Annotated in this window: 54 protein-coding genes, 3 tRNA genes and 1 riboswitch (2 of these 58 only partly in view); of the genes, 41 read left to right on the forward strand and 16 right to left on the reverse strand. The window is 71.9% G+C overall.

Annotation, left to right across the window (positions count from 1 at the left end):
* Positions 1-429: the final stretch of a PLP-dependent cysteine synthase family protein gene (locus ACZ6Y1_RS24170; protein WP_469633390.1), read on the forward strand. It extends 522 nt beyond the left edge of the window; 429 of the gene's 951 nt are visible here — the last part of the coding sequence; its start codon lies off the left edge, out of view; it ends in the stop codon at positions 427-429.
* Positions 430-968: 539 nt separating this feature from the next.
* On the opposite strand, the gene ACZ6Y1_RS24175 is transcribed toward ACZ6Y1_RS24170, so the two are convergent.
* Together ACZ6Y1_RS24175 and ACZ6Y1_RS24180 are read right to left on the reverse strand one after the other, a co-directional pair.
* Entirely contained in the window at positions 969-1,313 is a 345-nt protein-coding gene (locus tag ACZ6Y1_RS24175) for a DUF488 domain-containing protein (RefSeq protein ID WP_469633576.1), read from the reverse strand.
* A gap of 5 nt (positions 1,314-1,318) precedes the next feature.
* On the reverse strand, positions 1,319-1,741 hold the full coding sequence (locus ACZ6Y1_RS24180) for a hypothetical protein (protein ID WP_469633393.1): 423 nt from the start codon (positions 1,739-1,741) through the stop codon (positions 1,319-1,321).
* A 195-nt stretch (positions 1,742-1,936) separates the two neighbouring features.
* On the opposite strand from ACZ6Y1_RS24180, the gene ACZ6Y1_RS24185 reads away from it, so the two are divergent.
* Positions 1,937-2,689, forward strand: coding sequence for an MBL fold metallo-hydrolase (locus ACZ6Y1_RS24185; RefSeq protein ID WP_469633396.1), 753 nt, complete (start codon positions 1,937-1,939; stop codon positions 2,687-2,689).
* A gap of 93 nt (positions 2,690-2,782) precedes the next feature.
* Here the strand turns inward: ACZ6Y1_RS24185 and ACZ6Y1_RS24190 are convergent, their stop codons facing one another.
* Complete coding sequence (locus ACZ6Y1_RS24190) at positions 2,783-4,051, reverse strand: PTS transporter subunit EIIC (protein ID WP_469633399.1); 1,269 nt, start codon at positions 4,049-4,051, stop codon at positions 2,783-2,785.
* 314 nt (positions 4,052-4,365) lie between these two features.
* A complete protein-coding gene (locus ACZ6Y1_RS24195) occupies positions 4,366-5,679 on the reverse strand; it encodes a PTS transporter subunit EIIC (protein WP_469633402.1) in 1,314 nt (437 codons plus the stop codon).
* Between the two features lie 213 nt (positions 5,680-5,892).
* Here ACZ6Y1_RS24195 and ACZ6Y1_RS24200 point away from each other — a divergent pair, with 213 nt between their 5' ends.
* The 4 genes from ACZ6Y1_RS24200 (at position 5,893) to rdgB (ending at position 8,153) form a co-directional block, all read left to right on the forward strand.
* Positions 5,893-6,126 (forward strand): PTS sugar transporter subunit IIB, encoded by a 234-nt coding sequence (locus tag ACZ6Y1_RS24200; protein WP_030009027.1) that lies wholly within the window; start codon positions 5,893-5,895, stop codon positions 6,124-6,126.
* 122 nt (positions 6,127-6,248) lie between these two features.
* Positions 6,249-6,980 (forward strand): ribonuclease PH, encoded by a 732-nt coding sequence (gene rph / locus ACZ6Y1_RS24205; RefSeq protein WP_469633406.1) that lies wholly within the window; start codon positions 6,249-6,251, stop codon positions 6,978-6,980.
* A gap of 161 nt (positions 6,981-7,141) precedes the next feature.
* On the forward strand, positions 7,142-7,531 hold the full coding sequence (locus ACZ6Y1_RS24210) for a hypothetical protein (RefSeq protein ID WP_469633409.1): 390 nt from the start codon (positions 7,142-7,144) through the stop codon (positions 7,529-7,531).
* A gap of 7 nt (positions 7,532-7,538) precedes the next feature.
* Positions 7,539-8,153 (forward strand): RdgB/HAM1 family non-canonical purine NTP pyrophosphatase, encoded by a 615-nt coding sequence (gene rdgB, locus ACZ6Y1_RS24215; protein ID WP_469633412.1) that lies wholly within the window; start codon positions 7,539-7,541, stop codon positions 8,151-8,153.
* 51 nt (positions 8,154-8,204) lie between these two features.
* Here the strand turns inward: rdgB and ACZ6Y1_RS24220 are convergent.
* The 4 genes from ACZ6Y1_RS24220 to bcp all read right to left on the reverse strand — a co-directional run bounded on the left by ACZ6Y1_RS24220 (position 8,205) and on the right by bcp (position 10,389).
* Positions 8,205-8,279, reverse strand: a tRNA-Leu gene (locus ACZ6Y1_RS24220).
* An 11-nt stretch (positions 8,280-8,290) separates the two neighbouring features.
* A complete protein-coding gene (locus ACZ6Y1_RS24225) occupies positions 8,291-9,160 on the reverse strand; it encodes an HNH endonuclease signature motif containing protein (protein WP_469633415.1) in 870 nt (289 codons plus the stop codon).
* On the reverse strand, positions 9,157-9,780 hold the full coding sequence (locus tag ACZ6Y1_RS24230; protein ID WP_469633418.1) for an HNH endonuclease signature motif containing protein: 624 nt from the start codon (positions 9,778-9,780) through the stop codon (positions 9,157-9,159). Before ACZ6Y1_RS24230 ends, ACZ6Y1_RS24225 begins: the two co-directional genes overlap by 4 nt.
* 141 nt (positions 9,781-9,921) lie before the next feature.
* The gene (gene bcp, locus ACZ6Y1_RS24235; RefSeq protein ID WP_469633421.1) at positions 9,922-10,389 is read right to left on the reverse strand and encodes a thioredoxin-dependent thiol peroxidase; all 468 of its coding nucleotides are present in this window, start codon (positions 10,387-10,389) and stop codon (positions 9,922-9,924) included.
* 123 nt (positions 10,390-10,512) lie between these two features.
* Between bcp and ACZ6Y1_RS24240 the strand changes: the two genes are divergently transcribed.
* The 3 genes from ACZ6Y1_RS24240 (at position 10,513) to ACZ6Y1_RS24250 (ending at position 11,702) form a co-directional block, all read left to right on the forward strand.
* Positions 10,513-10,833, forward strand: coding sequence for a DUF3618 domain-containing protein (locus ACZ6Y1_RS24240; protein ID WP_469633423.1), 321 nt, complete (start codon positions 10,513-10,515; stop codon positions 10,831-10,833).
* 43 nt (positions 10,834-10,876) lie between these two features.
* Positions 10,877-11,218 carry a GroES family chaperonin gene (locus tag ACZ6Y1_RS24245; protein ID WP_376655616.1) on the forward strand — a complete coding sequence of 114 codons (342 nt, stop codon included), beginning with the start codon at positions 10,877-10,879 and terminating at the stop codon, positions 11,216-11,218.
* 55 nt (positions 11,219-11,273) lie between these two features.
* Positions 11,274-11,341, forward strand: a riboswitch (guanidine-III (ykkC-III) riboswitch).
* 40 nt (positions 11,342-11,381) lie between these two features.
* Positions 11,382-11,702: a DMT family transporter gene (locus ACZ6Y1_RS24250; protein ID WP_249766201.1), complete on the forward strand. Its 321-nt coding sequence runs from the start codon at positions 11,382-11,384 to the stop codon at positions 11,700-11,702.
* A gap of 15 nt (positions 11,703-11,717) precedes the next feature.
* Here ACZ6Y1_RS24250 and ACZ6Y1_RS24255 read toward each other — a convergent pair whose 3' ends face one another.
* The gene (locus tag ACZ6Y1_RS24255; protein WP_469633579.1) at positions 11,718-14,153 is read right to left on the reverse strand and encodes a transglycosylase domain-containing protein; all 2,436 of its coding nucleotides are present in this window, start codon (positions 14,151-14,153) and stop codon (positions 11,718-11,720) included.
* Between the two features lie 175 nt (positions 14,154-14,328).
* On the opposite strand from ACZ6Y1_RS24255, the gene ACZ6Y1_RS24260 reads away from it, so the two are divergent.
* The 5 genes from ACZ6Y1_RS24260 to ACZ6Y1_RS24280 all read left to right on the forward strand — a co-directional run bounded on the left by ACZ6Y1_RS24260 (position 14,329) and on the right by ACZ6Y1_RS24280 (position 20,385).
* Positions 14,329-15,144, forward strand: coding sequence for an ABC transporter permease (locus tag ACZ6Y1_RS24260; protein WP_469633427.1), 816 nt, complete (start codon positions 14,329-14,331; stop codon positions 15,142-15,144).
* Between the two features lie 169 nt (positions 15,145-15,313).
* The gene (locus ACZ6Y1_RS24265) at positions 15,314-16,084 is read left to right on the forward strand and encodes an ABC transporter permease (RefSeq protein WP_469633583.1); all 771 of its coding nucleotides are present in this window, start codon (positions 15,314-15,316) and stop codon (positions 16,082-16,084) included.
* Positions 16,085-16,086: 2 nt separating this feature from the next.
* Complete coding sequence (locus ACZ6Y1_RS24270) at positions 16,087-17,064, forward strand: ABC transporter ATP-binding protein (RefSeq protein WP_469633430.1); 978 nt, start codon at positions 16,087-16,089, stop codon at positions 17,062-17,064.
* 105 nt (positions 17,065-17,169) lie between these two features.
* Positions 17,170-17,877 (forward strand): DUF1707 SHOCT-like domain-containing protein, encoded by a 708-nt coding sequence (locus ACZ6Y1_RS24275; protein ID WP_469633434.1) that lies wholly within the window; start codon positions 17,170-17,172, stop codon positions 17,875-17,877.
* Positions 17,878-18,786: 909 nt separating this feature from the next.
* Positions 18,787-20,385, forward strand: a complete 1,599-nt coding sequence (locus ACZ6Y1_RS24280) for a DUF445 domain-containing protein (RefSeq protein ID WP_469633437.1) — start codon at positions 18,787-18,789, stop codon at positions 20,383-20,385.
* Here ACZ6Y1_RS24280 and ACZ6Y1_RS24285 read toward each other — a convergent pair.
* Complete coding sequence (locus ACZ6Y1_RS24285; RefSeq protein ID WP_469633440.1) at positions 20,355-21,365, reverse strand: type IV toxin-antitoxin system AbiEi family antitoxin; 1,011 nt, start codon at positions 21,363-21,365, stop codon at positions 20,355-20,357. The genes ACZ6Y1_RS24280 and ACZ6Y1_RS24285 overlap by 31 nt on opposite strands.
* 34 nt (positions 21,366-21,399) lie before the next feature.
* A complete protein-coding gene (locus ACZ6Y1_RS24290; RefSeq protein WP_469633443.1) occupies positions 21,400-21,936 on the reverse strand; it encodes a GNAT family N-acetyltransferase in 537 nt (178 codons plus the stop codon).
* Between the two features lie 228 nt (positions 21,937-22,164).
* Between ACZ6Y1_RS24290 and ACZ6Y1_RS24295 the strand changes: the two genes are divergently transcribed.
* Both ACZ6Y1_RS24295 and ACZ6Y1_RS24300 read left to right on the forward strand, forming a co-directional pair.
* Complete coding sequence (locus ACZ6Y1_RS24295; RefSeq protein WP_469633446.1) at positions 22,165-22,353, forward strand: hypothetical protein; 189 nt, start codon at positions 22,165-22,167, stop codon at positions 22,351-22,353.
* A gap of 44 nt (positions 22,354-22,397) precedes the next feature.
* Positions 22,398-22,694: a hypothetical protein gene (locus tag ACZ6Y1_RS24300; protein ID WP_469633449.1), complete on the forward strand. Its 297-nt coding sequence runs from the start codon at positions 22,398-22,400 to the stop codon at positions 22,692-22,694.
* Positions 22,695-22,722: 28 nt separating this feature from the next.
* Here the strand turns inward: ACZ6Y1_RS24300 and ACZ6Y1_RS24305 are convergent, their stop codons facing one another.
* Complete coding sequence (locus tag ACZ6Y1_RS24305) at positions 22,723-25,863, reverse strand: DEAD/DEAH box helicase (protein ID WP_469633452.1); 3,141 nt, start codon at positions 25,861-25,863, stop codon at positions 22,723-22,725.
* Positions 25,864-26,032: 169 nt separating this feature from the next.
* Between ACZ6Y1_RS24305 and ACZ6Y1_RS24310 the strand changes: the two genes are divergently transcribed.
* Positions 26,033-27,124 carry an MrcB family domain-containing protein gene (locus ACZ6Y1_RS24310; RefSeq protein ID WP_469633585.1) on the forward strand — a complete coding sequence of 364 codons (1,092 nt, stop codon included), beginning with the start codon at positions 26,033-26,035 and terminating at the stop codon, positions 27,122-27,124.
* Positions 27,125-27,176: 52 nt separating this feature from the next.
* Here ACZ6Y1_RS24310 and ACZ6Y1_RS24315 read toward each other — a convergent pair whose 3' ends face one another.
* Positions 27,177-28,181: a tetratricopeptide repeat protein gene (locus ACZ6Y1_RS24315; protein ID WP_469633455.1), complete on the reverse strand. Its 1,005-nt coding sequence runs from the start codon at positions 28,179-28,181 to the stop codon at positions 27,177-27,179.
* A 194-nt stretch (positions 28,182-28,375) separates the two neighbouring features.
* On the opposite strand from ACZ6Y1_RS24315, the gene ACZ6Y1_RS24320 reads away from it, so the two are divergent.
* From ACZ6Y1_RS24320 to ACZ6Y1_RS24335, 4 genes are all read left to right on the forward strand, one after another.
* Positions 28,376-29,080 carry a class E sortase gene (locus ACZ6Y1_RS24320; protein WP_469633588.1) on the forward strand — a complete coding sequence of 235 codons (705 nt, stop codon included), beginning with the start codon at positions 28,376-28,378 and terminating at the stop codon, positions 29,078-29,080.
* A 56-nt stretch (positions 29,081-29,136) separates the two neighbouring features.
* Positions 29,137-29,490 carry a DUF6412 domain-containing protein gene (locus ACZ6Y1_RS24325; protein ID WP_469633459.1) on the forward strand — a complete coding sequence of 118 codons (354 nt, stop codon included), beginning with the start codon at positions 29,137-29,139 and terminating at the stop codon, positions 29,488-29,490.
* 106 nt (positions 29,491-29,596) lie between these two features.
* Positions 29,597-30,325, forward strand: a complete 729-nt coding sequence (locus tag ACZ6Y1_RS24330; protein ID WP_469633462.1) for a YidC/Oxa1 family membrane protein insertase — start codon at positions 29,597-29,599, stop codon at positions 30,323-30,325.
* Positions 30,326-30,447: 122 nt separating this feature from the next.
* Positions 30,448-31,305, forward strand: a complete 858-nt coding sequence (locus ACZ6Y1_RS24335) for a fumarylacetoacetate hydrolase family protein (RefSeq protein WP_469633465.1) — start codon at positions 30,448-30,450, stop codon at positions 31,303-31,305.
* A 67-nt stretch (positions 31,306-31,372) separates the two neighbouring features.
* Here the strand turns inward: ACZ6Y1_RS24335 and ACZ6Y1_RS24340 are convergent, their stop codons facing one another.
* On the reverse strand, positions 31,373-32,446 hold the full coding sequence (locus tag ACZ6Y1_RS24340; RefSeq protein ID WP_469633468.1) for a Gfo/Idh/MocA family oxidoreductase: 1,074 nt from the start codon (positions 32,444-32,446) through the stop codon (positions 31,373-31,375).
* Between the two features lie 55 nt (positions 32,447-32,501).
* Between ACZ6Y1_RS24340 and ACZ6Y1_RS24345 the strand changes: the two genes are divergently transcribed.
* The 13 genes from ACZ6Y1_RS24345 (at position 32,502) to ACZ6Y1_RS24405 (ending at position 46,318) form a co-directional block, all read left to right on the forward strand.
* Positions 32,502-33,644 (forward strand): ROK family transcriptional regulator, encoded by a 1,143-nt coding sequence (locus ACZ6Y1_RS24345; protein ID WP_469633470.1) that lies wholly within the window; start codon positions 32,502-32,504, stop codon positions 33,642-33,644.
* A gap of 671 nt (positions 33,645-34,315) precedes the next feature.
* Positions 34,316-35,152, forward strand: a complete 837-nt coding sequence (locus ACZ6Y1_RS24350) for a hypothetical protein (protein WP_469633474.1) — start codon at positions 34,316-34,318, stop codon at positions 35,150-35,152.
* 63 nt (positions 35,153-35,215) lie between these two features.
* The gene (locus tag ACZ6Y1_RS24355) at positions 35,216-35,980 is read left to right on the forward strand and encodes a GntR family transcriptional regulator (protein ID WP_469633477.1); all 765 of its coding nucleotides are present in this window, start codon (positions 35,216-35,218) and stop codon (positions 35,978-35,980) included.
* Positions 35,981-36,139: 159 nt separating this feature from the next.
* Positions 36,140-37,261 (forward strand): TIGR03364 family FAD-dependent oxidoreductase, encoded by a 1,122-nt coding sequence (locus ACZ6Y1_RS24360; protein ID WP_469633480.1) that lies wholly within the window; start codon positions 36,140-36,142, stop codon positions 37,259-37,261.
* 5 nt (positions 37,262-37,266) lie between these two features.
* Positions 37,267-37,974, forward strand: coding sequence for a phosphonatase-like hydrolase (locus tag ACZ6Y1_RS24365; protein WP_469633484.1), 708 nt, complete (start codon positions 37,267-37,269; stop codon positions 37,972-37,974).
* Positions 37,971-39,029, forward strand: a complete 1,059-nt coding sequence (locus ACZ6Y1_RS24370; protein WP_469633487.1) for an ABC transporter ATP-binding protein — start codon at positions 37,971-37,973, stop codon at positions 39,027-39,029. Before ACZ6Y1_RS24365 ends, ACZ6Y1_RS24370 begins: the two co-directional genes overlap by 4 nt.
* Positions 39,030-39,447: 418 nt before the next feature.
* The gene (locus ACZ6Y1_RS24375; protein WP_469633489.1) at positions 39,448-40,272 is read left to right on the forward strand and encodes a 2-aminoethylphosphonate ABC transporter permease subunit; all 825 of its coding nucleotides are present in this window, start codon (positions 39,448-39,450) and stop codon (positions 40,270-40,272) included.
* Complete coding sequence (locus ACZ6Y1_RS24380; protein WP_469633492.1) at positions 40,259-41,056, forward strand: ABC transporter permease; 798 nt, start codon at positions 40,259-40,261, stop codon at positions 41,054-41,056. Before ACZ6Y1_RS24375 ends, ACZ6Y1_RS24380 begins: the two co-directional genes overlap by 14 nt.
* An 88-nt stretch (positions 41,057-41,144) precedes the next feature.
* Positions 41,145-42,230 (forward strand): 2-aminoethylphosphonate ABC transporter substrate-binding protein, encoded by a 1,086-nt coding sequence (locus ACZ6Y1_RS24385; RefSeq protein WP_469633495.1) that lies wholly within the window; start codon positions 41,145-41,147, stop codon positions 42,228-42,230.
* A gap of 145 nt (positions 42,231-42,375) precedes the next feature.
* Complete coding sequence (locus tag ACZ6Y1_RS24390) at positions 42,376-43,950, forward strand: alkaline phosphatase family protein (RefSeq protein WP_469633498.1); 1,575 nt, start codon at positions 42,376-42,378, stop codon at positions 43,948-43,950.
* A 100-nt stretch (positions 43,951-44,050) separates the two neighbouring features.
* Complete coding sequence (locus ACZ6Y1_RS24395; protein ID WP_469633501.1) at positions 44,051-44,830, forward strand: HAD-IIA family hydrolase; 780 nt, start codon at positions 44,051-44,053, stop codon at positions 44,828-44,830.
* 196 nt (positions 44,831-45,026) lie between these two features.
* The gene (locus tag ACZ6Y1_RS24400) at positions 45,027-45,659 is read left to right on the forward strand and encodes a hypothetical protein (protein ID WP_469633504.1); all 633 of its coding nucleotides are present in this window, start codon (positions 45,027-45,029) and stop codon (positions 45,657-45,659) included.
* The gene (locus ACZ6Y1_RS24405) at positions 45,656-46,318 is read left to right on the forward strand and encodes a class F sortase (RefSeq protein WP_469633507.1); all 663 of its coding nucleotides are present in this window, start codon (positions 45,656-45,658) and stop codon (positions 46,316-46,318) included. The genes ACZ6Y1_RS24400 and ACZ6Y1_RS24405 overlap by 4 nt, the downstream gene beginning before the upstream one ends.
* A 59-nt stretch (positions 46,319-46,377) precedes the next feature.
* On the opposite strand, the gene ACZ6Y1_RS24410 is transcribed toward ACZ6Y1_RS24405, so the two are convergent.
* Positions 46,378-46,451 (reverse strand) — tRNA-Lys (locus ACZ6Y1_RS24410).
* 251 nt (positions 46,452-46,702) lie between these two features.
* On the opposite strand from ACZ6Y1_RS24410, the gene ACZ6Y1_RS24415 reads away from it, so the two are divergent.
* The 5 genes from ACZ6Y1_RS24415 (at position 46,703) to ACZ6Y1_RS24435 (ending at position 53,033) form a co-directional block, all read left to right on the forward strand.
* Positions 46,703-48,025 carry a peptidoglycan-binding protein gene (locus ACZ6Y1_RS24415; protein WP_469633591.1) on the forward strand — a complete coding sequence of 441 codons (1,323 nt, stop codon included), beginning with the start codon at positions 46,703-46,705 and terminating at the stop codon, positions 48,023-48,025.
* Positions 48,026-48,036: 11 nt separating this feature from the next.
* Positions 48,037-50,205: an SPFH domain-containing protein gene (locus ACZ6Y1_RS24420; RefSeq protein ID WP_469633510.1), complete on the forward strand. Its 2,169-nt coding sequence runs from the start codon at positions 48,037-48,039 to the stop codon at positions 50,203-50,205.
* Positions 50,206-50,464: 259 nt separating this feature from the next.
* Positions 50,465-51,076 carry a lytic polysaccharide monooxygenase auxiliary activity family 9 protein gene (locus tag ACZ6Y1_RS24425; protein ID WP_469633513.1) on the forward strand — a complete coding sequence of 204 codons (612 nt, stop codon included), beginning with the start codon at positions 50,465-50,467 and terminating at the stop codon, positions 51,074-51,076.
* Between the two features lie 26 nt (positions 51,077-51,102).
* The gene (locus tag ACZ6Y1_RS24430) at positions 51,103-52,773 is read left to right on the forward strand and encodes an AMP-binding protein (protein WP_469633516.1); all 1,671 of its coding nucleotides are present in this window, start codon (positions 51,103-51,105) and stop codon (positions 52,771-52,773) included.
* Between the two features lie 186 nt (positions 52,774-52,959).
* A tRNA-Lys gene (locus ACZ6Y1_RS24435) sits at positions 52,960-53,033 on the forward strand.
* Between the two features lie 62 nt (positions 53,034-53,095).
* Here the strand turns inward: ACZ6Y1_RS24435 and ACZ6Y1_RS24440 are convergent.
* On the reverse strand, positions 53,096-53,854 hold the full coding sequence (locus ACZ6Y1_RS24440) for an IclR family transcriptional regulator (protein ID WP_469633519.1): 759 nt from the start codon (positions 53,852-53,854) through the stop codon (positions 53,096-53,098).
* 229 nt (positions 53,855-54,083) lie between these two features.
* On the opposite strand from ACZ6Y1_RS24440, the gene ACZ6Y1_RS24445 reads away from it, so the two are divergent.
* Entirely contained in the window at positions 54,084-55,226 is a 1,143-nt protein-coding gene (locus ACZ6Y1_RS24445; protein ID WP_469633522.1) for an LLM class flavin-dependent oxidoreductase, read from the forward strand.
* Positions 55,227-55,480: 254 nt separating this feature from the next.
* Positions 55,481-55,756, forward strand: partial view of a glycosyl hydrolase family 18 protein gene (locus ACZ6Y1_RS24450; protein ID WP_469633525.1) — the 5' end (the start) only. The gene runs 1,425 nt beyond the window's last position; only the first 276 of its 1,701 coding nucleotides appear in the window; it begins with the start codon at positions 55,481-55,483; its stop codon lies beyond the right edge, outside the window.

Consider the following 55,756-nt stretch of genomic DNA (forward strand, 5'->3'; position numbering starts at 1 on the left):
CTGGGCACGACCGGCACCCTGATGGGCGTCGGCCGCTACCTGCGGGAGCACGCGGAGGGCGTGAAGATCGTCGCGGCGGAGCCCCGCTACGACGACCTCGTCTACGGCCTGCGCAACCTCGACGAGGGCTTCGTCCCGGAGCTCTACGACGCCTCGGTGCTCACCACCCGCTTCTCGGTGGGCTCCGCCGACGCGGTCACCCGCACCCGCGAACTCCTCCAGCTGGAGGGCATCTTCGCGGGCGTCTCCACGGGCGCCGCGCTGCACGCCGCGATCGGCGTGGGCCGCAAGGCGGTCGCGGCCGGCGAGTCGGCGGACATCGTCTTCGTCGTGGCCGACGGCGGCTGGAAGTACCTGTCGACCGGCGTGTACACGGCGGCGACGACGGAGGAAGCGATCGAAGTCCTCCAGGGCCAGCTCTGGGCCTAACCGCCCGGCGCCCCGGCCCCGCGGCACCCCCCGTGCCCGGGGCCGCCCCACACCCCGCACCGCCGCTACCGGGGCTCCGCCCCACACCCCGCGCCGCCGCCGGGCTCCGCCCCACACCCCCCGCCGCCGCCGGGCTCGGCCCCGCACCCTGCGCCGCCGCTGCCGGGGCTCCGCCCCGCACTCCGCGCCTCAAACGCCGGCGAGGCTGTATCTGCCCCCGGCGGCGCCTCACCGGCGGCGGATCTGCCTCCGGCGGCTCCTCAAACGCCGGAGGGGCTGGATTTTGGCCGCTGCCGCCCGCAGGGCAATTACAGCCCCTCCGGCGTTTGAGGAGCGGGGTCTGGGGCGGAGCCCCAGGTCCTTGAGCCGCACCGGCGGCCGGGCCGCGGCCGCCCAGCCCCTCCGGGGTTTGAGGAGCGGGGTTTGGGGGCGGAGCCCGAGGCGAGCCGCAGCGGCGGCCGAGCCGCGGCCGCCCGGCCCCCGGGGTCCGGGGGCGGAGCCCGAGGTGGGCCGCGGCCGTACGGCCCGGCGGTGGCAGGTCAGGACAGGTGCTCCGCCAGGATCGCGGCGTGGCTCCCCGCAGGGTCCCGCACCGCGGTCAGCAGCGTCAGCGGGCCCCCATCCGCAAGCCGCCGCAGGCGGCCCAGCTCCGCCACCGCCCCCGGCTCCGCCAGCTCCGCCTCGTACCGCCGCCGGAACTCCTCCGCGGAGCCGCCCCCGTGGAACCACTTCCGCAGCTCCGCCGAAGGCGTCACCGCCTTCGGCCACTCGTCTACGCCCGCCGCCTCCTTCGACAGCCCCCGCGGCCACAGCCGGTCCACGAGCACCCGTACGCCGTCCTCCGCCGGCTCCGGCGCGTCGTACACCCGCCGCAGTCTGATCACCCGCGTCACCGGCCGCCTCCCAGTCCCTTGATCTCGTCCCAGATCGCGGGATCCAGCATCCCCACCCGCTCCTGGAACTCCCACACCGACACCTCCGCCGGCCGGTCCGCCTCCAGGAAGCTTGCGCGGCCCTGTGCCCGCAGCGTCCCCGGCGGCAGCGGGATCACCCCGGCCCGCCGGTCGTCGTACTTCCCGGTGATCCACGCGACCCGCGCACGGTGGCCGCGTACCGACTCCGCCGCCAGGACCAGGCACGTACGGCCGTCCCTCAGCCGCCACAGCTCGCCCGAGCGCGGCCGGGGCGGCGGCCCCGCGCCGTGCGCCGGGGGAGTCCGGCGGGAGCCGCCCGGCCGGCGGCGACCGGCGACCAGCACCACCAGCGCGACGGCCACGACCGCGGCCACCGCGGGCCACCAGGACGTGTCCATGGTTCGACCGTAGCCGCGCCGCCCGCACCCGGCACGGCAACGCCCGTGCCCCGCGTCGCTCCCCCGGGTGACAGCGCAGGTGATTCCCCCCACAACGGCCTGCCGCGGAGGAGCGACCGGCCGATTCGCGCCTTACGCTCGACCCACGCACGGCCCGCATTCCGTCCACGGACCGTCCTCGGAGGTTCACGCTCCATGAAGCTCACCGTCGTCGGCTGTTCGGGGTCGTTCCCGTCCGCGGAATCGGCCTGTTCGAGCTACCTCGTAGAGGCCGACGGCTTCCGGCTGCTCCTCGACATGGGCAACGGCGCCCTCGGCGAGCTCCAGCGCCACATCGGTCTCTACGACCTCGACGCGATCTTCCTGAGCCATCTGCACGCCGACCACTGCATCGACATGTGCGCGTACTTCGTCGCCCGCTTCTACCGGCACGAGGGCGGCCGCTGCGGCACCATCCCCGTCTACGGTCCCGAGGGCACCGAGAAGCGCCTGACGACCGCGTACGACGACGTCCCCGACGAGCGCTCGATGAGCGAGGTCTTCGACTTCCGGACCCTGAAGCCCGGCAGTTTCGAGATCGGCCCGTTCCAGGTCCGCACCGAGCGGGTGAGCCACCCCGTGGAGGCGTACGGGATCCGCGTCGAGCACGGCGGCCGCTCGCTGACGTACTCCGGTGACACGGGCACCTGCCCCGAGCTGGCCCGCCTCGCCGAGGGCACCGACCTCTTCCTGTGCGAGGCCTCCTTCACGCACGGCAAGGAGGACATCCCGGACCTGCACCTCAACGGCCGGGAAGCCGGCGAGTACGCGCACGCGGGCGGTGTCGGGCGGCTCGTCCTCACCCACATCCCGCCGTGGACGGACCCCCAGCAGAACCTGGCCGACGCCCGCGCCGCCTTCGACGGCCGCGTCGACCTGGCGTACGCGGGCGCGGTCTACGAGGTCTGAGCAGCCCTCGCACGCACGCACGTACGTACCCACGCGAAAGCCCCCGCCCTCCCTTCCGGGAGAGCGGGGGCTCCGTCGTACGGGCGGTGAGGCCTACTTGGCCTCGGCCTTCGCCAGCTCGGCGAGCTCCTCGTCGGACTCGCGGCCCGGCGTCGGGAGGTTCCACTTGGTGATCGCGAAGCGGAAGACGAAGTAGTAGACCGCCGCGAAGCACAGGCCGACACCGGCCAGGCCCCACGGGTTGTCGGCGATGCCGAGGTTCAGCAGGAAGTCGACCGCACCGGCGGAGAAGCCGAAGCCGTCGCGCATGCCGAGGGCCCAGGTCAGCGCCATGGAGACACCGGTGAGGACCGCGTGGATCGCGTAGAGGACCGGGGCGATGAACATGAAGGTGAACTCGATCGGCTCGGTCACACCGGTCACGAAGGCGGTGAGCGCGAGGGAGAACATCATGCCGCCGACGACCTTGCGGCGCTCGGGGCGGGCGCAGTGGACGATCGCGAGGCAGGCCGCAGGGAGGGCGAACATCATGATCGGGAAGAAGCCGGTCATGAACTGTCCGGCGGTCGGGTCACCGGCGAGGAAGCGGCCGATGTCACCGTGGACGGCACCGGTCGGGGTGTCGAAGGAGCCGGCCTGGAACCACGGGAAGGAGTTCAGGAGGTGGTGCATGCCGATCGGGATCAGCGCACGGTTGGCGACACCGAAGAGGCCCGCGCCGACGGCGCCCGAGCCGGTCAGCCAGGTACCGAAGCCGTGCAGGGCGGAGCCGAGGACCGGCCAGATGAGACCGAAGACGATGCCGGTGACCAGACCCGCGAAGGCGGAGAGGATCGGAACCAGGCGGCGGCCGCCGAAGAAGCCCGCCCAGTCCGGCAGCTTGGTCCGGTAGAACTTCTGGTAGAGCAGGGCGGTGATGATGCCCATCACGACACCGCCGAGCACACCGGCGTTGACCGGGGCGTCCACCTCGACGATCTTGCCGCCGACGACCTTCGCCACCTTCGGCAGGTTGCTGTCGGTGAAGGTCGCGAGGACCTTCTGGAAGACCAGGTAACCGGTGACGGCGGCCAGGGCGGTGGAGCCGTCCGACTTCTTCGCGAAGCCGATCGCGATGCCCACGGCGAACAGCAGCGCCATGTTGTCGAGGATCGCGCCACCACCGGCGGCCATGTAGCCGGCGATCTTGTTGACGAAAGTCGGGAAGGTGTCCTTCCCGAGCATGTCGTCCGCGCCCAGGCGGAGCAGGAGCGCGCCGGCAGGCAGCACGGCAACGGGGAGCATGAGGCTCCGGCCGATGCGCTGCATGACGGCCATCACGCCAGCGCCCTTCTTCTTTTCCGCAGCCGTCGCTGTGGACATGTGGTTCCTCCATTGGGCAAGGCGCCGCCCGGGGACAAAGAAGGGGGATGGCGACGTCTCGGAAAGGTGGCCCGGGGCCGGAGCGCGCATCCGCGCCCGGGCCCGCGTGGTCTACACCAATCGGTGGTGTAGACCAGTTGTAGCACGGTGAGGGATAGATAAGGAACCTTCGATTTCCTGTGGTCTACACCACACTCGGCGTGTCGCCGCCCCCTGTCGGGCCCGCCGGACATCCGGACATGGCAAAGGCCCCCGGAACCGGTGGTCCGAGGGCCTTCGACGCGGGCCGAAGGGCCCGCCCGCCGTACGGGCGCCTACGCCTTGGTGTTCTCCGCCTGCATCGCCGCGATCTCCTCGTCCGACTCCCGCCCCGGCGTCGGAATGTCGAACTTCGTGATCGCGAAACGGAAGATCACGTAATAGACGACCGCGAAGCACAGGCCGATCGGGATGATCAGCCACGGCTTCGTCGCCAGCCCCCAGTTGATGACGTAGTCGATCAGGCCCGCCGAGAAGCTGAACCCGTCGTGCACGCCCAGCGCCCACGTCACCGCCATCGACACACCCGTCAGCACCGCGTGGACCACGTACAGCGCCGGCGCCACGAACAGGAACGAGTACTCCAGCGGCTCCGTGATGCCCGTGACGAACGAGGTCAGGCCCACCGACAGCATCAGACCGCCGATCTCCTTGCGCCGCAGCGGCTTCGCGCAGTGCGTCATGGCCAGGGCCGCCGCCGGGAGGGCGAACATCATGATCGGGAAGAAGCCCGAGAGGAACATGCCCGCATCCGGGTCGCCGTTCAGGAACATGTTGATGTCACCGTGCACGGTCTTCCCGTCCGGCGTGGTGTAGCTGCCGAACTGGAACCACACCGGCACGTTCAGGAACTGGTGCAGGCCGATCACCAGCAGCGCGCGGTTCGCGACGCCGAAGATGCCCGCCCCCCAGGAGCCCAGGCCCACCAGCCAGTCCGAGAAGCTCTCCAGCGCGTCACCGACCGGCGGCCAGACCCACAGGCAGATCACGGCGAAACCGATCGCCACGAAGGACATGATGATCGGGACGAGCCGCCGCCCGTTGAAGAAGCCCAGCCAGTCCACCAGCTTCACCCGGTGGTAGCGCTGCCAGAACCAGGCCGCCAGCAGGCCCATGATGATGCCGCCGAAGACGCCGGGATTCTGGTACGTGTACGAGACGAACGTGTCGTTCGGCCCCAGGCAGCCGCCGCCGATGTCCTTGGTACCCGCCGGGCACGGCTTCTGGAACGCGTGCAGCACCCCGCGGTAGACGAGGAAGCCGGTCACCGCCGCCAGGGCGGTCGAGCCGTCCGCCTTCTTGGCCATGCCGATGGCGACGCCGATGCAGAAGAGGAGGGGCAGGCCGAGGTCGGGGTCGAGCAGCGCGCCGCCCGCGCCCGCCATGATCTTGGCGACATCGTCCCAGCCCAGCCCCTTGGAACCGAAGACGTCCGGCTGCCCCAGCCGGTTCAGGATGCCCGCCGCGGGCAGCACGGCGATCGGGAGCTGGAGGCTGCGCCCCATCTTCTGCAGCCCCTGGAACAGCCCGTTCCACCACTTCGTCTCCGGCGTCGCCTGTGGCGCTCCTGCGGCGCTGCTCGCGCTCATCCGCGTCCTCCCTGACCGGCCCGTTTTTGGCTGTCGCGGCACGTGCGGCACACTGGTGTAGACCAGTTGTGGGGCAGGTTGCTGCTGATCGTCATGATTCGTCAGACAGTGGACGCGCGCCCGCGAAGATGGGCCAACCGTGCGTTACGGTGACGAAACGGACCGCATCGGTGCCGCCGAGACTCGTTCTTCGTATGACTCAGGGAGAAACACATGGCCACCAAGGCTGAGAAGATCGTCGCCGGGCTCGGCGGTATCGAGAACATCGAAGAGGTCGAGGGCTGCATCACGCGCCTGCGCACCGAGGTCATCAACCCCGACCTCGTCGACGAAGCCGCCCTCAAGGCCGCCGGCGCCCACGGCGTCGTGAAGATGGGCACGGCCATCCAGGTCGTCATCGGCACCGACGCCGACCCGATCGCCGCCGACATCGAAGACATGATGTGAGCCCTGACGCCGGCTCCCAGGGGAGCCGGGCGCACTGAAGCACCCCCGAGGACCCCGTACGGATGCCGCGCGCACCCGAACGGGGTCTTCGCCGTTCCCCCGCAGGGACTAGGCTCGACGCCATGTCTCGCATCGACGGCCGCACGCCCGAACAGCTCCGCCCGGTCACCCTCGAACGCGGATGGAGCAAGCACGCCGAGGGCTCCGTCCTCATCTCCTTCGGAGACACCAAGGTCTTCTGCACCGCCTCCTTCACCGAAGGCGTCCCGCGCTGGCGCAAGGGCAGCGGCGAAGGCTGGGTCACCTCCGAGTACTCGATGCTGCCCCGCTCCACCAACACCCGCGGCGACCGCGAATCCGTCCGCGGCAAGATCGGCGGCCGCACCCACGAGATCTCCCGCCTCATCGGCCGCTCGCTGCGCGCCGTGATCGACTACAAGGCCCTCGGCGAGAACACCATCGTCCTGGACTGCGACGTACTCCAGGCCGACGGCGGCACCCGCACCGCCGCCATCACCGGCGCCTACGTCGCCCTCGCCGACGCCATCGCCTGGGGCCAGAAGAAGAAGCTCATCAAGGCCGGCCGCAAGCCGCTCACCGACACCGTCGCCGCCGTCAGCGTCGGCATCGTCGACGGCGTCCCCCTCCTCGACCTCTGCTACGAGGAGGACGTACGCGCCGAGACCGACATGAACGTGGTCTGCACCGGCGACGGCCGCTTCGTCGAGGTCCAGGGCACGGCCGAGGGCGAGCCCTTCGACCGCAAGGAACTCAACGCCCTCCTGGACCTGGCCGCCGGCGGCTGCGCGGACCTCCAGGCCATCCAGCTGAGCGCGCTGCAGCTGGAACGGTAGGGCTGGAACCGCCGGGCTGGAACCGCAGGGCTGGAGCTGCCGGGCTGGAACCGCAGGGCTGGAACTGTAGGCGTCCGGTCCGGCGTCTGGCAGGGTACGGGCGCACGGTGTCGAAGCCGCGCGCCCGTCCACGTATCCACACCCCTGGGGGGACCGTAAACATGAAGCCCGGCAAGCTCCGCATAGCCGCAGTCACGCTGGCAGCCGCCCTCACCATCCCCGCCCTCACCTCCTGTGACGCGATCTCCACGGCGATGGACTGCGCGAACACGGCGGTCGCCATCACGGACGGCGCGAACGACCTCCAGCAGGCCGTCTCCAACGCCGGCAACAGCCCGCAGGACGCCCAGAACGCGCTCAACCAGATCGAGGCGAACCTCAAGAAGATCGGCGACCAGACGGACAACGCCGACCTCAGCAAGGCCATCAACTCGATGAACACGGCCGTCAAGAACGTCCGCACCGCCATCGAACAGGGCAACGCGACCCCGGACATCACGCCGGTCGCCGACGCGGCCTCCGAACTCTCGAAGGTCTGCACCCCCGGATAATGGGGCCATGACCTCGACGCCGCCCCGCCTCATCCTGGCCACCCGCAACGCGGGCAAGGTCGCAGAACTCCACGCCATCCTGTCCGACGCCGGCCTGCCGCACGAGCTGGTCGGCGCGGACGCGTACCCGGAGATCCCGGACGTCAAGGAAACAGGCGTCACGTTCGCCGAGAACGCCCTCCTCAAGGCCCACGCCCTGGCCCGGGCCACTGGCCTGCCGGCGGTCGCCGACGACTCGGGCCTCTGCGTGGACGTCCTGAACGGCGCCCCGGGCATCTTCTCCGCCCGCTGGGCGGGCCGCCACGGCGACGACAAGGCCAACCTCGACCTCCTCCTGGCCCAGCTCGGCGACATCGCCGACGAACACCGCGGCGCCCACTTCGCCTGCGCGGCGGCCCTCGCCCTCCCGGACGGCACGGAACGCGTGGTCGAAGGCCGCCTCCCGGGCACCCTGCGCCACACCCCGTCGGGCACGGGCGGCTTCGGCTACGACCCGATCCTCCAGCCGCTGGGGGAGACGCGGACGTGCGCGGAGATGACGGCGGAGGAGAAGAACGCGATCTCCCACCGGGGGCAGGCGTTCCGAGCCCTGGTCCCGTTCGTCCGCGCACTGCTGCGCTGACGCCGGGTATGCCTACGGCCGGTCACCTCGTACGATGACCGGCCGTTGCTGTGGGCCCGGTGGGACTCGAACCCACGACACACCGGACCTAAACCGGCGCCCTCTGGCCAGCTGGGGTACGGACCCGCCCGCTCAGCTTACTGGTCGGAGGGAGATCGTTGCGATGGGATGGCCGTCCTTGATCGCTTGGCGAAGGTCGGAGTCTGGCTGTGGCAGGAAGGACACAGATAGCGGAGGTTCTCCTGGCGATTGTCCAGCCGATCACCGTTCACATGGTCGATCTCCAGGACGAGCCGCCGTCCGCGCCACTCGTCCCCGGTCCCGCACTCCGCGCAGACGTGCGGCACCCCGAGGTCGTCGAGGGCTCGCCGCAGCATCGTCGTTTTGGTGCGCGCGGAGCCGGTCTCCAGCCGCCTCAGGATGTACGACGGCGGCATCCGCAAGGGGGAAGAGCGGCCGATGCAGTGCCCCTGGCCGGTGAAGTGCTCTGTCGACAGCCCGTATTCCTCGATGCTCCGCCTGGCTCTCGCCCGGCCGGCACCGTCAAGCGGGTGGCGACCGAGAGCGCGCATGACCCCCGCCATACTCTGCGAGTCGGCAACCGCAGGCCCGATCACCGTCAGATCGAAGAGACGGCGTCGCGAAGGGTCGTCCCGACGGGGAAAGTGCGAGGTGTCTATCCCGAACCGGTTGAGGAGCTTGGCGATATGGACGCGGGCGCTGTTGTACGGCTCGACGCCCATGTAGGCGAGCATGCCCTCGATGCTGTCGGAATGGGCGGCGGCGTCCCGGAGTCGCTCCTCCGTGTAGCGCTGGCGGACCCGCTCGGGCAGCGGCTCGTCGACGAAGTGGGACGTGTCGATGCCATAGTGGGCCAGCCTGTTCCGCAGGTACCGGCGAGGGCCGGCCAGGAGCGGGGTGCCGAGAAGCCTCATGAGGTCCACCAGGCTGGTGGCCTGCGGCGCGGTCCGGCTCAGCAGGTCCTGCGTGTACCTGACTTCGCTCATGCGGCCCGCCTCGCCTTGCGGCCGCGGTACGTGTCAGTGGCCGCATGGCAATTGGGGCACAGGAGGCGGAGGTTTTCGCGCCGGTTGTCCCACCACTCGCCGTTGATGTGATCGACCTCGTGCTTGAGCGGCCTGTCGTTCCATACCGGGCCCACGCCGCACTCGGCGCACTCCTCGAGAACGCCGGCCTTCAGCAGCTCTCGTCGTAGGCGCAGACCCGGAACCCTCCCGTCCTTCGGGTCTCTGACCGAGAGGACCGGCCCCAAAGCGCCCTTGGGGCGCCTTCGGCCCACGACGAAGTGTGAGGTGTCGATCCCGAGAGCCGCGATCCGTCGCGCGATGTGCGTCTGGTTGCCGCCGACATTGCTGATGCCGAGGCGGCCGATCACCTCCGAGAGGGACGTCGACTCGGCCACCAGCTCCCGGAGCCGCTCCTCCGAGTGGCGTGCCCACTTCGCGGGGAAGTGCGAACAGTCGATTCCTGCCTCTCGCATCTTCGCCCGCAGATAACGCCTGCTGCCGCTGGTCGGCGTGCCGCCGCACCACCGGACGGCGTCGTCCCAGCTATTCGTCTCGCGCGCTGCGGCTTCCAGCAGCTCACGGGTGTATCGGACTGCCATCACTTCCCCCCTGTCGGCCGCGCGTGCGGCCCTCGTACGGAGTAACGGACCGATAGTCGGACGGTTACGGGTGGCATCGTCCGATAAACGCGGCGGCCCGCACCGGATCATGGTGCGGGCCGCTTCGGCGGGAGGGCGGGGTCAGATGCCCAGGTCCTTGATGATCTTGGCTACGTGGCCCGTGGCCTTGACGTTGTAGAAGGCGTGTTCCACCTTGCCCTCCTCGTCCACGACCACCGTCGAGCGGATGACGCCCGTCACCGTCTTGCCGTACAGCTTCTTCTCGCCGAACGCGCCGTAGGCCTCCAGTACGGCCTTCTCCGGGTCGCCGACCAGCGTGACCTTCAGGTTTTCCTGCTCCCGGAACTTCGCCAGCTTCTCCGGCTTGTCCGGGGACACGCCGATGACGTCGTAGCCGGCCGTGGCCAGCACGTCCAGGTTGTCCGTGAAGTCGCAGGCCTGCTTCGTGCAGCCCGGGGTGAGGGCCGCCGGGTAGAAGTACACGATCACCTTGCGGCCCTTGTGGTCGGCGAGCGAGACCTCGTTGCCGTCCGCGTCGGGCAGGGTGAAGGCCGGGGCGGTGTCGCCCGGCTGCAGTCGCTCGCTCATGTCAAGAGTCTCCTCGGGAGGGCACCAGCATCGTTGTGCAACGAGACTAAGCTGACGATGAGTCCATGGGGCACTACGCCCCATGCGGGACACGACGAACGAAACGACGACGGAGGCAGCGCGGTGCCGGAAGCCAGGACCCCCGCACAGATCGAGGCGGACATCGTCCGCCGCCGCGAGCAGCTCGCCGAGACGCTCGACGAGATCGGCGTGCGCATGCACCCGAGCACGATCATCGGGGACGCGAAGGCCAGGGTCGCCTCGACCGTCGACCACACGGCCGGGCGTGCCTTCGCCGCCGTGAACCGGTGCGTCAGCGACGTGCAGGCGGGGATGCGCGACGAGAACGGCGCCCCGCGCCTGGACCGGATCGTGCCCGTCGCGCTGGTCGCCGTGGGCCTGGTCGGGCTGATCGTGGTGTCGGCGCGCCGTAGGCGGGGATGACCCTCCGGAGTACAGGGCGGGCGCGGGCAGGTAAGTTCGAGGCGTGAGCGAGAACACCACCCACGACAAGCTGCCCATCCGCATGCTCCACGACCGCGTGCTCGTGAAGTCCGACCTGCCTGAGGGCGAGCGCCGCTCGGGCGGCGGGATCCTGATTCCGGCGACGGCCGCGGTCGGCAAGCGGCTGGCCTGGGCCGAGGTGGTCGCGGTCGGGCAGAACGTACGGTCCGTCGAGCCGGGCGACCGGGTGCTGTACGACCCCGAGGACCGGGCCGAGGTCGAGGTGCGGGGGGCCACGTACGTGCTGATGCGCGAGCGGGACCTGCACGCGGTGGCCGCGGAGCGGCTGGAGGGGTCCACGGACTCCACCGGGTTGTACCTGTAGGCGGAAACGTAGGCGGAAGGGGCCGGTGATCGAGATCACCGGCCCCTTTCGTGCTGCTTTGCTACGGTGGAGGAGAACCCCGACGAGACGCGCCGTACCGGGTCAAGGACAAGACGACGCACCCCCGTACCGCTCGATTTCTCGTCGTCCCGGAGGTGCCGTCATGGCATGGGTTCTTCTTCTCGTCGCAGGCCTGCTCGAGGTCGGCTGGTCGATCGGCATGAAGTTCACCGAGGGTTTCACCCGGCTGTGGCCCAGTGTGTTCACGGGTGCCGGGATCGTCGCCAGCATGGTGCTGCTGTCGTACGCCGCGAAGACCCTCCCCATCGGTACCGCGTACGGGGTGTGGGTCGGCATCGGCGCCGCCGGTGCGGCCGTGCTCGGTATGGCGGTGCTGGGTGAGCCCGTCACCGCCGCCCGGATCTTCTTCATCAGCCTGCTGCTGGTGGCCGTGGTGGGGCTGAAGGCCACCTCCGGTCACTAGGCGGCAGGGACAGGGTCACTCCAGGAACGCGGACGGCGGGGGGCGGCGGGCCGCTGCCCCCGCTCCCGCGCCTGTTCCCGCGTCGGCGCCGGCGTCGGTGCCCTGGGTGGTGCCGCCCTGGGTGCCGGTGGTGGTGCCTCCGTTGTTCTGCCCGCCCTGCGTCTGGCCCCCGTTGTTCTGGCCCCCGTTGTCCTGGCCTCCGTTGTTCTGGCCGCCCTGGTTCTGGCCGCCGTTGTTCTGCCCGCCCTGGTTCTGGCCGTTGGTCGCGTTCGGGGGCTTGGGCCGGTTCGGGCGGCCAGGGCGGCTCGGGAAGGGTTCCTCCGGGGTCTCCTCCTCCGGTGCGGTCGGCTCGAAGCTGGGCGAGGGCGGGGGCGGGACCGCGCCCGGCTGGAGTTCGAGGTCGAAGTCCTCGGGTTCGGTGCCCTCCAGGGCGGTCTTCGTGTAGGCGGCCCAGATGCGGGCCGGATAGCCGCCTCCGCCGATGCGGGCTTCGCCGAGGGCGCCGTAGAGGGATTCGAGGGTTCCGGTGTCGGGATCCTGGCCCATCATCGCGACGACCGTGACCAGGTTCGGGGTGTAGGCGGCGAACCAGGCCGAGCGGTCCAGTTCGGCGGTGCCGGTCTTGCCGGCCGCCGGGTGGCCGGCGGCGAGGGCCGCGGTGCCGGTGCCGTTGTCGACGACGCTGACCAGCATGGAAGTGGTGGTGTCGGCGGACTCGCGGCTGACGGCCTGGGTGCGGGGGCGCTCGGGGAGGCCGATGGTGTCGTCCTCCTTGGTGATCTTCTCCAGGAAGGTGTACGGGGTGCGGTGGCCGTGGTCGGCGAGGGTGGCGTACGCCTGGGTCATGTCGAGGACGCTGGCCTGCATGGTGCCCAGCGCCATGGCCGGACCGAGGACGAAGTTCGGGGTGTCCTCGGGGATGCCGAGGTCGACGGCGGTCTTCTTTACCTTCACCGTGCCGACGTCGACGACCATCTGGGCGAAGACGGCGTTGACGGAGAGGTCGGTGGCGGTGTTGACGGTGATGTTCCCGTAGGAGACCTGGCCCTCGTTCTCGGGGGCGTAGGGGACCCGGCTGCCGACGACGCGGCGCTTGTTGTCGCCGTTGTAGATCGTGTACGGGGTGATGCGGCGGCCGTCCTGGGTGCGGGAGTCGTTCTCGACGGCGGCCGCGAAGACGAACGGCTTGAAGGTGGAGGCGACCTGGTAGTCGTGGCGGGTCGCGTTGTTCACGAACTGCTTGGTGTAGTCGATGCCGCCGTACATGGCGACGACCTTGCCGTTGGAGGGGTCGATGGAGACGCCTCCGGCGCGCACGTAGCGGTCGGCCTTGCGGGTTTCCGGTTCGAGCTTGCTGATGACCTGGGTGTTGACGGCGTCCACGAAGGCGTTCTGGCGGCGCCTGTCGATGGTGGTGGTGATCCGGTAGCCGCCTTCGGCGAGGGTCTTCTCGTCGAGGATCTTGTTGTCGGTGATGTAGTCCTTGATGGCTTCGACGAGGTAGCCGCGCTGACCGGACAGTCCGGCGGCGGGGCGGACCTTGCCCGGTTCGGGGAACCTGGTGGCCGCGCGTTCGGCGGCCGGCATCCAGTCCTTCTTGACCATGCCGTCGAGTACGTAGTTCCAGCGGGCGAGTGCGCGGTCGCGGCTCTGGGGGTGGGAGACGACGTCGAAGGCGCTGGGGGAGTTGAGGAGGGTGGCGAGGTAGGCGCCCTCGGCGGTGGTGAGCCTGCCGACGTCCTTGCCGTAGTAGGCCTGGGCGGCGGCCTGGATGCCGTAGGCGTTGCGGCCGAAGTAGCTGGTGTTGAGGTAGCCCTCGAGGATGTAGTCCTTCGACTTCTCGCGACCGAGTTTGATCGCGATGAAGAACTCCTTGACCTTGCGTTTGATGGTCTGTTCCTGGCCCAGGTAGTAGTTCTTGACGTACTGCTGGGTGATGGTGGAGCCGGACTGGGTGCCCTTGCCGGTGGCCGTGTTCCAGGCGGCGCGGAGCATCGCCTTGGGGTCGACCGCCCGCTCGGAGTAGAAGTCCCGGTCCTCGGCGGCGAGTACGGCTTCCTGGACGGTGCGGGGGATCTGCGAGAGCGGGACGTTGACGCGGTTGACCTCGCCGTCGCGGGCTAGCTGGGAGCCGTCGGAGTAGAGGTACACGTTGGACTGGGCGGTGGCGGCGGAGTTGGCGGGCGGGATGTCCACCAGGAGGTAGCCGGCGACGAGGGCGCCGCCGAGCAGGAGGGCGAGGAGGAGTACGGCGCCCAGGAGCATGCGCCAGGTGGGGAGGAGGCGACGCCGGCCGGTGCGTTGGCGGCGGGGCTTCCCGCCGGGTCTGCCGCCGGGCCCGCCGCCGGGCTGCGCTCGTGTCGGCCGCGGTGGCTGCGGCGGCTGCTGTTGTCCGTCGGGGGAGTCCGGGTCGCGAGGGGTCCAGCCCGGGGGTGGTGACTGGTCGCTCATCTCCAGGGACTCCTCGACGCCGTTCGAAATATCCACTTCTGTACCTCGTTGTGTCTACCCGATGGCCGGTGATTCCGCTCCGGACGGGCGTAAATCGGTCGCGTGGATCGCCCCTCCGCACTAAGCTCGCGCGCTTTGGCCGACGTAGGAACGACCTGGGCATGGGAGGGATACGGTGCGTCAGCGAGTGGGCCTCTACCTGGCGGTGGCCGCGGGCGGGTTCCGGCGCTACGCGACGTACGGGACGGCGACCGCGGCCGGGGTGTTCACCAACACCGTCTTCGGTTTCATCGTCGCGTACACGTACATCGCGCTGTGGGACGAGCGTCCCGGCCTCGGGGGGTACGACCAGGCGCAGGCCCTGACCTTCGTGTGGGTGAGCCAGGCGCTGCTGGCCGCCGCGGCGTTGCTCGGCGGCGGTTTCCAGGAGGAGATCCAGGAGCGCGTCCGTACGGGTGACATCGCGGTGGACCTGTACCGGCCCGCCGACCTCCAGATGTGGTGGCTGGCCTCGGACTTGGGCCGGGCGGGCTTCCAGTTGGTGGGGCGCGGGGTGCTGCCGGTGGTGGCGGGTTCGCTGGTCTTCACGCTGGCGCTGCCCGGTGATCCGGTGCGCTGGGCGTTGTTCCTGGTGTCGGTCGGGCTCGGGCTGGTGGTGAGTTTCGCGGTGCGCTATCTGCTGGGGCTGATGGCGTTCTGGCTGATGGACGGGTCGGGGATCAACCTCGTGGCGACCGTGGTCACGATTTTCTTCTCGGGGATGCTGTTGCCGCTGACCGTCTTCCCGGGCGGCTTCGGCGAGTTCGTGCGGGTGCTGCCGTGGTCGGCGATCCTGCAGGTCCCGATCGACGTGCTGATGGGCCGGCACGCGGGGGCGGGGAGCGTGGTGCGGGCGCTGGGGTTCCAGGCCGGCTGGGCGGTCGTACTGCTGGGCGTGGGGAGGGTGTTGCAGTCGGCGGCGACGCGCAAGGTGGTGGTGCAGGGTGGCTGAGACGGCGCTGGTGGAGCGGGAGCCGGAGCCGGGGCCGGGGCCGGGATCGGGATCGGGGTCGGGGTCGGATCCGGACGGCGGGCGGGCCGCGGCGGGTTCCACGCCCGGGGAGCCTCGGCGGCGCGGCCGGGCGGTGGAGGGGGTGCGGGGCTACGGGCTGATCGTGCGGATGTGGATCCGGTCGACGATGACGTACCGGACGTCCTTCCTCCTGTCAGTCTTCGGGAACGCGGCGATCACCCTCCTCGATTTCGTCGCGATCTCCATCATGTTCTCCCACGTGGACGTGCTGGGCGGTTTCACGCTGCCCGAGACCGCCCTGCTGTACGGGACGGCCTCGGCCTCCCTGGGCCTGGCGGACCTGCTGATCGGCAATACGGACCGCATCGGGGTCCGGATCCGGGACGGGTCGCTGGACACGATGCTGGTGCGTCCGGTTCCGGTGCTCGCGCAGGTGGCGGCGGACCGGTTCGCGCTGCGCAGGCTGGGGCGGGTGGCGCAGGGGCTGGGGGTGCTGGGCTGGGCGCTGTGGCAGTTGTCGGCGGAGCTGGACTGGACCGCGGGCAAGGTGCTGCTGGTGCCGGTGATGATCGTGTCGGGGGCGGGGATCTTCGGTGCGGTGATGGTGGCGGGGGCGGCGTTCCAGTTCCTGGCGGGGGACGCGGCGGAGGTGCAGAACTCCTTCACGTACGGCGGGAACACGATGCTGCAGTACCCGCCGACGGTGTTCGCGAAGGACCTGCTGCGCGCGGTGACCTTCATCGTGCCGCTGGCCTTCGTCAACTGGCTGCCCGCGCTGTACGTGCTGGGGCGGCCCGACCCGCTGGGGCTGCCGGGGTGGGTCGCGTACCTGAGCCCGCTGGTGGCCTTCGTGGTGTTCCTGCCCGCGTCGCTGGCGTGGCGCGCGGGTGTCCGTTCGTACCGGAGTACGGGGAGCTAGCTGTGCGGGATGCGCGAGACGTGCTGATCTCATTGGACGGGGTCGAGAAGGTCTTCGAGGTGAGGCGCCGGGTGGGCCCGCTGCGCCGGGAGAAACGCCAGGTCAGGGCTGTGGACGGGATCAGCTTCGAGGTGGCCCGCGGTGAGGTGGTCGGTTACATCGGGCCGAACGGTGCCGGGAAGTCGACGACGATCAAGATGCTGACCGGGATCCTGACCCCGAGCGGCGGCCGGCTGCGTGTCGCGGGCATCGATCCGGCGCGGGAGCGGATGCGGCTGGCGCACCGGATCGGAGTGGTGTTCGGGCAGCGGACCACACTGTGGTGGGACCTGCCGCTGAGGGACTCGTACGGGCTGATGCGGCGGATGTACCGGATCCCGGAGGCGCGGTTCCGGGCGAACCTGGAGCGCTGCGTGGAGCGGCTGGACCTGGCGGATCTGCTGGAGGTACCGGTGCGGCAGCTGTCGCTGGGGCAGCGGATGCGCGGGGACATCGCGGCGGCGCTGCTGCACGATCCGGACGTGCTGTACCTGGACGAGCCGACGATCGGCCTGGACGTGGTGAGCAAGGCGAAGGTGCGGGGGTTCCTGCGGCAGTTGAACGAGGAGCTGGGCACGACGGTGCTGCTGACCACGCACGACCTCCAGGACATCGAGCAGCTGTGCGAGCGGGTGATGGTGATCGACCACGGGCGGCTGATGTACGACGGCCCGCTGGGCGGGCTGCACGCCGCGGGTTCGGTGGCGGAGGCCGAACGGACGCTCGTGGTCGACCTGGAGCGGGAGTTCGCGCCGATCGAGGTGGCGGGCGCGCGGGTGGTGAAGGTGGAGGGCCCGCGGCAGTGGCTGGCGTTCCCGGCGGGGGCGTCGGCGGCGCCGCTGGTGGCGGCGGTGGCGGCGGAGTACCCGTTGGTGGACCTGTCGGTGCGGGAGCCGGACATCGAGGACGTGATCGCGCGGATGTACGCGGGGCGGGGGTGAGGCCCCCCGGGGCGGGACGTAGGGGGAAATCCGGGGTCGGCCTCCGGGTACAACTCCGGGTCCACCCCGTACTGCTGGCGCCGATCCCTGCATAGTCTGGTCCGCATGAGTGAGGACGAGCGGCCGGGGAGGCCGTTGCCGGAGCTGAGGGCGTCCGATGCCGACCGTGAGCGGGTGGTGGAGCGACTGCGGGACGGCCTGGCCGAGGGCCGGCTCGACATGGAGGAGTTCGAGGAGCGGCTGGAGGCTGCGTACAAGTCGCGTACGTACGCGGAACTGGAGCCGCTGACACGGGACTTGCCGGCGGTGGGCGCGGCGGCGCCGGTCGCGGGCCCGGTCGCGGTCCCGGGCCCGGGACCGGGCTCCGGTACGGCGTGGCCGTCCCGCATCGGGGGCGCGGGGACCTCCTCGACGGCCGTGGCGATCATGTCGGGCTTCCAGCGCAAGGGCCGGTGGACGGTCCCGGCGCGCTTCGACGCGGTGGCGTTCTGGGGCGGCGGGGAGCTGGACCTGCGGGAGGCGGACTTCGCGCAGCGCGAGGTCGTGATCAACTGCGTGGCGATCATGGGCGGCATCCAGATCATCGTGCCGCCGGGCGTGGCCGTGGACGTGCGGGGCATCGGCATCATGGGCGGCTTCGACCAGCGGCTCGGCGGCGAACGGGCCGACCTCGACGCGCCGCGAGTGATCGTGACGGGCTTCGCGTTCTGGGGCGGGGTGGACGTCAGGGTCAAACCCCCGAAGACACCGAAGCCGCCGAAGGCGCCGAAGCGCCTGGATGGCGAGGGCCCGTCGCTCCGCAAGGAGCTGTAGCCCCGCCGGGTGTTCCTGGGCCGGGGGTGGAGTGGCCGGTGCGGCGCCGTTTCGGGGGCTCCGCCCCCGCGCCCCCGCGCCTCAATCGCCGGCGGGGCTGGGGTGTGGCTGGGCCGGGGTGGAGTGGTCGGGGCGGTGCCGTTGCCGGGGCTCCGGCCCGGACCCCGCGCCTCAATCGCCGGCGGGGCTGGGGTGTGGCTGGGCCGGGGTGGAGCGGTCGGGACGGTGCCGTTGCCGGGGCTCCGCCCCGGACCCCGCGCCTCAATCGCCGGCGGGGCTGGGGTGTGGCTGGGCCGGGGTGGAGTGGTCGGGGCGGTGCCCCTCCGGAGTGACTCCTCGTCGTCGCGCCTGCGGCCGCAGTGCGATGGGGAGGGTGGTTGCGCGCTCCTCCTGCGGGGACCCTCCTGCGGGTCCCCACCCCGACCACTCCACCCCGGCCCAGGGGGCGGTGACCCCTCCCCCCGGGCCCCAGGGGTGGGTGCTGACGGGTGAACCCCTACACCCGCCCCAGGGCGGCTGGTGCCAGGTGACCCCTCCACCCTCGCCCCAGGGGGTGGAGGCTTCGCCCCAGGGGTGGTGGCAGGTGTGGGGGGAGCGGGGGCGCGCAGGGGCGTCCCCGCAGGAGGAGCGCGCAACCTCGTTCAGCGGTCTTGCTGCGGCCGCAGGCGCGACGACGAGGAGTCGCCCCGGAGGGCCGCCGCGGACCGACCCGCACGATCGAAGCCCCCGGCCCAGGAAAACCAAGCCCCTCCGGCGATTGAGGAGCGGGGCCCGGGGCAGAGCCCCGGATCTTTGAGGGGAACGTGTCCCCTCGCGGGAGCGAAAGGGCGTGGCGGGAACTCCCCGGGCCTCCCAGGAGTCGGATGCTATGCAGACAAAACCGGCGCCCCCGGGGGAAGGCAGGAGCACGTGACGAACCGCACCACAGCCGGAGGCGAGAACAACGGCCCCGACTGGGGAAACGGCCCCGGCCCGGGGAACGGCACCGGCCGGGGGAACGGCACCGGCTGGGGGAACGGCACCGCCCCGGGGGACGGCCCCCGCCCGGGGAACGGCACCGGCCGGGGGAACGGCACCGCCCCGGGGGACGGCCCCCGCCCGGGGAACGGCACCGGCCTGGGGAACGGCACCGGCCCAGGGACCGGCCCCCGCCAGGGAACCGGCACCGACCCAGGGACCGGCCCCCGCCAGGGAACCGGCACCGGCCAAGGAATCGGCACCGCCCCAGCAACCACCCCGCCCGGTTTCGTCTTCAGCGCCGCCGACGAGGAGCGCCGCCGCGGTGTCCGCCGGATGAAGGCCACCGCGACCGGCCTCCTGTTGCTGGTCGCGCTGGTCTACGTACTGGCCAAGATCGCCACGCACGCCTGGGGCGCCGGCGCCTGGGCCGGCTACGTCGCGGCCGCCGCCGAGGCCGGCATGGTCGGCGCGCTCGCGGACTGGTTCGCCGTCACCGCCCTCTTCCGGCACCCCCTCGGCCTGCCCATCCCGCACACCGCGATCATCCCGACCAAGAAGGACCAGCTCGGCGTCTCCCTCGGGGAGTTCGTCGGCGAGAACTTCCTCTCCTCCGACGTGGTCAGGGCCCGCCTCCACGCCCTCGGTATCGGCGGCCGCCTCGGCGCCTGGCTGGCCGAGCCCGCCCACGCGGACCGCGTCACCGCGGAGCTCGCCACCGCCCTGCGCGGGGCGCTGACCGTACTGCGCGACTCCGACGTGCAGGCGATCGTCGGCGAGGCCGTCACCCGCCGCGCCGAGACCGCGGAGATCGCCCCGGGCATCGGCAAGACCCTGGAGAAGATCGTCGCGCAGGGCGGCCACCGCCGCGCCGTCGATCTGATCTGCGCCAAGGCCCACGACTGGCTCGTCACGCACGAGGGCTCGATCACGGACGCCGTCCAGGGCGGAGCCCCCGGCTGGACCCCGCGTTTCGTGGACCGCAAGGTCGGCGAGCGCGTGTACAAGGAGCTGCTCCGCTTCGTCACCGAGATGCGGGACATGCCGCAGCACCCGGCGCGCGGTGCGGTGGACCGCTTCCTGACGGACTTCGCGGCCGACCTCCAGTCGGACACCGAGACCCGTGTGCGCGTCGAGCGCCTGAAGTCCGAGCTGCTCGCCCGCGACGAGGTCCAGGACGTGATCACCTCCGCCTGGACCGCCATCCGTACGATGATCATCTCGGCGGCGGAGGACGAGCGCAGCGAACTGCGCCTGCGCGTCCGCTCCTCCCTCATCTCCCTCGGCACCCGCCTGGCCACCGACGGCCGCCTCCAGTCGAAGGTGGAGGGCTGGATCGAGGGCGCGGTCGTCTACGTGGTCACCACGTACCGGACCGAGATCACCTCGCTGATCACGGACACGGTCGCCGCCTGGGACGCCGAGCACACCTCCCGCAAGATCGAGGCCCACATCGGCCGCGACCTTCAGTTCATCCGCATCAACGGCACGGTGGTCGGCGCCCTGGCAGGCCTCCTGATCTACACGGCCTCCCGCGCCCTGGGGGCGTGATCCGGGAGCGGCAGCTCCAGTTGGGCGTGTCCGCGGGCCGTGACGGACGCCGGCGCGGAGCGCTCCGTACCCAGTTGGAGAAGTGCCCGCAGCGCGGCGATCACCTCCTCAGGGGCGTCCCGGAAGATCGCGGGGGTGGTGCTGGCGACCAGTACGCCGTGTGCCTCCAGCCGCAGGCGCCGCCGCAGGGTCGCCTGCCAGGCGTCGCGGGTGTAGTGGTACTCGGCGGAGTCGATCTCCAGCGCCACGCCCTCGTCCGGCCAGTACGCGTCCGGGCTGGCGAGGAAGGCGCCGTCCGGGCCGTAGAGGCGGGCGTTCCAGAGCGGGGCGGGCAGGTCCGTCGCGGTCAGGGTGTCGCGGGCCCGGCCCTCGGCGATGGAGCGCACCCCGGCGACCAGTTCGGAGGCGGCGGCCAGGACTGCGGGGCGCCGGTGGAGACGGGCCGCACGGAGTTCGGCGTGCAGGTCGTGCGGGTGGCACCAGCCGCCCTGGACGACGTTGGCCAGTACGGAGCGCACGAGACCGGCGTCGTCCGCCCGGGCCGCGAAGTCCGCCGCGGCCCGGACCGGGCGGGTGCAGGGCACGCCGGAGACGGTGATGGTCGCGGGCCAGCGGGTGGTGGAGCCGATCCGCACCCGGCCGGCGGCGACCACCGAGCGCGGGGAGCGGACGAGGACGTCCAGCGGATCCGGCGGGGCGTCGCGGATCCCCAGGAGCGCGAGCGCGGCGCCGCCGGTGAGCGCGGCGGTGGCTCCGGTGAGGGGATCGGCCGTCGGGTGGGCGGAGTACAGGACGGCGGCCAGCGCGTGCTGCCTGCCGTCCGGGGGGCCGGTCTGCAGCAGGTAGACCCTTGGCAGGAGCCGTTGCCAAGGCCCTCCGGGGCGGCTGCGTCCGGTGATCGTCCCGGACGGGATCCCGGCCCGCCTGAGCTGCTGGTAGGTGGCCATGTTCAGCTGGCGCTGCGCGATGCGATTGATCATGGGCCGGGTATGCCCGGCCGGGGAGGCGCGACACTCAGGCCGAGGGGTGGTCCGGGGCGAGGAAGACGACGACGGCGTTCCCGGTCCCCTCCAACGGCGTGACCTCGTGCCAGCCGAGGCGCCGGTAGGTGGCCACGGTGTCGGTGGCCGCGCGGGCGGTCAGCAGCCACGCGCGGGATTCGGGGGCATCGGCGGTGATCTCGGCGAGGAGGGCTCGCCCGGTGCCGTTGCCGCGCGCGTGGGGCCGTACGGCGAGCTCGTCGATCTCCAGCGCCCCGACCAGGAGCTCTTGCACGCGCCGGTGGCCGAGCTGTGCGGCCACCCGGCCGTAGCCGCGGTCCGTGGGGAAGGCCTTGGGCGTCAGCCAGGCGGTGGCGAATCCGTCGATGCCCGCGGCGGACTGCACGAAGGCGGCCCGGAAGCCGGCGCGACGGCTGTCGGCCTGCAGCCGCCCCGCGAACTGGCGAATGGTTTCTTCGTCCTCGTTCCAAGGCGGAGCGGAGAAGACCTCGCCGTAGGCGTCGGCCAGTTCGTCGGTGAGATCGAGGACGGCCGATCCGTAACAGATCACGTTTGCAGCTCCTTGGGCCGGATGGGGTGGCTCTGGTCATATCGCCCGTCTCCAAGAGCGAATGTACGCCGGGGAGGTTCCGAAAACGCCGGGTCCGCAGATCCGGAGGGTGTGCGACAAATCCGACTTCCGTGCGTCCTCGGGCCCCACCCGCATCGCCGTACCGCGCCGCGCCGTTGAACGGTCGCGAAGCACCCTCACCGATGAGCACGGACCGGAGCCGGCGGCATGCCCAACACCTTCTTGAACAAAGCGCTGGTCGGACTGGCGGGCTGCGCGGTGTCCTTCTTCATCATCCTGGGGGTCCTGGCGGCGCTCCCGCCCTCCGTCCGCCACGCCCTCCCCGACGGCGTCCTCGGCGGCGCCGTCATCACCCTGGGCCTGGCGGGCGCCCGCCTCACCAGACGCTCGCGCTAGCCTCGACCCATCGCAAACCCGTACGAACGACCGGAGGCACGAACATGGCCCGGATCCCCACCGCCGCCCTGGCCGCAGGCGGCCTTCTCGGCGGCTACGCCACCGCCCGCTGGACCGGCAAGCGCCCCCTGGGCGGCGTGGTCCTCGCGGCCGCGGGCACCGCCGCGGCCCGCGAGTGGCACCGCCGCACCTCCCCGACCACGACGGCCCTCCTGGGCACGGCCTACGTGGCGGCCTTCGCGGGCTCCCACCCCCTGGCGAAGAAGATCGGCGCCTGGCCGGCGGTCTTCACGGCGGCGGCAGCAATGGCCGCGGCAACGTACGCCGCGGCGGACCGTTGAATCGCGGGGGTAGAACCGGGCAGGACGGTTAGCCCGCGGCGATAGCCGAGTACGTCCAGACGTCCGCAGGGATCTCGTGGTGGAGTTTCCAGACGATCCCCATGGGGTTGCTGCCCTTGTGCTCGACGTACTCGGCGGGGCCGAGGAGCATCCAGGGCTGTGGGCCTGAGATGTCCGTCCTCTTGTACCGGCGGACGAACAGCAGGACGTGGGAACCCCGCTCCACGTGAGTCTGGTACCGGACTCCTGTGGGCGAGGTCTCGGACGTCTGGTTCTGGGACTCCCAGTGGAACTGGTACTCGCTCATCGCGTAGTCCTTGTAGCGAGTCAGCGGTGAGAAGTCCTTCTCGTCCTTCTCGAGCGTGATCAACAGGGCGTCCGTCTGGATGTTCTCGCACCACTTCACTCCCTCGCGGAAGTGGCCGGGCATGAAGCCGCCGACGCTCGATTGCCCCAGGGCAGGGAGGATTTCCTCGCGGCTGTACGAGGCGTGGATCGTGAGCGGGAGGCCGGCGTGGTCCCCGAGCATGGGCACGGGAACGTGATCCACATCCGCGAGTACGTGGGCAAGGACCTGGCGGAGCTCGTTTCGGAAGGCCCGCTGGGGTCGGAGGCTGTCGAAGCCTTCCTGGTAACTGGTGAAGCCGCCGAGTGGCCACAAGGAGAAATAGAGCATTCGGGCGTACGCCTGATGCTGCTCATCGATCTCGTCGTACGCAGGGGCGTCGTCTTCCAGGAGTGCCGTGTACGCAGCTGCGCGGACCGGGTCGTCGACGTGCAGGAAGGCGGACACCCGCTTCAGGAGGGTCTCCTCACCTGCGGGGGCAGGCGAGTCGATCAGCTTGGCGCGGCGGAGCAGGCCCGTCCACGAGTTGCCGTTGCCGCGGTAGATCTCCTTGATCTCACGTCCGCTTTCGGTGAGGTATTCCGAGAGGAGCGGCTGTGCGTACGAGGCGACCTCTCGGGCCAGTTGCGTCACGTTGATGCCGATTTGAGTGCGAATGTTCTCGATGATGAGTTCTTTGGCCTTGGGTTCGAGAATGATCTCGCACCCGGACGGCAGTCGAGGGAAGTCCTGCTCGATGTTGGCGAGTAGTCGGTTGCGCGTCAGATTGGTCAATGCGCGGAACGGCACCTCGAATCGGAACTCCTTGCGGTGCTGTCCGATGAAGTCCAGGACGGTCAGCACGGCTTTTCCTTCGGTGCGTCGCAGCCCGCGCCCAAGCTGCTGGAGAAAGACGGTCGCGCTTGACGTGGGTCGCAGGAGAAGGAGGGTGTCCACGTCGGGGATGTCCAATCCCTCGTTGAACAGGTCGACGGAGAAGATCACTTGAAGTTCGCCTGATCGAAGCCGGTTGAGGGCGGATTTGCGTTCTTCTTGGCGTGACTCGCCAGCCAGCCAGGTTGCGTTGAGTCCAGCTCGCTGGAAGAAGTGGGCCATGAATTGTGCATGTGCGACCGTGACGCAGAACCCGAGCGCACGCATGGACCCGGGGTCCGTCACCTTGTCACGGACCGCCTTGACGACCAGCCGTGCGCGAGCGTCGTTGCCGGTGAACAGGGAGCCCAGTGCGTCCCTGTCGTAGGCCCCGCGCTTCCATGCGACCGCGGTCAGATCTGTGGTGTCGGTGATGCCGAAATAATGGAACGGGCTGAGCAGGTCGTTTTCGAGAGCCTCCCAGAGCCGCATCTCCGCAGCGATGCGGCCACCGAAGAACTCGTCTTGGATTTTATAGCCGTCCGTGCGCTCCGGCGTGGCCGTCAGGGCCAGGAGTTCCATGGGCTTGAAGTGGTCGATGAGTCTGCGATAGGTGTCGGAAGTTCCGTGATGGAACTCGTCGATGACGATCACATCGAAATGGTCCGGGGGGAACTGGTCCAGTCCTCGGGAGCTGAGTGACTGAACGCTAGCGAAGACGTGGTCCCATTCGCGGGGAATGATTCCGCTGTGAAATTCTTGGCCGAAGTTCGCGTCGACCAGAACATCCTGATAGGTGCGGAGGGACTGGCGCAAGATCTCCTGGCGGTGGGCGACGAAGAGGAGGCGCAGGCTTCTTCCGTGCTTCTGCACCAGATGCTTGTAATCGAGGGCGGCCATCACAGTTTTGCCCGTTCCGGTCGCCGCCACGAGCAGGTTTCGGTGCCGGTCGTGTACCTCGCGCTCGACTTCCAGCCGTTCGAGCATGTCCCGCTGGTGGGGGTAGGGGCGCACGTCCAAACCGGAGAGGGTGATCCTTCGGTCGGTAGCAGTGCTCGTGCCGTGGCTGGCCTGGCTGAGTGCGTCCTCGAGGCGTTCGCCGTCCCGGTCCGGGTCGTAGCTCTCGAAGGCGGCTTCGTTCCAGTACGAGTCGAAGGTGGCCTCGAATTTGTCCAGGACCGCCGGCGTGGCAGTGGACGACAAGCGGACGTTCCACTCGAGCCCGTCGACAAGTGCGGCCTTCGAGAGGTTGGAACTACCGACGTAGGCGGTGTCGTAGCCACTGTTTCGACGGAACAGCCATGCCTTCGCATGGAGCCGCGTGGAGCGGAGTTCGTAGTTGACCTTCACCTGGGCGTTGAAGTCACGCACGAGCCGGTCGAGAGCTCGACGCTCAGTGGCTCCGATGTAGGTCGTCGTAATGACGCGTATCGGCACGCCTCGATCACGGGCAGCCTTCAGCGACTTCTCGAGTACCCGCAGGCCATGCCATTTCACGAAGGCGCAGAGCAGATCGATACGGTCCGCAGTGGCTAGCTCCGCGCGGAGTTCAGACCCGAGACTCGGGTCCTCGGGTGAGTTGGTTATCAGCGAGGTCTCGGTGAGCGGGGTCGACGGGCGGACGCTGTAGACGTCCGGCGTCTCTTCTTCTGCAATGGCCAGCAACTCGCGCGGCCCGGCGGCGATGAGATCGACCGCCTGGGGCGCGCCCTCGATGGTCGTCAGTGAGGACAAGATGTGGTTGGCGGCGATGAGTTGTTCTGCAGGAGTGAGCTCCTGAAGGAGGCGTCGGACCGTCCGTGCGATGTGGCGCGTCAGGACGTGCGGGGTGGATCCGTCTCGTACCACTCCCTCAGTGGAGTGCCACCCAGCGTCGCGGAGCTCTTCGAGGCGCCGTTCGAGGCGGCTGGTGATCAAGGTCTCGTACAAGCCGGCAACCGGTGTCGCGTTGGGGGTCAGTTCTTCGGACACCGGCGGACTCCTCGTCTCCTTGATCACTGCTGCGGTAGTTGTATCAAGGGCGACTGACGGAGGCGTGTGGGGCCAGAGAGGCAATCGTTCATTTCCGGCCAAGTCTGGTCCGATTTTGATTGACTTCTGGGCGAATGTGTTCGGGTCTGCCTAGCTTCGCGATGTGACCATGAGGGAATTGCTCATCGAAGTGGCGCAGAAGTATGACCGGGAAGCCGGATGCGGACGAGGCGTGCCGGGCCAGGACCTGCTCCGGAGCGTTGCTGTCCGTGAAGGCTTGCCGCTGCCGGAAGGGTGGGTGGTGAGCGGCCACGGAGGTGTCGGCGGAGCTGCTAGTGCTCCATGGATCGGAATATTCGATCCCGAAATCAACCTCAAGCCGCAGCGCGGCCTCTACCTCGCCTACATCTTCAGCACGGACCTCTCCTCGGTGACCCTCACCCTGCAACAGGGCGTGAGTGACCTGGAGAAAGCGATCAAGGAGAGGAAACCTTTCCTCACCCACCTGGAACGGCAGGCGGCCCGGTTGTACTCGGCGCTGCCCCCTGGAATCGCGACTGACTGGGACCACCGTCCTTCCTTCGGCGGCGGGCGCGGTTCACGTCCTGAATCGTACGAAGTGGCCAGCGTGGTGGCACGGCGCTACGAGATCAGTGAGATGCCACCAGAAGACGTACTCACGCGTGACCTGCACGTCGCGGCCAGCCTGCTCCAGCGAGCTGACGCGGCGCATCGGTCCCTCCGCTCCGCAACTGACGAGGAGATGCGAGGCGCAGATCCTTCGCTCGTCGATCCTCTGGCCGGCTTCAGGCCGAGGAGTAGCCGTGGCTACGTCGCGAACATCGCCGCCAAGCAGCAACGGAAGAACCAGCACCACGAGGCCCTCATAGAGGCTTTCGGCGCCTACATCCAGACGCGGGGCTACAGGCCCACGAACCTAGGAGTTCACCCCAAGGACCTATTGCTGCACCAGCAAGGCGCTGACGGCGAAGGAAGCCCCGAATGGCTGGTGGAGGTCAAGGTGGTTGCTCAGGGGAACCCCACGGCAGCCGTACGTGGAGCCGTGGGGCAGCTGCTCGAATACAGCTACTTCTGGTACCGGGAGCTGCAGCGACCAGCCCCTCACCTCCTGGCACTGTTCACCGAAGACATCCTGGCGTACGCCCCCTACCTCGAAGCGCAAGGGATCGCGTCCATCTGGCGCGCCGGTGACGGATGGGCTGGGTCCCCCACTGCCGCTGCGTGGGGAATGGTCGACTGAGGGCGAGGCAATCGCGTGGGTCCCCCGCCCCCTGCTCCCGGCCGCCGAGCCCTCAGCCCGACTCGCCGGCGTGGCACTCCGCGTACGGCTTGCCCGAGGTGCACCAGCAGGGGGCGTTCGGGGTGGGGGGCCAGGGGGTGGCCTTGCCTCGGGCCGCCAGGGTGGTGGCGTATTCGGCCAGGAGGGACGGGGAGGCCGGGGAGGTTTTCTCCGACGCCGCGAAGGCCTCGTACGACGGGACGCTCGCCGTCACGATGCCGAGGTTCGTGGTGCCCGAGGCGGCCAGGGCGCGGAGGGAGGACTCGATGTCGCGCAGGTGGGCCTCGTGCGACGGGTACTCGGCCGACAGGGTCGGGTACGAGGTGAGGAGCTCCGCCAGTTCTCGGGCCGGCCAGTGCAGGATCGCCACCGGGAAGGGGCGGGAGAGGGCGGCTCGGCGGTCGCCCAGTTCGGCGCGGAGGCGGGCGATCTCGGCGCGGAGTTCGGCCGGGTCGTCGGAGCCCAGGGCCCAGATGCGCTTCGGGTCGTGGAGTTCGTCGAGGGGGATCGGGCCGATGTGGCGGGTGTCGGCGACCATGTCCCAGTCGTCGTGCGGGAGTCCGAGGAGGCGCCGGACCCGGTGGCGGCCCGTCAGGAGGGCCGTGGTGGCGGGGGTGAGGGGCTCGTCCTCGGTGATGAGGAGGGTCGCCGCCTCGGTGAAGCAGTCGTGCGCGGCCTGCAACTCGTCGTGGGCCTCCAGGGATTCGGCGATGATCTCCCAGGGGGCCGGGTCCTTGGGGGCCGCCGCGCGGATACCGGTGATGAGGGCGCGGGCCTCCGGCTCGTGGCCGTACTCCCAGAGGTTCGCGGCCTGCAGGGCCTTGATCAGGTGGGGGTCGGCCGGCGAGGTGGCGAGGAGTTGGTCGTACAGCGCGCTGGCGCGGTCCCGGGCGTCGCCCAGTTCCAGGTGGGCCGCGGCCTGGAGGAGAAGGGGCTCCTGGTCCTCGGGGTAGCGGGTCGCCGTGCGGATGAGGCGCTCGGCTTCGGCGATGTGCTCGGCAGGCGTGTCAGGGCGCATGGTTGACACCGTACTGCCGCTGGTCAGTTGGCGGGGGAAGACTTAAGGTGCCGCCCGTGCGAGATCGTGTGGATCGTGTGCCCGTGGTGGTTCAGGGAGGCGGCCGGCGGGTGGGCCGGGCCGGGCTCGCGCGGGTCCTGTGGGTGGGGGCCGAGGCGATCACGACGGTGGGGGTGCTGGTGGCGTTGCTGGTGGTGCACCAGGTGTGGTGGACCAACCGGCAGGCCGTGGCCGACGCGCGCGAGCAGGTCCGGGCGTTGGAGGGGACGTGGGGGGACACCCCGTCCGTGGGCGAGCCCTTTCCTGGGTCGTCCACGTCCTCCGTGTCTGAGTCTGATTCGTTTGATCCGTCTGATGCGGGTGGTCAGGGTGGGCGTGGGGCTTCCACGCCCGGTCCTTCTTCTTCCGCTTCCGGTTCCCGTGAGGGGGCCGCGGTCGGTGCGGCCCGGGACCGGGCGTACGCCGTGCTGCGCGTTCCGCGGCTCGGGCTCTCCGTGCCCGTCGCGCAGGGGGTCGACAAGCGGGCCGTGCTCGACAAGGGGTACGTCGGGCAGTACTCCGGCAGCGCGCAGCCCGGGGCGCAGGGGAACTTCGCGCTGGCCGGGCACCGCAACACGCACGGTGAGCCCTTCCGGTACATCAACCGGCTGCGGGCGGGCGACGAGCTGATCGTCGACGTGCGGGGGCGGAGGTACACGTACGTGGTGGGGCAGGTGCTGGCGGAGACGACCGAGCGGGACACCGGGGTGATCGCGCCGGTGCCGCGGAGCATCGTGAAGCCGGGGTACGGGTACAGCGAGCCCGGCGCGTACATCACCCTCACCACGTGCACGCCCGAGTACACCTCCAAGTACCGGCTCGTGGTGTGGGGAACCCTGGTTGTCGGTGGGGGCCGTTAGTATCGATCAACAGTGCTGGACCTTGTGCGGGTGTTCGGTCGGAGGGGGTGGTGAGGGTGGCTCGGCGACGACGCGAGGGTGCGCGCTCGCTCTCCTTCCTCCTGTTCTCCCGGACTTCGCGGGTACTGGGCCTGCTCCTTCCGCTGGTGCTGCTCGGGGGAGTGCTCGGGCTCTTCACCGGGGACAGCGGGCTGGCGGGTGTGGTGGTCGCCCTCGCCGTGACCGTGGCCGTGGGCGCACAGGCGCTGGCTGCCGTCGCGCGGCTCGTGCGGCCCGTGGCGCCGCATCGAATACGGACGAAGATCCGTGACCGTGAGCAGCGCACGGCGTTCCTGCCGCAGCGCGACCCGGATGCGTCGGGCCGGTCGCGGCCCAGGGCGCCGGGCCGTCTCGTCCTGACGGCCGCGTAGGGGCGCCATCCTCTTCCGCTGACTGGGTTCTGTTGTCGCCCCTCGTGGGTCGTCACGCCGGAATGCATTGCTTTCGACGTTCGACGAGACCCCTCGGAGGGCCCGCGTGTCCGTTTTTGTCGATGTTGTTGTTGCGCTGGGCCGGCTTCTCGAGCCGGTGCTGGCCGAGTCCGCGACCGCTGCGGCGATCGTGCTGTTCACCGTGCTCGTGCGGCTCGCGCTGCACCCCTTGAGCCGGGCCGCCTCCCGGGGTGCGACCCCGGTGGCGGGTTGTCTGCCGCTGCTGCTGCAGCTGCCGGTGTTCTTCCTGATGTACCGGGCGTTCTCGTCGGGTGAGGAGCTGCTGGGGCACCGGCTGTTCGGCGTGCCGCTCGGGGACCGGTGGGCCGATGCGCTCGGGGACGGCGGGCTCGTCGGGGCGCCGGGGCTGGTGTTCCTCGGGCTGTTCGCCGCGATCGGCGGGGTGGCGGCCTGGAGCGCGGTGCGGGGGAGGCGGGCCGCCGCGGCCGCGCCCGCACCCGTGCCGCCCGCGTCCGGGAAGGGTGCCGGGGGCGCCGGGGGTACCGGAGGTGCCGGGGGTGCCGGGGCGGCGCCCGCGCTCACGGCCGAGCAGCAGGCGGCGATGCGCCGGCTGGGCGGCGTACTGCCCCTGCTGTCGTTCGGGACGCTGGTCACGGCTGCCGTGGTGCCGCTCGCCGCCGGGCTGTACCTGCTGACCACCACGGCGTGGTCGCTGGCGGAGCGGGCCTGGCTGCAGTCCCGCGGAGGGGCACCCGGAGGGATGCCGGGAGGGATGCCGGGAGGGGCTCCCGGAGCGGTGCGTTCCAGTCTGTGAACAGGGTCTTGCGGATTGGGTGGGTTTCTTGGAGGATCAGCCAATCCTCCGATGGCCGCAACCCATCGGCCGGCCCGTGGCACGCCCATGGGCCGACCACCCACGACCACGGGAGAATGCCCATGAAGCTGCTGCGTGTCGGACCCGTCGGGTCGGAGCGCCCCGCGCTGCTCGACCAGGACGGGACCCTGCGTGACCTGTCCGGCCTGATCACGGATGTGGACGGCGCCCTGCTCGCCGACGACTCCGTGCTGTCCCGCGTACGGGACGCGGCGGCCTCCGGGGAGCTTCCGGTGCTGGACGCCGAGGGCCTGCGGATCGGCGCCGCCGTCGGGCGCATCGGCAAGGTCGTGGGCATCGGGCTGAACTACTTCGGGCACGCGGCGGAGATCGGCGCGGAGCCGCCGGCCGAGCCGATCCTCTTCCTGAAGGCCGCGGACACCGTCGTCGGCCCCGACGACACCGTGCTCATCCCGCGCGGCAGCGTGAAGACCGACTGGGAAGCGGAGCTGGGCGTCGTCATCGGCGGCACCGCCCGCTACCTGTCCTCCGCCGAGGAGGGCCTCGCGCACGTCGGCGGCTACGTGCTGGTCAACGACGTCTCGGAGCGCGAGTTCCAGATCGAGCGCGGCGGCACCTGGGACAAGGGCAAGAACTGCGAGACCTTCACCCCGCTCGGCCCGTGGCTGGTCACGGCCGACGAGATCCCGGACCCGCAGGTGCTCGGCGTGAGGCTGTGGGTCAACGGCGAGCTCAAGCAGGACGGCAACACCTCCGACCAGATCTTCCCGGTCGGCGAGGTCGTCCGGTACCTGAGCCAGTTCATGACCCTGTACCCGGGCGACGTCATCGTCACCGGCACGCCGGGCGGTGTGGCCATGGGCCAGCCGGAGCCGAAGCCGTACCTGCGGGCCGGTGACGTCGTGGAGCTGGAGATCGAGGGCCTCGGCCGTCAGCGCCAGGAGTTCAAGGGAGCGTAGTACTCAGCACGGACAGGGGCGGGCCGCCGTTGGCGGCCCGCCCCTTTTCGCGTACCCCGGCAGGGGGCTACAGCTCGACGGTCACGCCCTCGCGGGAGGACCTGCGCGCCGCCTCCAGCACGTCGAGGCAGTGCGCCGCCTCCCACGCCGTGACCGGTGCGGGGCCGCCCTCGCGCAGGGCGGCGGCCACGGCCGCGTAGTACGCCGGGTAGTCGCCGGGCTCTGTGCGCACCGGGATGCCGCCGCCGGTCAGGGGGGACTCGCCGGAGCCCACCAGTCCCCAGAGGTGCTCGGGCTCCTCGCCCCACGGGGCGCCGGGCGTCGGACGCAGGCCCTCGCGCAGGGCGCCCTCCTGGGGGTCGAGGCCGTACTTGACGTAGCCGGCCTGCGAGCCGAGGACGCGGAAGCGCGGTCCCAGCTGGGCGGTGGTCGCGCTGACGTAGAGGTGGGAGCGGATGCCGTTCGCGTGGGTGAGGGCGATGAAGGTGTCGTCGTCGGCCTCGGCGCCCGGGCGGCGCACGTCGGTCTCCGCGTAGACCCGTACGGCCGGACCGAAGAGCACCAGGGCCTGGTCGACGACGTGGCTGCCGAGGTCGTACAGCAGGCCGCCGATCTCCTCCGGCGCGCCGGACTCCCGCCAGCCGCCCTTGAGCTGCGGGCGCCAGCGCTCGAAACGGGACTCGAAGCGCTGGATCTCGCCGAGCTCGCCGCCGGCCAGGAGGCGGCGCAGGGTGAGGAAGTCGTTGTCCCAGCGGCGGTTCTGGAAGACGGAGAGAAACGTTCCGCTGCGGTCCGCGAGGGCGGCGAGTTCGCGTGCCTCGGAGGCGGTGGCGGCGAGCGGCTTGTCCACGACGACGGGAACACCGGCGGTGAGGGCGGCGGTGGCCAGCGGGACGTGGGTCTTGTTGGGGGAGGCGATGACGATGAGGTCGAGATCCGGCCCCGCGTCGAACAGGTCCTCGGCGGTAGCGGCGATGCGGACCTCGGGGAACTCGGCGCGGGCCTGGGCCTGACGGGCCGGATCGGAGGTGACGACCGTGTCGAGGACGAGCCCGTCGGTGGCGGCCACGAGGGGGGCGTGGAAGACGGAACCGGCGAGTCCGTAGCCGATGACGCCGACGCGGAGGGGTGCGGTGCTCATGGGACCACTTTGGCAACAGTGTTGCCGAAGTGCAAGGAGGGTGGAGAATGGCCGGGTGAACAGGGGCAACGGGGACGGGCGCGGCGGGGTCAACCTGCCGGGGGTGCGCGGGCACAACGAGGCGCTGCTGCTGGACCTGCTGCGCGGCGCCGGCCGGGAGGGGCTGGACCGGGCCGAGCTCGCCGCGCGTACGGGGCTCACCCCGCAGGCCGTCAGCAAGATCACGGCGCGGCTGGCGGCGGACGGGCTGGTCGCGGAGGCGGGCCGCGCCGCGTCCACCGGCGGCAAACCGCGGACCCTGCTCCGGCTGGTGCCGGAGGCGCGGTGCGCGGTCGGCGTGCAGATCGACCGGGACGAGCTGCGGGCGGTGCGCGTGGACCTCGCGGGCGGCCTCCTCGCCGAGAGCCACGGCCCGCTGGACTTCGGGGCCGGGCCGGACGCGGTGGTCGAGGAGGTCGTACGGGCCCACGCGCAGGTGCGGGGGCCGGCGGGGCCGGCGCTGCTGGGTGTGGGAGTGGCCGCGCCGGGGCCGCTGGATTCCGCGGGCGGGGTGATGGGGCGGGTGACGGGGTTCCCCGAATGGGAGGGATTCCCGCTGCGGGAGGTACTGGAGCGGCGGCTGGGGCCGGGGGTGCCGGTGCGGGTCGACAAGGACACCAACGCGGGGGTCGCCGGGGCCGTGCCGGGCGGGCCGGCCGGGGCGGGCGGCGGTGGCGCGGCGGGCGGCGGGGCGGGTGGCGGTGGCGCGGCGGGCGGCGGGATCGCGTACCTGCACGTCGGCAGCGGGCTCGGTGCGGGGCTGTGGCTGGGCGGCGGGGTCCATCGCGGGGGCCGGTCGGCGGCCGGAGAGTTCGGACACCAGGTGCTCCGGCTGGACGGCCCGCCGTGCCGGTGCGGGGGGCGCGGATGTGCGGAGGTGCTGTGCCTGGACGCGGTGGCCCGCGGGGACCTGGTGGAGGCGGCGCGGATCCTGGGGGAGGGGGCGGCGAACCTGGTCGCGCTGCTGGATGTGGACCGGGTGCTGTTGGGCGGGCGGGTGGTCGAGGCGGCCCCGGAGGTGTTCGTGGCCGGGGTCCGCGGGGTGCTTGGCGCGCGCTCGCTGAACCCTTCGCCGCCGGTGGTGGGGGTGGCGGTGGTGGGGGTCGCGGAGGGGGCGGCGGAGTTGGTGCTGGCGCCGTTCTTCGGGCGGGCGGGGTGACGTGCGGCTCCGCCGTCGGTACGTGCTCGCCCGGCGGGCCGGCCCGTTGTCACCCCCGCGCCGCCGGGGTCGGGTGTGTGGCGGGGTGCCCCCGCAGGGCGTCGAACGAACCACGCCGCACTTGGCGGGGCCTCTGGAGGTTCGACGCCCGAGGAGGTGCCCCGGCGCGCGGCCGGGTCCGGCGGCCGTTAGGCGCGGCCCGGACCGGGGTGCCGCTGCGCGGAGCAGTCCCCTACCCTCCCCCAGACTCCGTCCGGGGGGACCCCCTCTTCCACCGTTCCCCGGGCTCCGCCCGGACCCGTTCCTGGGGCTCCGCCCCAGACCCCGCGCCTCAAACGCCGGCGAGGCTGGGTGAGGGCCTCAAACGCCGGCGCGGCTGGATCGGGCCGCCCGACCCGCGCCCCGAACGCCCGCGAGGCTGGGTGGGGGGGCTCCGCCCCAGACCCCGCGCCTCAAACACCGGCGAGGCTGGGTCAAGCGCCGGCGGGGCTGGATCGGGCCCGGCCGGGTGGCTGGGGGAGGGGGCCCGTCCGCCGATCGGGGGGAAAGCGGGGTGGCCCGGGCGCGGTTGGGGTGGGGGGTGGGCATGGCGTGGCATGGTGCGGGCTGGGCCGGGGTGATTGTCAGCTGGTCCGACCGACGTCCCGTCCGACGAGCAGTGAGGGTCTCCTATGCGGCGACTGCGCAACGCCCTGGCCCCCCTCACCGCCGTCCTCTGTGCCGCCGTGCTCGCCACCGTCACCGCCCCCACCGCCGCCGCGGACATCGGCACCGGCGGTGGCGCCCGCCCCGCGCCCGCGCTGCCCTCGCGTGCGCTCGCCACCTGCGGCGACGGGAAGAGCGCCGCGTTTCCCATCGGGGCCCGGATCCGCGGCGGGCCGGCCGTGTACCGGACCGGCGGCGGGGCGCAGAGCTGGTACCTGGACCTGACGAACGCCACCAACTCCGCGTGCACCGCCATCCACCCCGTCATCGTCTTCACGGACACGACCCGCACCCTGCGCCCCGCGCACCTGCGCATGGACTTCGACGCACCCGGCGGCCCCTTCCCGGTCAGCCTGGAGCGGACCGACCGCGACGAGATCATCGCGGTGTTCGACGGCGGCGACGCGTTCCCGGGGTTCGCCGTCGGTCCCGGCGGGAGCCTGACCGTCAAGGTGTCCCTGGCCTTCGCCCCGGACGCCCCCACCGGCGAGGTCGTCGCCGACGCCGCGCTCGTCCAGCGCAGGGGCGACGACGGAGACTGGGTCGGGGAGGCGGGCGGCTACCGGTTCTCCGTCGAGGGCCCGGATGCGGACGCCGAGGGCGGCGGTGACGGCGACGGCGACGGCGAAGCCGACGGGTACGCGGACGGCGACGTCGGTGCCGCAGGCTCCCTCGCCCACACCGGCGGCGGCCACCGCGACCGGGCGTACGGGATGTACGGCGCGGGCGGCGCGGCCGTCGCGCTCGTCGCGGGCGGCGCGCTCGTGCTCGGGGCCCGCCGGCTGCGGAGCTCCACCCGCTGAACGCGGCGCACGCCCGAACCCCCGTACGGCGGCCCGGACATCCGGCCCGCATAGAGTCCGACCGTGGAAGAACAGAACCTGCCGCACCGCCCCGGCTCACCGGTGCGCTCCGGCATCCCCGAGCACGGCCGCATCCCCAAGTACTACGCCGTCAAGGCACGGATCGCCGGACTGCTCGACGAGCTCGGCGAGGGCGGCCTGCTGCCCACCGAGCGTGATCTCGCCGAGCGGTACGAGGTGTCCCGCGAAACCGTCCGGCAGGCCCTGCGCGAGCTGCTGCTGGAAGGCCGGCTGCGCCGCTCCGGCCGCGGGACCGTCGTCGCCGGGCCGAAGCTGGAGCAGCCGCTGTCGCTGGCGAGCTACACCGAGGGCGTACGGCGCCAGGGCAGGCGACCCGGGCGCCATCTCATCGGCCTGGAGCGGTTCCCCTGCCCGCCCGAGCTCACCCCCGACATCGGCGCCGAGGCCGGCGAGCCCGTCTGGCACCTGGAGCGCGTGCTGCTCGCGGACGACGAGCGCGTCGGCCTGGAGAGCACGTACATCCGGGTGGCCCGCGCACCCCGGCTGGACAGCGATTTCCGGCCCGACTCCTCCTTCTACGGATATCTGCGCGACAGCCTCGGCATCTCCTTCGGCGACGCCGACGAGAAGCTGGAGACCGTCCTCGCCACCCCCCGCGAAGCCCTGCTGATCGGCACCCCGCCCGCGCTGCCGATGCTGCTCATCCACCGTCTCTCGCGGGACACGGCCGGCCGGCCGCTGGAACGGGTGCGTTCGCTCTACCGTGGCGACCGGTTCAGCTTCACGACCCGCCTGCGCCCCGAATGACCGTCCGGGAAATGGTGCACAGGGGGTGATACGGGGTGACAGGCAAGGGTGGGAAGGTCACTGAAAGGTAACGGGTCTAGGCCAAGCTTGGGGGGCTGTTCACCGACGCGTTGCTCCTCCGATCCTCCTCCGTCACGGGCCGCGGCCACTTTGGTCGGCGTGAGAGTCATAGTCGTCGGAGGCGGCGTGGTCGGCACCATGCACGCCTGGCAAGCAGTCCAACGCGGCCACGAGGTCGTCCAGATCGAGCGAGAGGCCGAGGCCCGCGGCGCGTCCCTGCGTAATTTCGGCCAGATCTGGGTCAGCGGACGGGCCGGGGGCGAGGAGCTCGACACCGCCCTGCGGGCCCGCGAGCTCTGGGAGAGCATCGGCGCGGAGGTGCCCGGCCTGGGCTTCCGTGCCATCGGCTCCCTCACGCCCGTCCGCGGCGAGCGCGAGTACGCCGTCGCCGAGGCGGCCCTGGCCCGCCCCGATGCCGCCGCCCGCGGCTACGAGCTCGTCACCGCCGAGGAGGCCCGGCAGATCAACCCTGCGCTGCGCGGCGCGTTCGACGCCGCCCTGTGGTGCGAGCGGGACGCGGCCGTCGAGCCGCGCACCGCGCAGCCGCACCTGCGGGCGGCGCTGACGGCGACCGGCCGCTACACCTTCCTCCCCGGCCGCGAGGTCCGCGAGGTCGTCGGTACGGGCGCCGTCCGCGACGACCACGGAGACGTCCACCGCGGCGACGCCGTCGTCCTGGCCACCGGAGCCTGGCTGTCCGGCCTGGTCCGCGAACTGGCCCCAGGGCTGCCCGTGCGCCGCGTCCGGCTCCAGATGATGCAGACCGCCCCGCTCGGCGAGCCGCTGACCACCTCCGTCGCGGACGCCGACAGCTTCCGCTACTACCCCGCGTACAGGAGCGAAGCACTCGACGCGCTCAACGCCGGGCAGGCGCAGGCGCCGGTCGCCGCGGCGCACAAGATGCAGCTGCTCATGGTCCAGCGCCGGGACGGCGGGCTGACCATCGGCGACACCCACGAGTACGAGCACCCCTTCGCCTTCGACACCCTCGAGGACCCGTACGAGCACCTCGCCGGAGTCGTCGAATCCTTCCTGGGCCGCCCGCTGCCGAAGATCCGGCGCCGCTGGGCGGGGGTGTACGCGCAGTGCACCGACACCACCCGCGTCGTCCACCGCCAGCAGGTGGCCGACGGCGTCTGGCTGGTGACCGGGCCCGGCGGCCGCGGCATGACCTGCTCGCCCGCGATAGCCGAGACCACCGCGAACGAACTGGGCTGGTGAGTCGCATGACCATCGAACACAGGAACCGCGGGCTGGTCGTCCTCGACATGGCCGGCACCACCGTCGCCGACGGCGGCCTCGTCGAGCGCGCCTTCGAGCGGGCCGCCGGCCACCTCGGGGTCGAGCCCGGCAGCGCCGACCACGCGACGAAGCTGCGGTACGTCCGCGACACCATGGGCGAGTCGAAGATCTCCGTCTTCCGCCACCTCTTCGGTACGGAGGAACTCGCGCAGCGCGCCAACTCCGCCTTCGAGCAGGCCTACGGGGAACTCGTCGACGCCGGCCTGGTCTCCGGGATCCCCGGCGCCCGCGCCGCCATCGAGCAGCTCCGCGCCGAGGGCCGCACCGTCGTCCTGACCACCGGCTTCGCCCGCGTCACCCAGGACGCCATCATCGACGCGCTCGGCTGGCAGGACCTCGCCGACCTCACCCTCTGCCCGGCGGACGCCGGCGGCCGCGGCCGCCCGTACCCGGACATGGTGCTGGCCGCGTTCCTGCGGACCGGCGCCGTGGACGACGTACGCGAGATCGTGACCGCCGGTGACACCGCCTACGACATGCTCAGCGGCACCCGCGCGGGCGCGGGCACCGTCGCCGGCGTCCTCACCGGCGCCCACGAGCGGGAGGCCCTGGCCGGACACGGCGCGACCCACGTGCTCGGCTCCGTCGCCGAACTCCCGTCGCTCTTGGCGCTCCTGGCGGGGTCGGCGTGAGCGGCATACGTTTCGAAGGGGTCAGCGTCGCCTACGGCGGCAACACCGTCCTGGAATCCCTCGACCTCACCGTCGAGCCGGGCGAGGTGATGGCCCTCCTCGGCCCCTCCGGCTCGGGCAAGACCACGGCGCTGCGCGCGGTCGCCGGATTCGTCCGGCCCGTCGCCGGCCGCGTGCTGATCGGCGGCCGGGACGTCACCGCGCTCCCGCCGCACAAGCGGGGCATCGGCATGGTCGTCCAGCAGTACGCGCTCTTCCCGCACATGCGCGTCGAGGACAACGTCGCTTTCGGCCTGAAGGCGCAGAAGGCGCCCAGGGCGCCCAAGGCGCAGATCCCCGGGCGGGTCGCCGAGGCCCTCGAACTCACGGGCATGGCGGCCTACGCCAAGCGCTACCCGCGCGAACTGTCCGGCGGGCAGCAGCAGCGCGTGGCCATCGCGCGGGCGCTGGCCATCCGCCCCGGGGTCCTCCTCCTGGACGAGCCCCTCTCGGCCCTCGACGCCCAGCTGCGCTCCGGGATGCTCACGGAACTGGCCCGGCTGCACCGCGAGTTGCCGGACGTGTCCATCCTGTACGTCACGCACGACCAGATCGAGGCGCTCACCCTGGCCGACCGGATCGCGGTCATGGACAGGGCCCGGCTCCAGGACTGCGGGACCCCGCAGGAGCTGTACCGGGCCCCGCGCACCGCGTTCACGGCGTCGTTCGTCGGCAACGCGAACCTGCTGCCGGTCACGGTCGTGGAGGGCGGCGCGGAGTTCGCCGGGAGGTCCCTGACCCTCGATGCGGGCCGGGCCCTGCCGGGCTCCACCGCCACCCTGTGCGTACGGCCGCACCTGCTCGGCCTCGGCGACGGACCGAACGCGCTGAGCGGCACGATCGCGGAGGTCCAGTGGCGGGGCGCCACGCACCGGTTGTACGTGGACGTGGACGGGCACCGGGTGAAGGCGGACCTCCCCGAACTGCGGGAGACGCCGGCGCTCGGGGACCGGGTGACGCTGCACTTCGAACCGCGCGATGCGGTGCTGCTGGCCGCGGGGGTGTCCGATGGCTGAGCCGACGCGCCGCGCGGCGGCCGCCGGCCCGCCCCGGCGGCCCCCGGCTCCCGCGCCTCAGGCGCCGGCGGGGCTGCAGGATCGGGGCTCCGCCCCGGACCCCGCGCCTCAGGCGCCGGCGGGGCTGGACATTCCGGCCCCCGCGCCTCAAACGCCGGCGGGGCTGCAGGATCGGGGCTCCGCCCCGGACCCCGCGCCTCAAACGCCGGCGGGGCTGGACATTCCGGCCCCCGCGCGTCAGGTGCCGGCGGGGCTGCAGGATCGGGGCTCCGCCCCGGACCCCGCGCCTCAAACGCCGGCGGGGCTGGATATTCCGGATCCCGCGCCTCAGGCGTGGGCGAGGCTGGATGTCCCGGCCGGTGCCCCGCGAGGGGACGTCCGAGGGCCCCGGGGGGCGACCCCGCGGGGGAAGCGGCGGGTGGCGGGTGGTGTGTGGGTCGTGCCGCCCGTCGCGGTGCTCGCGCTCGTGTTCCTGTACCCGCTCGGGCTGGTGGTCCAGCAGTCGCTCACCCCGGACCCGGCGGACGGCGGCGGCGGCGCCTTCGCCGCGTACCGTTCCGTCTTCGCCTCCGCCGCCTTCCGCGAAGCGCTCGGCACCACCGTCTGGCTCGCCGTCGGCGCCACCGCCGGCTGCCTCCTCCTCGGGTTCACCCTCGCGCTGATCATCGCGTTCGTACCCTTCCCCGGGGCCCGCGGCGTCGCGAAGTTCATCGATGTCTTCCTCTCCTTCCCCTCCTTCCTCATCACCCTCGCGCTGCTCTTCGTCTACGGCACCGTCGGCATGGCGAACGGCGTCTGGACCGACCTCACCGGCGCCGCCGAAGGGCCGTTCCACTTCCTCACCACCCCCTGGGGCGTCCTCCTCGCGGAGATCACCTACTTCACGCCCTTCGTGATGCGCCCGCTGCTCGCCGCCTTCTCCCAGCTGGACACCGCCCAGCTGGAGGTCGCCGCCGGTCTCGGCGCCCGCCCCGCCCGGATCGTCCGGAGGGTGATCCTCCCCGAGGCGCTCCCGGCCCTCGCCGCCGGCGGCAGCCTCGTCCTGGTCATGTGCCTCAACGAGTTCGGGATCGTCCTGTTCACCGGGGCCAAGGACGTCACGACCCTCCCGATGCTGATCTACGGCAAGGCCATCCTCGAATCCGACTACTCGGCCGCCTGCGTGGTCGCCGTCGTCAACATCGCGATCTCAGTCGGCCTGTTCGGCCTCTACCGGGTGGTGAGCAAGCGTGCTGGTGCATAGCAGGACCGGCCGCTGGGCCGCCTGGGGCCTGTTCGGCCTCCTCTTCCTGCCGCTCTTCGCCCTGCCCCTGCTCGTCGTGGTCGCGGCCTCCTTCGCCACCCGCTGGTCCGGGGCCTTCCCCTCCGGTGCGACCACGGCGAACTACGCCTCCGCCGTGCAGGGCGAATCCCTCCAGGCCCTGACCACCAGCCTGGTCACCGCCGTGGCCGCGAGCCTGCTCGCCCTCACCCTCGGCACCTGGGCCGCACTGGCCGGCGCCGCACTGACGAAGCGCGGCAAGCGTTTCCTCGACGCGCTGTTCATGCTGCCCGTCGCCGTGCCGTCCGTCGTCGTCGGCCTCGCCGTCCTCGTCGCCTTCAGCCGGCCGCCGGTGCTGCTCAACGGCACCGGCTCCATCGTCGTCCTGGCGCACACCGTTCTTGTCACGGCGTTCGCCCACCAGTCGGTTTCGGCCGCCATCGTCCGTCTCGACCCGGCCTACGAGCAGGCGGCGGCCTCCCTGGGAGCCCGCCCCTCGTACGTGCTGTGGCGGGTCAGACTCCCGCTCCTGCTGCCGTCGCTCACGGCGGCCGCAGGGCTCTGCTTCGCCCTGTCCATGGGCGAGCTGAGCGCCACGATGATGCTCTACCCGCCGGACTGGATGCCCCTTCCGGTCCGGATCTTCACGGCCACCGACCGCGGCTCCCTCCACAGCGGTTCCGCCGTCGCCGTGGTCCTGATGGCCGCCACGCTGATCGTCCTGGTGGCGGTCTCCCGGATCCGCACCAAGGCCTCGTACCGCTGACGGTCACCGCCGACCGGCCCGTTCTCCCGCCGACTTGCGCTGATCCCCGCCAACCCCCGCCGACTCCCTTTCCCCGTGAGGAAGTTCCATGCCCAGCAAGCTCCTGCTCCGGACCGCCTGCGCCGCCACCGGCGCCCTCGCCCTCGCCGTCTCCCTGACCGCCTGCGGCGGCGCCTCCACCTCCGCCGGCTCCGGCAAGGACGGCGGCGGCGAGAAGGTCGTCACCGTCTACAGCGCCGACGGCCTCAAGAGCGAGAAGGGCGACGGCTGGTACGACAAGGTCTTCGCCGACTTCACCAGGAAGACCGGCATCGAGGTCAAGCTCGTCGAGGGCGGTTCCGGCGAGCTGGTGGCGCGCGCCGCCCGCGAGAAGACCAACACGCAGGCCGACGTCATCATCACCCTGCCGCCCTTCATCCAGCAGGCCGACGGCAAGGGCCTGCTGCAGTCGTACAAGCCCCAGGGCTCCGACAAGGTCAACGGCGCGGACAAGGCCGCCGACGGCAAGTGGACCTCGGTCGTCAACAACTACTTCGGCTTCGTCTACAACAAGAAGGAGCTGCCCCAGGCCCCCAGGACCTGGGAGGAACTGCTGGACGCCAAGTACAAGGGCAAGCTCCAGTACTCCACCCCGGGCGTCGCGGGCGACGGCACCGCCGTGCTCATCAAGGCGATGCACGACTTCGGCGGCAAGGAGCCGGCGAACGAGTACCTGAAGAAGCTCCAGGCCAACAACGTCGGCCCGTCCTCCTCCACCAGCAAGCTCGCGCCCAAGACCGACAAGGGCGAGCTGCTCGTCGCCAACGGCGACGTCCAGATGAACTACGCGCAGTCCAGGACCATGCCGAACCTGGGCATCTGGTTCCCGGCGAAGGACGGCGGCAAGCCGACCACCTTCGCGCTGCCCTACGCGGCCGGCCTCGTCGACAAGGCCCCGCACGGCGAGAACGGCAGGAAGCTCCTCGACCACCTCCTCAGTGAGGAAGCCCAGAAGCTGGTCAGCGAGGTCGGCGGCGGCTTCCCGGCGCGCAGCGACGTCAAGCCGACCGACGCGAACGCCGTCGAACTCGCCAAGATCATGACGGGGGTCGAGGTCTTCGAGCCGGACTGGGCCGACATCGACAGGAACCTCTCCGCCTACGTCGACGCGTGGAAGTCGGCGACCGGAAGCTGACCGGTCACTTCCCGGTCACCCGCGGCCGGGAGAGTGACGCTCGGATAACGGGTCTGGACCGAACCCACCTCCGGTCCGGGCCCGTACGCACCACCCCCGCAAGGTCCCGCACCTTCCGCCGCTCACTTGCTCCCAGGAGGAGTACGTGTCCCCTGTCCTGCCCGGACGCCCCCGCACCGGCACGCGCGCCCGCACCGGCACGCGCGCCCGCCCCCGCACGCTCGCCGTGGCCGCCACCGCCACGGCCCTGCTCGCCACCGCCCTCGGCGCGCACACCGTCAACGCCACCGCCGCCGGTGCGGCCGGCACCACCGGCAAGGTCCTCGTCATCGGCATAGACGGCACGGTCCTCGACCGCGTCAGGGCCGCCAACGCCCCCAACCTGCAGGGCCTGATGGCCGAGGGCCTGACCGCCAGGAGCACCCTCTACGCGAGCCCGATGGCCGCCACCTCCTCGGGCCCGGGCTGGTCGACCATCGCCACCGGCGTGTGGCCCGACAAGCACGGCGTGAAGGACAACTCCTTCACCGGCAAGAACTACACGGCCTACCCGGACTTCCTGACCCGCATCGAGAACGCCAAGCCGGCGCTCAACACCTACGCGGCCGCCGACTGGGAGCCCATCACCTCCACCGACCAGAACGGTCCGGTCTTCTCCGCCAAGGTCGACAAGCGCCTGAGCCTCAAGGGCGACCGTGACGGCTACGGCAGCGAGGACCCGAAGATCGCCGCCGCTGCCGCCGCCGAACTGCAGGGCCAGAACCCGGACGCCGCCTTCGTCTACCTCGGCGAGATCGACCACGCCGGCCACACCTCCGGCGCCGCCGGCCAGGAGTACCTGGACGCCATCGGCCGCGTCGACGCGCTGATCGGCCAGCTCCTCACCGCCGTCCGGAACCGGCCCACCTACGGCCAGGAGAACTGGAAGATCCTGGTCACCACCGACCACGGCCACACCGACGCCGGCGGCCACGGCGGCTCCTCCATCCAGGAGCGCGGCACCTTCGTCATCGCCAAGGGCGCGGGCATCCCGGCCGGTTCGGTCCGGGACGACGTCAAGCTGGTGGACGTGGCCGCGACCGCGCTCCAGCAGGTCGGCGTCCCCACGACCGGGCTGGACGGCGTCCCGCTGGACTCCCCGGACGACGACCCCTTCGACACCCTGCGCCCCAACCTCCGGGCCCGCGTGGACGAGACGGGCATCCCGGCGGCCACCAGGGGCTTCACGCACACCCCGCCGGCGGGCTGGTCCGTCGACAACTCCAAGATGGGCACGGGCGGTGTCACCGAGTGGGCCGGCTGGGCCTTCGCGACCGACGAGTTCTGGAGCCAGGCGCAGCGCGACCAGTGGCGCGAGCTGAACGTGCGCTCCCGTGACGTCTTCGCCGTCGCCGACTCCGACGAGTGGGACGACAAGAGCCACACCGGCAGCTACGACTCCACCCTGATCACCCCCAAGTGGGCGGTCACCGGCGGCACCACGCGCAACCTGACCTTCCAGACGCACTACCGCCAGGAGGCCGGGCAGACCGCCCAGGTCCTCGTCTCGTACAACGGCGGTACGCCGACGGTCGTCAAGAGCTACACCGCCGACGCCGTGGCCAAGCCGGAGTCGATCGCGCTCCAGGTCCCGTCCGGCGCCACCGACGTCCAGGTCCGCTTCCGCTACGCGGGCAGCAACAACTGGTACTGGACCGTGGACAACGTCCGCCTCGCCTGATCCGGGTCCGGGCTGTGGACGCTCACGGCGGCCACGGCCCGGCCCCGATAGGGTGGTACAGACCAGAGGGTCACAGGCCACGAGAGCGGAGAACAGTCCAGTGGGAGAGCGCAAGCCGATCGAATCCTGGCTCACCGACATGGACGGGGTCCTGATCCACGAGGGCACCCCCATCCCCGGTGCCGACGCCTTCATCAAGCGGCTGCGCGAATCCGGCAAGCCCTTCCTGGTGCTGACCAACAACTCCATCTACACGCCGCGCGACCTCCAGGCCCGGCTGTCCCGGATGGGCCTGCACGTCCCCGTCGAGAACATCTGGACCTCGGCCCTGGCCACGGCGAAGTTCCTCGACGACCAGCGCCCGGGCGGCACGGCGTACGTCATCGGCGAGGCCGGCCTGACCACCGCCCTCCACGACATCGGCTACGTCCTCACCGACCACGAGCCGGACTACGTCGTCCTGGGCGAGACCCGGACGTACAGCTTCGAGGCGATGACGAAGGCGGTCCGCCTGATCAACGCCGGCGCCCGCTTCATCTGCACCAACCCCGACGAGACCGGCCCCTCCACCGAGGGCCCGCTCCCCGCCACCGGTGCGGTCGCCGCGCTGATCACCAAGGCGACGGGCAAGAAGCCGTACTTCGCGGGCAAGCCCAACCCGCTGATGATGCGGACGGGCCTGAACGCCATCGGCGCGCACTCGGAGACCAGCGCGATGATCGGCGACCGCATGGACACCGACGTGCTGGCCGGACTGGAGGCGGGCATGCAGACCTTCCTCGTGCTCACCGGCCTGACCACGGTGGCGGACACCGAGCAGTTCCCCTACCGCCCGACGAAGACGGTCGACTCCATCGCGGACCTGGTCGACCTCGTCTGACCCGGAGTCCGGCCAGGGGCCCGGCCCGGGGCCCGGCCGGAGTGCGGCCCGGCGTCCGTCCCGGTCGGCCCAGGACGTTCGGCCATGGGGGCGAACTGTGTTTGGGGCGTTCGGCTGACGCGGCTGACACGTACGGCGCCGCTCCGGATGCGGAGCGGCGCGCCGCGCGTGAATCTCCTTGACGAGGAGGTTCACCATGCGCAGTGTTCTGATCGGTCTCCGTGCCGCCGGGGTGGCCGTCGCCCTGACGGCGCTCTCCACGGTGGCCGCGCCCACCGCCCTGGCGGGCGAGGAGGACCACGGAGGCCGCGGCGACCGGGGTGGCAGCATCTCGGTCGAGCCGAATCCGGCCCACCCGGGGGCGCAGGTCAAGCTGCGCGTCCACGGATGCGAGGGCATCCGGGGCTCGGCCAAGTCCTCCGTCTTCGTGGACGACATCGACCTGTACGGCCGTGACGGCGGCCGCAGTCCGCTCTTCGGGGAGGGAGTGATCGCCCATCACGCCTCGCCCGGCTGGCACGCCGTCCGGGTGATCTGCGACGGCCACGACAAGGTCACCGGCTCCATCGAGATCGCCCACCACCGCCCGAGCCACCACGCCTCGCCGGTCTGGCCGGTCCACGCGGGCGGCGGCGGCATGGCGGCCGAGGTGGCCAAGCAGCAGCCGCAGAAGGCCGGCGACGCCGGGCTGGCCGCGGCCGCCAAGAAGGAGCACGGCGGCGGTCCGGGTCTTCCGCACACCGTGATCGGCGCGGTCCTCGCCGCGGTCGCCACCCTGGCGGTGGCGGGCCGGGCGCTGACCCTGCGCCGCCGACGCAGCGGCGAATGAGCGCGGAGGCCAAGGGTTCCCCCGGCGGGCGGCTGCTGACCTTCGCGGCCTGGTCGGTGCTGGTGCTCGGGCTGTGGCTGTGGGGCCGCCAGATCACCGGGGTCCCCGCCCCGCTCGCCGGCCAGGCCGGTGGGGTGGTCGGCCCGGGGCTGCCGGCCGCGCGCGCCCCGCTCGCGGGGGCCCCGCCGCAGCGGGTCGACGTGCCCTCCATAGGCATCCAGGCCCCGGTGATCCCCCGGGACCTGGACAAGGACGGCGCGATCGAGCCGCCCCCGTACGACAGCCCGGGCACGGTGGGCTGGTGGGGCAAGGGGGTGCAGCCGGGCGCGGCGGGAACCGCGCTGATGGTGGGGCACGTGGACACCCGGGCCAAACCCGCGGTGTTCTACGGTCTGAGCTCGGCGCAGCCGGGCGACAAGGTGCGGGTGGTGCGGGCGGACGGCTCGGTCGCCGAGTTCACCATCGAGGACGTACGGGTCTTCGAGCGCGCGGGCTTCGACCCGCACAAGGCGTACGGGCAGCGGGTCGCGGGCCGGGCCGAACTGAGGCTGGTGACCTGCGGCGGTTCGTACGACAAGGAGGCCAAGGAGTACACGGCCAACGTGGTGGTCTCCGCGTACCTCACGGGCGCGGGCGTCCGCCCGGGCACGGCGGCGTAGCCGCCCGTACGACGAAGAAGCCCCTCGCAGTTCTCACTGCGAGGGGCTTCCTCCGTCTGTGCGCCGCCAGGGACTCGAACCCCGGACCCGCTGATTAAGAGTCAGCTGCTCTAACCAACTGAGCTAGCGGCGCTTGCTGACAGGGAAAACTCTACCCCACTTCCGGAGGTGCTCGTGACCAGCCACGCCCGCCTTGTCCGATTAACCCATGTTTGGGGGGTTTATCGTGCACGATATGTCTGGCCGTGCCGCATGTGACGCCCCGCCAGATGCGGTCCGGCCGACCAGTGGACGAAACAGGGGAGTGGACGGAACCGCATGACGATGCTGCCTCCGGTGCATGAGCCGATGCACGAGCCGACACCGGCGCCCGAGCGGACGCTGATGCCGATGCCCGCTTTCGAGGAGTACGAGCCCGCCGGCGACTGCCCGTGCCGGGGATGCGCGGAGCGCCGCCGGGCGCTGGCCCGCGCCCGGGCCATACCGCTGCGGGACGGGGGGCATCCCGCGGCGCGCGGGGCGCGGCGCGCGCTGGTCCTGGCGACCGCGGCGGGAGTGGTCCTGGGCGGCGGCTCGGCCGCCGTCGCGGTGGCCGCACCGGCAGCCCCGGCCCCGGGACCGGTGGCGCACGACGACCCCGGCACACCCCAGGGCGGCAGGTCCCCGCTGCACGGCCCGAAGGGCGGTCCGGCCGGGAAGCCCGGGGCGCCGGGGGCGCCGGCCGCGGCGCGGAAGCGGCTGGACCGGGCGACGATCGTCAACCGGGCGAAGCTGTGGCTGGACGCGAAGGTCCCGTACAGCATGTCCGACTACTGGACGGACGGATACCGGCAGGACTGCTCGGGCTTCGTCTCCATGGTCTGGAACCTGGGCACCAACGAGTGGACCGGCAGCCTGGACAAGTTCGCCACCCGCATCACGAAGGAAGAGCTCCTGCCGGGGGACATGCTGCTCTTCCACAACCCGGCGGACCCGAACAAGGGCTCGCACGTCACCCTCTTCGGCGGGTGGGTGGACGAGACCCGCACCCACTACATCGCCTACGAGCAGACGCGCCCGACGACACGGAAGCTGGCTACGCCGTACGGGTACTGGAACAACGCCACCAAGTACATCCCCTACCGCTACAACGGGGTCATCGGCGGGATCGACACCCCCGGCGGACCGCCCGCCGGCTCCGCGGCCTTCCCGGGCGCCGGGAAGTTCGGCCCCGGGCAGAGCAACGAGTACGTCGCCCAGCTGGGCCGGATGCTGATCGACCGGGGCGCCTCCCGCTTCTACCCGCAGGGCGCGGGCAGGACGTGGTCCGATGCCGACCGGCTGGCCACGCAGGCCTTCCAGCTCGCCCAGGGCTGGAAGGGCGGCGAGGCGGACGGGCTCCCGGGCGAGCACACGTGGCGGCTGCTGGTCGACCGCCAGGGCAAGGACATCCCGCCGACGGTGGGCGGCGCGCCGGGGCCGGGCGGCGTACGGGCCTACCCCGGGGCGTCGGTGTTCCGCCCGGGCTCCTCCCACGACGCCGTCACCGCGCTGGGCCGCCGGCTGGTGAAGAAGGGCTTCGGCAAGTACTACCGGACCGGCCCGGGCCCGCGCTGGAGCGAGGCCGACCGCCGTGCCGTCGAGGCGTTCCAGCGGGCGCAGGGCTGGCGCGGAGCGGCGGCCGACGGCTATCCGGGCCCGGAAACCTGGCGCCGGCTGTTCGCATGAGGGAGGCAAACATGTACCCCACCCGCACCACCACAACCACGGGCACCCTCCGACTCCCCACCACCCCGCCGACCCGCGAGGCCGGCCCCGCCGCGATGGCGGCGGCCGCCGCTGACCCGGGGCCGCTCCGGGCTCCGGCCCGGTTCGCCGGACCCGCGCCCGCGACGGCCGCCGCCCCGGAGCCGGACCGGGCCCAGGCCCGGACCGCCTGCCCGGCGACTCCCGCCGAGCCCGTCACCGCCTCGTCGGCGCAGCCGGCAGTACGCCCGGCTCCGGCACGGCCCACCGCCGCTGCGGCGTTCCCCGAGCGGGAGTCGTACCAGTCCGGGCCCGCCACCCCCGTGGCGTTCCCCGAGCGGGAGGCATGCCCGGCCCCGACCGCCGCCCCCGCGGCGTTCGGCGGGTCCGAGGTGCACCAGGCGCCGGCCTGGGCCGCCGTGCCGGCGGCCGTGGTGGCTGCCGAGCGGGAGGCCCACCAGGGCTCGCCGGAACCGGCCGACGGGCCGGCGGTGCACGCGTACCCGGGGTCCGGGGCGGAGCCCCGGTTCGGGGAAGGGGCGGGCAGGGGAGCGGCGCCGCAGGCCCCCACCCCCCTCGCGACCGTGGCCGGCCCCCGCGAGGCCGCCGACCCCGCCGCCCCCCTGGTCGCGGCGGCGACGGCGTTCACGACGGCCGCCGGGCCGCAGGCCGCACCGCTCCTCGCCCCGCCCCGCGAGGGGCCGGACCCGGGTGCCGGGGGCGCCGACGGGTCCGGGGCGCACCCCCGGCCGTGGGAAGGGGCGGGCAGGGGGGCGGCGCCGCAGGCCCCCACCCCGCACGTGACCGCCCCCCGCGAGGCCCCCAACCCCGAGCCACCCACCACGGAGCACCCGCACCCGCACCCGCACGCACACACGGACGCACACGAACCCGCCCCCCACCCCACCCTCCGCCTGCGGAGCCACCCCGACCCCGAACCCTCCGGCATCCCCGGCCCCGGCGTGGCCGAGATCGTCGCCCAGGCGGTGGCGCGCGGCCTGCGCACCGAGTCCGGGCCGGGCAGGACCGCAGACGGGGACGGGGACGGCGACGGGGACGAGGAGGACACCCAGGACATCCCCCAACTGCGCCCGGCAGCCCGCGGCACGGCCGTCACCGAGGTCCCGGTGCACCTCCCGTTCCTCGGGAATCCGCAGCCCACCCGGCCCCCCGCCCCCGCCCCCGCCGCCGCATCCGCCCCCACCGCCACCCCCGCCCCCCGACGGACGGCGCCGCCCAAGCCCGCCCCCGGCCGCCGGGTCCCCCGCGGGGACGACCGGCTCCGGGAGCACCGCGGCCCGGTGCTGCCCGGCTGGGTCGGCGTGGTCGTCGGCGGACTCGCCCTCTCCGGCTGCACCGCCGTGCTCTGGCGGGCCGGGATCCTCCCCGCCCCCCTCGTGGCGGCCTTCGGCGGGACCCCCCGCGCCTACCAGGGGCTGCGCGCCCAGCACTGGCCCCCGCTCGCCTTCCTCGGCATCGTCGCCCTCCTCGCCCTCGGCGGCCTCGGTCGCGCCCGGACCGGCCACGCGTGGGTGCTCACCCTCTTCGGCCGCTACCGCGGCACGGTCCGGCGCACCGGCCTGACCTGGATCAGCCCGCTGCTCCTGCGCCGCCGGGTCGACGTACGCCTGCGGCACTGGCGCAGCGAGCCCATGCCCGCCGTTGACTCGGGAGGCCTCGCCCTCCGGGTGGTCGTCCAGGTGGTCTGGCAGGTCAAGGACACGGCCCGGGCCACGCTGGCCGTCGAGGACCACGTCGACTACCTGGCCGAGCAGGTCGAGTCGGCCATGGCCCGCGTCCTGTCCCAACTGCCCGCCGACGCCTTCCACGAGGACGCTCCGACCCTGCGCGACGCCGAGGCCGTCGGTGACGCGCTGACCCGGATGCTGGCGGCCGAGACCGAGGCCGTCGGGATCGAGGTCTATTCGGCGCAACCCACCCGGATCGAGTACGCCCCCGAGGTCGCGGAGGCGATGCGCCGCCGCCGGGTGGCCGCCATCGACGCCAAGCACCGGGACACCGTGCTGACCTCGGTGGTGGACGCGGTGGACGACACCGTCCACCGGCTGACCTCCCGCGGACTCGTCGAGCTGGACGACTACGAGCGCAAGGCGCTGGTGAAGGACCTCACCGTCGCCTTCTACACGGGCCGGGCGGAGTAGCGGGCGGAGCAGCGGGCCGAGCAGCGGGCCGGAGCAGCGGCCGGAGCAGCGGCCGGAGCAGCGGCCGGAGCAGCGGCCGGAGAACGGGCGACGCACGGGAACGGGTGGCCGGAACCGACCGGACCACCCGTTCTTCCATTGGTCTGGACATGGCCAACTCCCGTCAATAATCTGGAACTTGGTCTAGACCTGAAGTGCATCCCCACGCGTGCGCACGCTCTCCCCGAACCTCCCCCCACGTTCAAGGAGCATCAGCATCATGCGTCCCTTCCGCATGCCCGGACGGGCGGCCGGTGCCGCCGCGCTCGGTCTCGGCCTCGTCGCCGGAGTCACCCTGCTCAGCGCCCCCACCGCCAGCAGCCACGGCTACACCGACACCCCCATCAGCCGCCAGAAGCTCTGCGCCAACAAGACCGTCTCCAACTGCGGAGCCATCCAGTGGGAGCCGCAGAGCGTGGAGGGCTACAAGGGCTTCCCGGCGGCCGGTCCCGCCGACGGCAAGATATGTTCCGGCGGTCTCTCGCAGTTCGCGGAACTCGACGACCCGCGCGGTGGCGCCTGGCCCACCACGCCCGTGACCAGTGGCCAGAGCTACAGCTTCCGGTGGCAGTTCACCGCGAACCACTCCACCACCGACTTCAAGTACTACATCACCAAGAACGGCTGGACCGGCACCAAGGCCCTGACCCGCGCCGATCTCGAACCCCAGCCCTTCCTCACCGTCGCCTACAACGGCGCCCGGCCCGCCATGACCACCGTCCACCAGGGCGCCATGCCCAGTGGCAAGACCGGCCGCCACCTGATCCTGGCCGTCTGGACCGTCAACGACACCCCGATGGCGTTCTACGCCTGCTCCGACGTTCAGTTCTGACGCTACGTCAGCTACCCTCCGGCGGCATGCGGACGACGACTGCACCGGAGACCGTCGCGGAGCTCATCACGCGCCAGTGGGGCGACCACCGGCCCGGACTGAAGTACGAGGAGGGTGTCCTCACCCACCACCGGACCGCCCGGGAAGCCGCCGCGCGCGCCGCGCTGCTCGTCGACCTCATGCCCCGGGGGGCCGAGCCGCACATCGGGGTGCTGCTCGACAACACCCCGGAGTTCCCGTTCTGGCTCGGCGCGGCGGCCCTCGCGGGGGCCGCCGTCGCCGGGATCAACCCCACCCGGCGCGGCCCCGAACTGGCCCGCGACATCCTGCACACCGAGTGCCGGCTCCTGATCACCGAACGCGCCCACCTGCCGCTCCTGCGCGGCCTGGACCTGCCCGGCGTACGACTCCTGATCACGGACACCGAGGAGTACGCGGCCCTCCTCGCCCCCTACGCGGCCGCGAAGCCGGGCGACGCGGTGCTGACCGCCCCGGCCCCGGCCTCCCGCCTCCTCCTCTACTTCACCTCCGGCTCCACCGGCGCCCCCAAGGCGGCCGTCTGCTCCCAGGGGCGGCTGGCGGCCGCCGGCGCCTCACTGGCGCGGAGCTTCTCGGTCGGCGCGGACGACGTCCACTACGTCTGCATGCCGCTCTTCCACGGCAACGCGGTGATCGCGGACTGGCTCCCGGCGCTGGTGGGCGGCGCGTCCGTGGCCCTGCGCCGCCGCTTCTCCGCCTCCGCGTTCCTGGACGACGTACGGACCCACGGGGCCACCTACTTCACCTACGTCGGCCGCGCGATCCAGTACCTCCTCGCCACCCCGCCCACTCCCGGCGACCGCGACCACTCCCTCCGGCTCGGCTTCGGCACCGAGGCCGGCGCGGTGGACGCGGCGCGCTTCGCCGAGCGGTTCGGGGTCCGGCTGGTCGAGGGCTACGGAGCCACCGAGGGCGGCGCCTCCGTCCAGCGCACGCCCGACACCCCGCCGGGTGCGCTGGGGCGGGCGGGGGAGGCGGACGACCTCGCGGTGATCGACCCGGAGACGGGCCGCGAATGCGTGGCCGCGGAGCTCGACCCCCAGGGCCGCCTGCTCAACGGCGCGGAGGCCATCGGTGAACTGGTCAACCGGGGCCGCAGCCTGTTCGAGGGCTACTGGCGCAACCCGGACGCGGAGGCCGCCCGCACGCGGGACGGCTGGTACTGGACCGGAGACCTCTTCTTCCGCGACGCGGAGGGCTTCCTGTACTTCGCGGGCCGTACGGACGACCGGCTGCGCGTCGACAGCGAGAACCTGGCCGCCGCGGTGATCGAGAACATCCTGGCCCGCTGGCCGGAGGCGGCGGCGGTCGCCGTGTACGCGGTCCCGGACGAGGTGGCGGGCGACCAGGTGATGGCGGCGGTCTCCCTCCGGGAGGGCGCCCGCTTCGACGCCGCCGCCTTCGCCGCCTTCCTCTCGGCGCAGCCGGACCTCGGCACGAAGATGTCCCCGCGGTACGTGCGCGTCGTCCCGGAGATGCCGGTCACGGCCACGAACAAGGTCCACCGGGTCTCCCTCCGCCGCGCGGGCTTCCGCTGCCCGGACCCGGTCTGGCACCGGTCGCCGTCCGGCGGGTACGAGCCCCTGGACGAGGCGGCCCTCGCGGCCCTCCTGGCCTCGTACACCGCCCACGGCCGTCTCGACCTCCTGGACCGCTAGCCTGCGGGGCGGGGTGCGGTGCCGTCTGGGCGGGGCAGGTCGCCTCGCTGCGGGCCCGCTGCACGGGGCTCCGCCCCGGACCCCGCTCCTCAAACGCCGGAGGGGCTGGTTCTTCCCGGCCCTGGCCTGCCGCGGAGGCAGTGGTTTGGAGCACCCCCCGGGACCAGGTAGTATTTTCTCTGTCAGGCGCCGCTAGCTCAGTTGGTTAGAGCAGCTGACTCTTAATCAGCGGGTCCGGGGTTCGAGTCCCTGGCGGCGCACCTGTACTTCGGGCGGTTTCCGGTTCACCGGGAACCGCCCGAAGTGTTTTCCGCCTCGGGCCTCAGAGCGTGAGCGACAGCAGCAGCGGTGCCGCCTTCCGGTTCAGGGTGTCCGCTGCGGCGCGCAGCCGGTGCGCGTGTTCCACGGGCATCGACAGGGCCAGGCAGCCCACCGAGGCGCCGGCCGTGATCGGGACCGCCGCGCAGACGGTGCCCACGGCGTACTCCTGGAGGTCGAGCATCGGCACGGTGGCGGGCTGGGAGTCGAGCTTGGAGAAGAGGATCCGCTCGTTCACGATCGTCTTCGACGTGAGCCGGGCGATCTTGTGCCGGGACAGGTGGTCGCGCCGCCCGTTCAGGTCCAGCTGCGTCAGCAGGCACTTGCCGACCGCGCTGGCGTGCGCGGCGGACCGGAAGTCGACCCACTCGTGGACCTTGGGCGTGCGCGGGCTGTCGGCGAACTGGGTGATCCTGACCTCGCCGTCCACGTACCGGCTGATGTAGACGGCGGCGCCGACGGAGTCCCGGAGCCGGTCCAGGGTCTCCTGGAGCTTGTCCGTCAGCGCCTGCTGCCGGTCGGTGCCGGAGCCGAGCAGGACGAGGGAATCCCCTATGGCGTAGGCACCGTCGGACACCTGCAGGACGTATCCCTCCCGGCGCAGCATGAGCAGCATCGGGGTGAGGTGGACTGCGGGCAGGCCGGTCTCACGCGCGATCTGCACATCGGTCACACCGCCGGTGTGCCGTGCGATCGTTTCGAGTACGCGCAGTGCGTACTGCACCGAGTGGAACGGCGCGGTCGGCTCGGGCTTCAGCGCCACGGTTTCCCCCTACCAGGTTGTTACCGCTTGCTCTACCACGATAGCCATCAAGAGGCCCATGTGGAGCGCCTGTTGAGGAGATTGATGGCTCAATCCTGCCCGCCTCGCCTGTGGCTACTCCACTGGCATATGCCAAGGTCATGGGCTCGGCGCGCCACGCCGGGAATGCCCGGTCGCCGCCGATGGTTCGAACTCCTCGTACGGACGTGGGCACGGGACGGGAGAGACGATGAGCGGCACCTGGGACGCGGAGCGACCGGACGGCGAGCACACCGCGGGCGCGGCGGGCGCAGCGGGCGACGGGATCCGCGGCACCGCCCTGGGCCGGGCGCCCGTACCGCTCTCCGTGCTGGACCTCGTCACCGTCGGGGCCGGCCGCACCGCCCACGAGGCGCTGCGCACCAGCGTGGCCCTCTCCCGGCTCGCCGAGTCCCGCGGGTACCACCGCCACTGGGTCGCCGAGCACCACTCGATGCCCGGGGTCGCCAGCTCCTCCCCGGCCGTGATCCTGGCCCACCTGGCCGCGCACACCTCCCGGATCCGCCTCGGCTCGGGCGGGGTCATGCTGCCCAACCACGCCCCGCTGGCCGTCGCCGAGCAGTTCGGCACCCTGGAGGCGCTCGCCCCGGGCCGGATCGACCTCGGGCTGGGCCGCGCCCCGGGCACTGACGGCCGCACGGCCGCCGCGCTGCGCGGGCCCGGCCGCCTCGACGAGGCCGCGGACGAGTTCCCGCGCCGGCTCGCCGAGCTCACCCGCTTCCTCGACGACGACTTCCCGGACGGGCATCCGTACGCCCGCGTGCACGCCGTACCGGGACCCGTCCAGGGCCCCACCGGGCGGCCGCCGCTGTGGCTGCTCGGCTCCTCCGGTTTCAGCGCCCGTCTGGCCGGGGAGCTCGGCCTGCCCTTCGCGTACGCCCACCACTTCTCGGCGGCCGGCACCCTGCCCGCGCTCGACCTCTACCGGCAGACCTTCCGCCCCTCGGCCGTCCTGGACGCCCCGTACGCCGTCATCGGCGTCGCGGCGCTCGCCGCCGACACCGACGCGCAGGCCCGCGCCCAGGTGCTGACGGGCGCGCTGTCGATGCTGCGGCTGCGCAGCGGGCGGCCCGGTCTGATCCCGACGCCCGAGGAGGCGGCGGCGTACGCGTTCACGCCGCTGGAGCGGGAGTTCGTGGACGGCTGGCTGGCGAACGTGGTCCACGGCACCGCCGAGGAGGTCCGGGGCGGCCTGGACGGCCTGGCGAAGCGCACGGGAGCGGACGAGCTGATGTTGACGGCCAACGCGCACGGCGGGGAGGCCCGGCTGCGCTCGTACGAGCTCGTCGCAGATGCGTACGGCATGGAGCCGCAGGGTCCCGCCGCTGGTTGACCGTATGCGAACGGGGTTCGGCTGGTTTGTTGCCGAAACCTTGCGGGAGTGTGCCTGAAGAGAGCCTTAAACCGCTCGTCACCCGGGGTGGCGGGCGGTTTTTGACGTGCTCTCAGCTCTCTGACCAAGGGATTTGCGCGGGGAGTGGTCTAGTCCTTCTTTGGTCCAAACCATTGACTCGGGTGTCCGGCGATCGCTATCACTTCTCCCACCTGATCTGCTGCGTTCCCCTCCCACCCCCACGGAGCGAGTTCATGCACATCCGTAAACCTCTCGTCGCGGCCGCCGCCACGGTCGCGCTCGCCGCCGGATCGCTGGCGGCCTTCGCGGGACTCGGCGGCGCCGCACAGGCCGCCGACTCCACCGCCGCAGCGGGCGGCGGAGGCGTGAAGATCGCCTACTACGACCAGTGGAGCGTGTACGGGAACGCCTTCTATCCCAAGCACCTCGACACGCGCGGCATAGCGGGCAAGCTGGATGTCATCAACTACTCCTTCGGGAACATCCACCCCACCAACCTCACCTGTTTC

The sequence above is a fragment of the Streptomyces sp. NPDC053432 genome, from assembly GCF_055585365.1.

Coding starts and splice junctions, on each gene's coding strand:
- ACZ6Y1_RS24180 (WP_469633393.1), bottom strand. CDS start 1,741: ATGGACACGTCCTGGTGGCCCGCGGTGGCCGCGGTCGTGGCCGTCGCG.
- ACZ6Y1_RS24185 (WP_469633396.1), top strand. CDS start 1,937: ATGAAGCTCACCGTCGTCGGCTGTTCGGGGTCGTTCCCGTCCGCGGAA.
- ACZ6Y1_RS24190 (WP_469633399.1), bottom strand. CDS start 4,051: ATGTCCACAGCGACGGCTGCGGAAAAGAAGAAGGGCGCTGGCGTGATG.
- ACZ6Y1_RS24195 (WP_469633402.1), bottom strand. CDS start 5,679: ATGAGCGCGAGCAGCGCCGCAGGAGCGCCACAGGCGACGCCGGAGACG.
- ACZ6Y1_RS24200 (WP_030009027.1), top strand. CDS start 5,893: ATGGCCACCAAGGCTGAGAAGATCGTCGCCGGGCTCGGCGGTATCGAG.
- rph (WP_469633406.1), top strand. CDS start 6,249: ATGTCTCGCATCGACGGCCGCACGCCCGAACAGCTCCGCCCGGTCACC.
- ACZ6Y1_RS24210 (WP_469633409.1), top strand. CDS start 7,142: ATGAAGCCCGGCAAGCTCCGCATAGCCGCAGTCACGCTGGCAGCCGCC.
- rdgB (WP_469633412.1), top strand. CDS start 7,539: ATGACCTCGACGCCGCCCCGCCTCATCCTGGCCACCCGCAACGCGGGC.
- ACZ6Y1_RS24225 (WP_469633415.1), bottom strand. CDS start 9,160: ATGAGCGAAGTCAGGTACACGCAGGACCTGCTGAGCCGGACCGCGCCG.
- ACZ6Y1_RS24230 (WP_469633418.1), bottom strand. CDS start 9,780: ATGGCAGTCCGATACACCCGTGAGCTGCTGGAAGCCGCAGCGCGCGAG.
- bcp (WP_469633421.1), bottom strand. CDS start 10,389: ATGAGCGAGCGACTGCAGCCGGGCGACACCGCCCCGGCCTTCACCCTG.
- ACZ6Y1_RS24250 (WP_249766201.1), top strand. CDS start 11,382: ATGGCATGGGTTCTTCTTCTCGTCGCAGGCCTGCTCGAGGTCGGCTGG.
- ACZ6Y1_RS24255 (WP_469633579.1), bottom strand. CDS start 14,153: ATGAGCGACCAGTCACCACCCCCGGGCTGGACCCCTCGCGACCCGGAC.
- ACZ6Y1_RS24265 (WP_469633583.1), top strand. CDS start 15,314: ATGTGGATCCGGTCGACGATGACGTACCGGACGTCCTTCCTCCTGTCA.
- ACZ6Y1_RS24275 (WP_469633434.1), top strand. CDS start 17,170: ATGAGTGAGGACGAGCGGCCGGGGAGGCCGTTGCCGGAGCTGAGGGCG.
- ACZ6Y1_RS24285 (WP_469633440.1), bottom strand. CDS start 21,365: ATGATCAATCGCATCGCGCAGCGCCAGCTGAACATGGCCACCTACCAG.
- ACZ6Y1_RS24295 (WP_469633446.1), top strand. CDS start 22,165: ATGCCCAACACCTTCTTGAACAAAGCGCTGGTCGGACTGGCGGGCTGC.
- ACZ6Y1_RS24300 (WP_469633449.1), top strand. CDS start 22,398: ATGGCCCGGATCCCCACCGCCGCCCTGGCCGCAGGCGGCCTTCTCGGC.
- ACZ6Y1_RS24310 (WP_469633585.1), top strand. CDS start 26,033: ATGAGGGAATTGCTCATCGAAGTGGCGCAGAAGTATGACCGGGAAGCC.
- ACZ6Y1_RS24315 (WP_469633455.1), bottom strand. CDS start 28,181: ATGCGCCCTGACACGCCTGCCGAGCACATCGCCGAAGCCGAGCGCCTC.
- ACZ6Y1_RS24335 (WP_469633465.1), top strand. CDS start 30,448: ATGAAGCTGCTGCGTGTCGGACCCGTCGGGTCGGAGCGCCCCGCGCTG.
- ACZ6Y1_RS24340 (WP_469633468.1), bottom strand. CDS start 32,446: ATGAGCACCGCACCCCTCCGCGTCGGCGTCATCGGCTACGGACTCGCC.
- ACZ6Y1_RS24350 (WP_469633474.1), top strand. CDS start 34,316: ATGCGGCGACTGCGCAACGCCCTGGCCCCCCTCACCGCCGTCCTCTGT.
- ACZ6Y1_RS24365 (WP_469633484.1), top strand. CDS start 37,267: ATGACCATCGAACACAGGAACCGCGGGCTGGTCGTCCTCGACATGGCC.
- ACZ6Y1_RS24385 (WP_469633495.1), top strand. CDS start 41,145: ATGCCCAGCAAGCTCCTGCTCCGGACCGCCTGCGCCGCCACCGGCGCC.
- ACZ6Y1_RS24400 (WP_469633504.1), top strand. CDS start 45,027: ATGCGCAGTGTTCTGATCGGTCTCCGTGCCGCCGGGGTGGCCGTCGCC.
- ACZ6Y1_RS24405 (WP_469633507.1), top strand. CDS start 45,656: ATGAGCGCGGAGGCCAAGGGTTCCCCCGGCGGGCGGCTGCTGACCTTC.
- ACZ6Y1_RS24415 (WP_469633591.1), top strand. CDS start 46,703: ATGCCGATGCCCGCTTTCGAGGAGTACGAGCCCGCCGGCGACTGCCCG.
- ACZ6Y1_RS24420 (WP_469633510.1), top strand. CDS start 48,037: ATGTACCCCACCCGCACCACCACAACCACGGGCACCCTCCGACTCCCC.
- ACZ6Y1_RS24425 (WP_469633513.1), top strand. CDS start 50,465: ATGCGTCCCTTCCGCATGCCCGGACGGGCGGCCGGTGCCGCCGCGCTC.
- ACZ6Y1_RS24430 (WP_469633516.1), top strand. CDS start 51,103: ATGCGGACGACGACTGCACCGGAGACCGTCGCGGAGCTCATCACGCGC.
- ACZ6Y1_RS24445 (WP_469633522.1), top strand. CDS start 54,084: ATGAGCGGCACCTGGGACGCGGAGCGACCGGACGGCGAGCACACCGCG.